The sequence below is a fragment of the Streptomyces sp. NPDC048291 genome (genome assembly GCF_043201715.1).
Classification (GTDB): Bacteria; Actinomycetota; Actinomycetes; order Streptomycetales; family Streptomycetaceae; genus Streptomyces.
In genome coordinates, this window is sequence record NZ_JBICZC010000005.1 from 404138 (window position 1) to 461808 (window position 57671).

The 57671-nt window shown below is 72.2% G+C and carries 49 protein-coding genes (2 of these 49 running past the window's edge); 24 read left to right on the top strand and 25 right to left on the bottom strand.

Annotated features, from left to right (window positions below):
* Positions 1-427 carry the end of an ATP-binding cassette domain-containing protein gene (locus ACGF5O_RS15720; protein WP_393810427.1) on the top strand. It extends 446 nt beyond the left edge of the window, so 427 of the gene's 873 nt are visible here — the last part of the coding sequence; the start codon falls outside the window, past its left edge; its stop codon occupies positions 425-427.
* A complete protein-coding gene (locus ACGF5O_RS15725; protein ID WP_393810428.1) occupies positions 424-1095 on the top strand; it encodes an ABC transporter in 672 nt (223 codons plus the stop codon). Before ACGF5O_RS15720 ends, ACGF5O_RS15725 begins: the two co-directional genes overlap by 4 nt.
* On the opposite strand, the gene ACGF5O_RS15730 is transcribed toward ACGF5O_RS15725, so the two are convergent.
* From ACGF5O_RS15730 to zapE, 7 genes are all read right to left on the bottom strand, one after another.
* Positions 1073-1312, bottom strand: coding sequence for a hypothetical protein (locus ACGF5O_RS15730; RefSeq protein WP_393810429.1), 240 nt, complete (start codon positions 1310-1312; stop codon positions 1073-1075). The genes ACGF5O_RS15725 and ACGF5O_RS15730 overlap by 23 nt on opposite strands.
* An 18-nt stretch (positions 1313-1330) precedes the next feature.
* Positions 1331-2185 (bottom strand): polysaccharide deacetylase family protein, encoded by an 855-nt coding sequence (locus tag ACGF5O_RS15735; protein ID WP_393810430.1) that lies wholly within the window; start codon positions 2183-2185, stop codon positions 1331-1333.
* Positions 2186-2249: 64 nt separating this feature from the next.
* Positions 2250-3083 carry a slipin family protein gene (locus tag ACGF5O_RS15740; protein WP_393810627.1) on the bottom strand — a complete coding sequence of 278 codons (834 nt, stop codon included), beginning with the start codon at positions 3081-3083 and terminating at the stop codon, positions 2250-2252.
* Positions 3084-3226: 143 nt separating this feature from the next.
* Positions 3227-4681, bottom strand: coding sequence for a SulP family inorganic anion transporter (locus ACGF5O_RS15745; protein ID WP_393810431.1), 1455 nt, complete (start codon positions 4679-4681; stop codon positions 3227-3229).
* Between the two features lie 8 nt (positions 4682-4689).
* A complete protein-coding gene (locus tag ACGF5O_RS15750) occupies positions 4690-5268 on the bottom strand; it encodes a carbonic anhydrase (RefSeq protein WP_393810432.1) in 579 nt (192 codons plus the stop codon).
* A gap of 116 nt (positions 5269-5384) precedes the next feature.
* Positions 5385-5783 carry a hypothetical protein gene (locus ACGF5O_RS15755; RefSeq protein ID WP_393810433.1) on the bottom strand — a complete coding sequence of 133 codons (399 nt, stop codon included), beginning with the start codon at positions 5781-5783 and terminating at the stop codon, positions 5385-5387.
* Positions 5784-5987: 204 nt separating this feature from the next.
* The gene (gene zapE / locus ACGF5O_RS15760) at positions 5988-7097 is read right to left on the bottom strand and encodes a cell division protein ZapE (RefSeq protein WP_393810434.1); all 1110 of its coding nucleotides are present in this window, start codon (positions 7095-7097) and stop codon (positions 5988-5990) included.
* A 37-nt stretch (positions 7098-7134) separates the two neighbouring features.
* Between zapE and ACGF5O_RS15765 the strand changes: the two genes are divergently transcribed.
* The 4 genes from ACGF5O_RS15765 to msrB all read left to right on the top strand — a co-directional run bounded on the left by ACGF5O_RS15765 (position 7135) and on the right by msrB (position 10550).
* The gene (locus ACGF5O_RS15765; RefSeq protein ID WP_393810435.1) at positions 7135-7941 is read left to right on the top strand and encodes a pyrimidine reductase family protein; all 807 of its coding nucleotides are present in this window, start codon (positions 7135-7137) and stop codon (positions 7939-7941) included.
* A gap of 170 nt (positions 7942-8111) precedes the next feature.
* Positions 8112-8567 carry an indole-3-glycerol phosphate synthase gene (locus ACGF5O_RS15770; protein ID WP_393810628.1) on the top strand — a complete coding sequence of 152 codons (456 nt, stop codon included), beginning with the start codon at positions 8112-8114 and terminating at the stop codon, positions 8565-8567.
* 173 nt (positions 8568-8740) lie between these two features.
* On the top strand, positions 8741-10129 hold the full coding sequence (gene murC, locus ACGF5O_RS15775; protein WP_393810436.1) for a UDP-N-acetylmuramate--L-alanine ligase: 1389 nt from the start codon (positions 8741-8743) through the stop codon (positions 10127-10129).
* 13 nt (positions 10130-10142) lie between these two features.
* Positions 10143-10550: a peptide-methionine (R)-S-oxide reductase MsrB gene (gene msrB / locus ACGF5O_RS15780; protein WP_393810437.1), complete on the top strand. Its 408-nt coding sequence runs from the start codon at positions 10143-10145 to the stop codon at positions 10548-10550.
* Between the two features lie 15 nt (positions 10551-10565).
* Here the strand turns inward: msrB and ACGF5O_RS15785 are convergent, their stop codons facing one another.
* A complete protein-coding gene (locus tag ACGF5O_RS15785) occupies positions 10566-11834 on the bottom strand; it encodes an MFS transporter (RefSeq protein WP_393810438.1) in 1269 nt (422 codons plus the stop codon).
* Between the two features lie 107 nt (positions 11835-11941).
* On the opposite strand from ACGF5O_RS15785, the gene ACGF5O_RS15790 reads away from it, so the two are divergent.
* Together ACGF5O_RS15790 and ACGF5O_RS15795 are read left to right on the top strand one after the other, a co-directional pair.
* Positions 11942-12313, top strand: coding sequence for an ArsR/SmtB family transcription factor (locus tag ACGF5O_RS15790; protein ID WP_393810439.1), 372 nt, complete (start codon positions 11942-11944; stop codon positions 12311-12313).
* A gap of 58 nt (positions 12314-12371) precedes the next feature.
* On the top strand, positions 12372-13643 hold the full coding sequence (locus ACGF5O_RS15795) for a PP2C family protein-serine/threonine phosphatase (RefSeq protein WP_393810440.1): 1272 nt from the start codon (positions 12372-12374) through the stop codon (positions 13641-13643).
* A 117-nt stretch (positions 13644-13760) separates the two neighbouring features.
* On the opposite strand, the gene ACGF5O_RS15800 is transcribed toward ACGF5O_RS15795, so the two are convergent.
* Positions 13761-15197 (bottom strand): sensor histidine kinase, encoded by a 1437-nt coding sequence (locus ACGF5O_RS15800; protein ID WP_393810441.1) that lies wholly within the window; start codon positions 15195-15197, stop codon positions 13761-13763.
* Positions 15194-15889, bottom strand: coding sequence for a response regulator transcription factor (locus tag ACGF5O_RS15805; RefSeq protein ID WP_393810442.1), 696 nt, complete (start codon positions 15887-15889; stop codon positions 15194-15196). Before ACGF5O_RS15805 ends, ACGF5O_RS15800 begins: the two co-directional genes overlap by 4 nt.
* Before the next feature lie 151 nt (positions 15890-16040).
* On the opposite strand from ACGF5O_RS15805, the gene ACGF5O_RS15810 reads away from it, so the two are divergent.
* From ACGF5O_RS15810 to ACGF5O_RS15820, 3 genes are read left to right on the top strand one after another with little or no spacing between them, the layout of a single operon-like run.
* The gene (locus ACGF5O_RS15810; protein ID WP_393810443.1) at positions 16041-17378 is read left to right on the top strand and encodes a ferric reductase-like transmembrane domain-containing protein; all 1338 of its coding nucleotides are present in this window, start codon (positions 16041-16043) and stop codon (positions 17376-17378) included.
* Positions 17379-17388: 10 nt separating this feature from the next.
* On the top strand, positions 17389-18078 hold the full coding sequence (locus ACGF5O_RS15815) for an FMN-binding protein (protein ID WP_393810444.1): 690 nt from the start codon (positions 17389-17391) through the stop codon (positions 18076-18078).
* Between the two features lie 2 nt (positions 18079-18080).
* A complete protein-coding gene (locus ACGF5O_RS15820; RefSeq protein WP_393810445.1) occupies positions 18081-18821 on the top strand; it encodes an FAD:protein FMN transferase in 741 nt (246 codons plus the stop codon).
* Positions 18822-18845: 24 nt separating this feature from the next.
* On the opposite strand, the gene ACGF5O_RS15825 is transcribed toward ACGF5O_RS15820, so the two are convergent.
* From ACGF5O_RS15825 to ACGF5O_RS15840, 4 genes are all read right to left on the bottom strand, one after another.
* Positions 18846-19274: a hypothetical protein gene (locus ACGF5O_RS15825; RefSeq protein ID WP_393810446.1), complete on the bottom strand. Its 429-nt coding sequence runs from the start codon at positions 19272-19274 to the stop codon at positions 18846-18848.
* Complete coding sequence (locus tag ACGF5O_RS15830) at positions 19274-20023, bottom strand: tetratricopeptide repeat protein (protein WP_393810447.1); 750 nt, start codon at positions 20021-20023, stop codon at positions 19274-19276. The genes ACGF5O_RS15825 and ACGF5O_RS15830 overlap by 1 nt, the downstream gene beginning before the upstream one ends.
* Positions 20024-20150: 127 nt before the next feature.
* Positions 20151-22292, bottom strand: a complete 2142-nt coding sequence (locus ACGF5O_RS15835; RefSeq protein WP_393810448.1) for an ArnT family glycosyltransferase — start codon at positions 22290-22292, stop codon at positions 20151-20153.
* Positions 22289-23134 (bottom strand): dolichyl-phosphate beta-glucosyltransferase, encoded by an 846-nt coding sequence (locus ACGF5O_RS15840; protein WP_393810449.1) that lies wholly within the window; start codon positions 23132-23134, stop codon positions 22289-22291. Before ACGF5O_RS15840 ends, ACGF5O_RS15835 begins: the two co-directional genes overlap by 4 nt.
* Positions 23135-23377: 243 nt before the next feature.
* Here ACGF5O_RS15840 and ACGF5O_RS15845 point away from each other — a divergent pair, with 243 nt between their 5' ends.
* The 3 genes from ACGF5O_RS15845 to ACGF5O_RS15855 are packed head-to-tail and all read left to right on the top strand — an operon-like array spanning position 23378 to position 25817.
* Entirely contained in the window at positions 23378-24508 is a 1131-nt protein-coding gene (locus ACGF5O_RS15845; RefSeq protein ID WP_393810450.1) for an ABC transporter ATP-binding protein, read from the top strand.
* Complete coding sequence (locus tag ACGF5O_RS15850; protein WP_365700039.1) at positions 24505-25155, top strand: ABC transporter permease subunit; 651 nt, start codon at positions 24505-24507, stop codon at positions 25153-25155. Before ACGF5O_RS15845 ends, ACGF5O_RS15850 begins: the two co-directional genes overlap by 4 nt.
* On the top strand, positions 25152-25817 hold the full coding sequence (locus ACGF5O_RS15855) for an ABC transporter permease (RefSeq protein WP_393810451.1): 666 nt from the start codon (positions 25152-25154) through the stop codon (positions 25815-25817). Before ACGF5O_RS15850 ends, ACGF5O_RS15855 begins: the two co-directional genes overlap by 4 nt.
* Before the next feature lie 105 nt (positions 25818-25922).
* Here the strand turns inward: ACGF5O_RS15855 and ACGF5O_RS15860 are convergent, their stop codons facing one another.
* From ACGF5O_RS15860 to ACGF5O_RS15875, 4 genes are read right to left on the bottom strand one after another with little or no spacing between them, the layout of a single operon-like run.
* Positions 25923-26519 carry an ATP/GTP-binding protein gene (locus ACGF5O_RS15860; RefSeq protein ID WP_393810452.1) on the bottom strand — a complete coding sequence of 199 codons (597 nt, stop codon included), beginning with the start codon at positions 26517-26519 and terminating at the stop codon, positions 25923-25925.
* Entirely contained in the window at positions 26506-26916 is a 411-nt protein-coding gene (locus tag ACGF5O_RS15865) for a DUF742 domain-containing protein (protein WP_393810453.1), read from the bottom strand. The genes ACGF5O_RS15860 and ACGF5O_RS15865 overlap by 14 nt, the downstream gene beginning before the upstream one ends.
* A 52-nt stretch (positions 26917-26968) precedes the next feature.
* Positions 26969-27445: a roadblock/LC7 domain-containing protein gene (locus ACGF5O_RS15870; RefSeq protein ID WP_046732636.1), complete on the bottom strand. Its 477-nt coding sequence runs from the start codon at positions 27443-27445 to the stop codon at positions 26969-26971.
* On the bottom strand, positions 27442-29961 hold the full coding sequence (locus ACGF5O_RS15875; protein ID WP_393810454.1) for an ATP-binding protein: 2520 nt from the start codon (positions 29959-29961) through the stop codon (positions 27442-27444). Before ACGF5O_RS15875 ends, ACGF5O_RS15870 begins: the two co-directional genes overlap by 4 nt.
* Positions 29962-30319: 358 nt before the next feature.
* On the opposite strand from ACGF5O_RS15875, the gene ACGF5O_RS15880 reads away from it, so the two are divergent.
* Positions 30320-31282, top strand: a complete 963-nt coding sequence (locus ACGF5O_RS15880; protein ID WP_393810455.1) for an ABC transporter substrate-binding protein — start codon at positions 30320-30322, stop codon at positions 31280-31282.
* Positions 31283-31312: 30 nt separating this feature from the next.
* On the top strand, positions 31313-32794 hold the full coding sequence (locus ACGF5O_RS15885) for an aromatic amino acid lyase (RefSeq protein ID WP_393810456.1): 1482 nt from the start codon (positions 31313-31315) through the stop codon (positions 32792-32794).
* Positions 32795-32832: 38 nt separating this feature from the next.
* On the opposite strand, the gene ACGF5O_RS15890 is transcribed toward ACGF5O_RS15885, so the two are convergent.
* Positions 32833-33918, bottom strand: coding sequence for a DUF5937 family protein (locus ACGF5O_RS15890; RefSeq protein WP_393810457.1), 1086 nt, complete (start codon positions 33916-33918; stop codon positions 32833-32835).
* 99 nt (positions 33919-34017) lie between these two features.
* On the opposite strand from ACGF5O_RS15890, the gene ACGF5O_RS15895 reads away from it, so the two are divergent.
* The gene (locus tag ACGF5O_RS15895) at positions 34018-35283 is read left to right on the top strand and encodes an MFS transporter (RefSeq protein WP_393810458.1); all 1266 of its coding nucleotides are present in this window, start codon (positions 34018-34020) and stop codon (positions 35281-35283) included.
* A gap of 91 nt (positions 35284-35374) precedes the next feature.
* A complete protein-coding gene (locus ACGF5O_RS15900) occupies positions 35375-36739 on the top strand; it encodes an MFS transporter (protein WP_393810459.1) in 1365 nt (454 codons plus the stop codon).
* A 93-nt stretch (positions 36740-36832) separates the two neighbouring features.
* Here ACGF5O_RS15900 and ACGF5O_RS15905 read toward each other — a convergent pair whose 3' ends face one another.
* The gene (locus ACGF5O_RS15905; RefSeq protein WP_365351944.1) at positions 36833-37288 is read right to left on the bottom strand and encodes a TerB family tellurite resistance protein; all 456 of its coding nucleotides are present in this window, start codon (positions 37286-37288) and stop codon (positions 36833-36835) included.
* 153 nt (positions 37289-37441) lie between these two features.
* Between ACGF5O_RS15905 and ACGF5O_RS15910 the strand changes: the two genes are divergently transcribed.
* The 3 genes from ACGF5O_RS15910 (at position 37442) to tatA (ending at position 40722) form a co-directional block, all read left to right on the top strand.
* Positions 37442-37804 carry an ArsR/SmtB family transcription factor gene (locus ACGF5O_RS15910; RefSeq protein WP_393810460.1) on the top strand — a complete coding sequence of 121 codons (363 nt, stop codon included), beginning with the start codon at positions 37442-37444 and terminating at the stop codon, positions 37802-37804.
* A complete protein-coding gene (mgtA, locus tag ACGF5O_RS15915; RefSeq protein WP_393810461.1) occupies positions 37794-40310 on the top strand; it encodes a magnesium-translocating P-type ATPase in 2517 nt (838 codons plus the stop codon). Before ACGF5O_RS15910 ends, mgtA begins: the two co-directional genes overlap by 11 nt.
* A gap of 139 nt (positions 40311-40449) precedes the next feature.
* On the top strand, positions 40450-40722 hold the full coding sequence (tatA, locus tag ACGF5O_RS15920; RefSeq protein ID WP_393810462.1) for a Sec-independent protein translocase subunit TatA: 273 nt from the start codon (positions 40450-40452) through the stop codon (positions 40720-40722).
* 379 nt (positions 40723-41101) lie between these two features.
* Here tatA and ACGF5O_RS15925 read toward each other — a convergent pair whose 3' ends face one another.
* Both ACGF5O_RS15925 and mycP read right to left on the bottom strand, forming a co-directional pair.
* Complete coding sequence (locus tag ACGF5O_RS15925; protein WP_393810463.1) at positions 41102-41665, bottom strand: hypothetical protein; 564 nt, start codon at positions 41663-41665, stop codon at positions 41102-41104.
* A gap of 23 nt (positions 41666-41688) precedes the next feature.
* Entirely contained in the window at positions 41689-42834 is a 1146-nt protein-coding gene (gene mycP, locus ACGF5O_RS15930) for a type VII secretion-associated serine protease mycosin (protein ID WP_393810464.1), read from the bottom strand.
* 250 nt (positions 42835-43084) lie between these two features.
* On the opposite strand from mycP, the gene ACGF5O_RS15935 reads away from it, so the two are divergent.
* Both ACGF5O_RS15935 and ACGF5O_RS15940 read left to right on the top strand, forming a co-directional pair.
* A complete protein-coding gene (locus tag ACGF5O_RS15935) occupies positions 43085-54049 on the top strand; it encodes a LamG-like jellyroll fold domain-containing protein (protein ID WP_393810465.1) in 10965 nt (3654 codons plus the stop codon).
* Complete coding sequence (locus ACGF5O_RS15940; RefSeq protein ID WP_393810466.1) at positions 54043-54579, top strand: SMI1/KNR4 family protein; 537 nt, start codon at positions 54043-54045, stop codon at positions 54577-54579. Before ACGF5O_RS15935 ends, ACGF5O_RS15940 begins: the two co-directional genes overlap by 7 nt.
* A 106-nt stretch (positions 54580-54685) precedes the next feature.
* Here ACGF5O_RS15940 and ACGF5O_RS15945 read toward each other — a convergent pair whose 3' ends face one another.
* Entirely contained in the window at positions 54686-55120 is a 435-nt protein-coding gene (locus ACGF5O_RS15945; RefSeq protein WP_393810467.1) for a DUF6114 domain-containing protein, read from the bottom strand.
* Positions 55120-55818, bottom strand: coding sequence for a DUF6230 family protein (locus ACGF5O_RS15950; RefSeq protein WP_393810468.1), 699 nt, complete (start codon positions 55816-55818; stop codon positions 55120-55122). Before ACGF5O_RS15950 ends, ACGF5O_RS15945 begins: the two co-directional genes overlap by 1 nt.
* A gap of 609 nt (positions 55819-56427) precedes the next feature.
* Between ACGF5O_RS15950 and ACGF5O_RS15955 the strand changes: the two genes are divergently transcribed.
* A complete protein-coding gene (locus ACGF5O_RS15955; RefSeq protein ID WP_393810469.1) occupies positions 56428-57072 on the top strand; it encodes a Tat pathway signal sequence domain protein in 645 nt (214 codons plus the stop codon).
* Between the two features lie 17 nt (positions 57073-57089).
* On the opposite strand, the gene ACGF5O_RS15960 is transcribed toward ACGF5O_RS15955, so the two are convergent.
* A protein-coding gene (locus ACGF5O_RS15960; RefSeq protein ID WP_393810470.1) for a lytic polysaccharide monooxygenase crosses the window boundary here: on the bottom strand, positions 57090-57671 show its 3' portion. It continues 390 nt past the right edge of the window; 582 of the gene's 972 nt are visible here — the last part of the coding sequence; its start codon lies off the right edge, out of view; it ends in the stop codon at positions 57090-57092.

Here is a 57671-nt window from a genome sequence, read left to right on the forward strand (position 1 = left end):
CGACGAGGCCTGGACCGGCCTGGACGCCGAGGCCCGCGCGGAACTGGAGCGGGCGGTCGCCGAGCGCACCGCAGCGGGGGGTGCCGTGCTGTTCGTCGACCACGATCCCCGGCGGCTCGCGGGCGCGCCCGACGCGATCCACCGGGTCGTCGGCGGCACCCTCGAACCCCGTACCGCCCAGGAGACTCCACCTGGCGCCCCGCTCACCGTCGTCACCGTGCGGGGCCCGGCCGGCGGCCGGCTGCCCGCGGACGCGACCCGCGCGGCGGCCTCGGCGGAGGAACCGAGCCCCGGCACCTACCGTCTTACGGTTCCCGCGTCCCACTCGGACGTGGTCCTGCGTGCCCTGCTCACGTCCCGCCCGCCCTGGCACGTGGTCTCCGTCAGCCCCCCGCACGTCCCGCCGGACGAGAAAGACCGCCCATGACCGCACTCCTGCGCTACCAGACCGCTCTCCTCCTGCGCTCCCAGCGCTGGCTGCCCCCGGTGATCCTGTACGCGGTGTTCCTGGGCGTGGGCGTGCAGAGCGGTCAGCCGGTGCTGGACTCGCTCGGCTACACGGCCGCCGCGCTGCTGCCGGTGGCCGCCTGGCTGGTGCGGATCTGCGTCACGGGCGAACCGCCGGCCGCCCGGGCCTGTGTCACGGCGGCCCGCGGCCCGGCCAGGGCCCATCTGGCCGCCCTGCTCACCGCCCTCTTCGCCGCCGCGCTGCTCGGCACGGCCGCCACCCTGGTCGTGACGGCGATCAGCCGGCACGCCACCAACGACCACCAGCTGCCCGTGTCACCCCTGCGGGCCGGGGCCGCCGGTCTGCTCGCGACCCTCGCCTGCGCGCTGCTCGGCACGGCCGTCGGCGCGCTCACCAACCGGCCGCTGCTGCGCTCGCCGGGCCGGGCGGTGCCCGCGATGCTGCTGGCCGCGCTGCTCTCCACGGTGCTCGCCGGTTCCCCGGCCCACGCGGCGGTCAGCGGCCTGGTCACCGGCTCGGAGTCCGGCCGGATCCCGGTCTCCCCGCTGCCGACGGCCGCGGCGGCCCTGCTTGCCACCGCGGCCTTCGCGACGGCCTGCGCCCTCAACGGCCGCCGCTCACCCTGAACAGGCGCTCCGCTGGCCTCCTGCCTCCCCCACTCTCGGCTTCGCTCGAGCGGGGGGACCCCCAGCACCGCGGACACATCGTGATGCCCTTGTACGACTGCGGGTACTCCGTCGGCTCCCGGCACAGCACACACTCCGCGTACGGCGGCCCGTCCGCCTTCGGCGGCTTCGCGCCCTCGGTGATCGTGCAGTAGCCCTCGTGCCGTTCGTCGCTCATGTCTCCAGCGTAGGACGGTCACCGGTGACCCGGCGTCTCCCCGATCAGCTCGGAGACCTTCACGAACCGGAAGCCCCGTTCGCGTAGTTCCGGTACGACGGTCCGCACCACCTGTTCGGTGGTCGGGGCGGCGCTGCGGGTGCAGTGCATGACGACCACGGAACCGGGCTTCACGCCGTCCAGGACCTGCTTGGTCACCGCGTCGGCGTCCGTCGCGAACGCGTCGCCGCTCACCACGTCCCACTGCACCGCGGTGACCCCGAGCGCGCCGACCGCGCGCAGCGCCTGCCGGTCGTAGCAGCCGCCGGGGAAGCGGAAGTACGGCATCGGGTGCGGCACCCCGGCGCGGAGCAGGGCGGCGTAGGCGCGCTCCACGTCCGACTTCATGTTCGCGGCGGCGACGGTCGGCAGGCCGTAGCAGTCGCCGGTGAACGCGTAGTGGCTGTAGGAGTGGTTGGCGACCTCGAACTGCGGGTCGCGGCCCAGGGAGCGGGCCTGGGCCGGGTACTCGTCGGCCCAGCGGCCGGTCATGAAGATCGTGGCCGGCACCTTCAGCCTGCGCAGGGTGGCGATCAGCGCCGGGTTGTCGAAGTGCTCGCCCTTGGCCGCGCGCGGCCCCTGGTCGGCGGTCATGTCGGCGTCGAAGGTCAGGGCGACGGTCTTGCCCAGGGTGCGCGGGCCGTTGGTGAAGACGGGTGCCGTGCCGCCGGGCCCGGGGGCGAGCGTGGGCGGCGGGGTGGCGGAGGAGGAGGCCTTGGGAGGAGCCGGGGGTCCGGCGTGCGGGGCCTCGGTGGTGCCGCAGGCGGCGAGCGCGGCGCCCAGGGCGACGCATACGGTGGTCGTACCGGGAAGACGGCGTGCTAGTCGGATCACCGTACGAACGTAGGTCGGTATGTCCTATTTTCCGGTGTGGCGCGGCGGGCGGTACGGCACCGGGTCACCCGGGCGGCGGTCCCGTCCGGGCGGCGCTCTCGCCGATCCCGGCCGGGGTGTCGCCGTTCGGCCCCGGCTGTCCGCCGGCCCGCTCCAGGAATCGCAGCAGCTCCACCGGGAACGGCAGGACCAGCGTGGAGTTCTTCTCGGCGGCCACCGCCACGATCGTCTGGAGCAGCCGCAGTTGCAGGGCCGACGGGGTGGCCGCCATCTGCTGCGCCGCCTCCGCCAGCTTCTTCGAGGCCTGGAGTTCGGCGTCGGCGTTGATGATCCGGGCCCGGCGCTCCCGGTCGGCCTCGGCCTGGCGGGCCATCGAGCGCTTCATCGTGTCCGGCAGGGACACGTCCTTGATCTCGACCCGGTCCACCTGCACGCCCCAGCCCACGGCCGGGCTGTCGATCATCAGCTCCAGACCCTGGTTGAGCTTCTCGCGGTTGGAGAGCAGGTCGTCCAGGTCGCTCTTGCCGATGATGGAGCGCAGTGAGGTCTGGGCCATCTGCGAGACGGCGAACTTGTAGTCCTCGACCTTGACCAGCGCGCTCACCGCGTCGACCACCCGGAAGTAGACGACCGCGTCCACGCGCACGGTGACGTTGTCCCGGGTGATGCCCTCCTGGGCGGGGACCGGCAGCGTCACGATCTGCAGGTTGACCTTGTGCAACCGGTCCACGAACGGGATCACCAGATTGAAGCCGGGCGTCCGCACGTCACCGGAGACGCGGCCCAGCCGGAACAGCACACCCTGCTCGTACTGCTTGACGACCCGCGCACCGGCGGCCACGTACAGCGCGCCGACGCACAGCGCCGCCACCAACGCGACCAGCAGCTCCTGAACCATCACGACCCCCAGGTAAAGAGGACCGATATGTCTGTTGCTGTAACGATATGCCCGAGGGGACGGTCGGGGCCACGGCCTCTGGTCCCAGGTCCGGGCCGGGGTGCCGAGGGGCGTCGGCACCCCGGCCCGGGGCGGCCGCCGGTTCAGGCGGCCGTGACCTTCACCGGCTCGGTGTCCGCGTCGCTGTGCCGCTGGGCCCAGCTCTCCAGCGCGGTCCGGCAGGCGTGATCGAGGTGGTGCAGCCCGGAGAGGTCCACCCGGATCGGGCGGTCCTGGGGCAGCGCCTCCAGGCTGTCGAGGATCTTCGGCAGCCGCAGGAAGGTCGCGTTGCCCGACAGGTAGGCGTCGATCGGGCCCGCGCCCTTGTCGACGACCTCCAGCTTCAGGTGCGAGGCCTCCCAGGCGGTCTTGACGATCGACAGGGCGAGCCCGATCAGCACGCCCTCGAACATGCTCACCGCGACGATCGACACCGCCGTGACGACGAGGACGACCGCCTCGCCCCGGTGCTCCCGCCACAGCACGGCCAGCGCGCGCACCGGGATCAGCTTGGCGCCCGAGTAGACCAGGATTCCGGCCAGCGCCGGGATCGGTATGTAGCTCAGGACTCCCGGCAGCAGGGCCGCGAACAGCAGCAGCCAGACGCCGTGCAGCACCCGGGACGCCTTGGTGCGGGCGCCCGCCTGGACGTTGGCCGCACTGCGCACGATCACCGCGGTCATCGGCAGCGCGCCGAGCACCCCGCAGAGCGCGTTGCCCGCGCCCTGGGCGATCAGTTCCTGGTTGTACCGGGTGCGCGGACCGTTGTGCAGCCGGTCCACGGCCGCCGCGCTGAACAGCGACTCGGCGGACGCGATCAGGGTGAACGCGACGATCGTGCCGATCACCCCGGCGCTCGCCAGTTCGCCGAAGGCGCTGAGCGGCGGCGGCTGGACGGAGTCCAGCAGTCCGTGCACCTCGACGGTGGCGACCGGGAGGCCCAGGGCGAAGGCGGCCAGGGTGGCGAGGCCGACGGCGGCCAGCGGTCCGGGGACCGTCCGCACCTTCGCCGGGGCGTACTTCCACAGCACCAGGACCGCGATCGTGCCCGCGCCGAGGGCGAGCGAGGCCAGCGCCCCGCCGTCCCCGAGGGCGTCCAGGAACGCCCCGGGCAGCCCCGCTATCTTGCCGGGGCCGGACTCGGGGGCCTTGGCGGCGAGCGCCGGATACAGCTGACCGGCGATCAGCACCAGGCCGATTCCGGCCAGCATGCCCTCGACGACCGAGACCGAGATGGCCCGGAACCAGCGCCCCAGCCGCAGGACGCCCATGGTGATCTGGAGGAGGCCGGTGATCAGCACGATCACGCCGAGCAGCGGCAGCCCGAACTCCCGCACCGCCTCGAAGACGAGCACGGTCAGGCCGGCGGCCGGCCCCGACACCTGAAGGCTGCTGCCCCGCAGCAGCCCGGTGACGAGACCGCCCACGATGCCGGTGACCAGGCCGAGTTCGGCCGGGACACCGGAGGCGACGGCCACGCCCACGCAGAGCGGGAGCGCGACCAGGAAGACGACGAGGGAGGCGGCGAAGTCCTGACGTATGTAAGGGAACTTGGTCATCGCGGTGCTCACAGGGCCTCGAAGGTGTCGGTGGCGGAGCGGTGTTCGCGCACGGCACCGGTGTGGACCTCGTAGTACCAGCCGCGCAGGGTCAGTTCGCCCGTGCTCAGCTTCTTGTCGATGCAGGGGTACGAGCGCAGCCGCAGCAGCTGGGCGAGCACGTGGTTCTGCACGCCCTCGGCGACGGCCGGGTCCTCCGCCGCCCCGCTCGGGCGCGGCTCGGCGCTGGCCAGCCAGTCCCGTACGGCGGGTACGGCGGTCAGGTCGTCGCCGCGCACCAGCGCGCCGACGGCACCGCAGTGCGAGTGCCCGCAGACGACGATGTCGCGGACGCCGAGCACCTCCACGGCGTACTCGACGGTGGCCGCCTCGCTGGTGGGGTGGACCGAGGCGTAGGGCGGGACGATGTTGCCCGCGGTGCGCAGCTCGAAGAGCTCGCCCGGCCGGGCGCCGGTGATCAGGGCCGGGACGACCCGGGAATCGGAGCAGGTGATGAAGAGCACCTGAGGGGACTGGCCTTCGGCGAGTCTGGCGAACTCCTCAGGGCGCTGTCCGAACGTACGGGCGTTGTCGATGAGGGGCTGCATGGTGTGTGGACTCCTCCTGGCGCGCTACAGCGGCGCGTCGGGCTTGCACGACGGTCGTGGGGGATGGTGTGGGGGGAGGGCGCGGCGGCATGGGGAGCCGTGCGGAGCCCGTCCGGTCAGCAGCGGAAGACCTGCAGCGCGGCCGGTGAGTGGGCTCTCGACGCTCTCGACGTGCGGTGGTGCCCGGTGCTGGGAGGCACCGAGGTGCGTATGGCCTCGGTGTGCCGCGCGGTGGGCGGACGGTCGTCCGCCCAGCCTGCGGTGGCGCTGCGATGGCGGTCGGCGTTCCGCGGCGGGCCGGGCGGCTCGCCGCAGAGGCCGTGGAGGTCGCGGAGGATGTGCGACCCGGCGCGCACGGCCTTCCCCGAGGACTGCGGCCCGGCCTGGGCCTTGGCCTCGACATGACTGAGGGTGTGCGCGGCTGCGAAGGTTTCCGCGGGCGCGAAGAACTGGACGGCGAGCAGGGCGGCGGCCAGGAGCGAGAGCAGGGTCCGGGCCGTCGTACCTCGGAACATGAGCCCCCCTAGCGGCAGTTCACGCCTCTCGTGTGCACCAAGCACAGGTCAATGGTTGGTCAAGAAACACGTTAACCCTGCAAAGTTGTTTGCAGGGTTAACTCGGTGTTGCGAGCCGAAGAGAGCGTGAAAAGTGCCGGTGGCGTGGCCTGATCGGGCTCTTGACCTGTGGAGCTTGATCACATAGTGGCCGGTGTGCCGGTTCTACTCGGGGGTGACGAGCCCCTTGGCGTCCCTGGCCAGGGCGGTGAGCCGGGATATTGCGCGGAAGTACTTCTTCCGGTAGCCGCCGTTCAGCATCTCCTCGCTGAACAGCCTGTCGAAGGGCTGCCCGGAGGCCAGGACCGGGACCTCGCGGTCGTAGAGCCGGTCCGCGAGGACCACGAGCCGCAGGGCGGTCGACTGGTCGGGCACCGGCCGCACATCCGTCAGGCAGACGGCGCTCAGGTCGTCGGTGAGCGCGCCGTACCGGCTGGGGTGCACCTTGGCCAGGTGCTCCAGGAGGTGCGGGAAGTCGTCGAGCGAGGCGCCCGGGGTGGCGTACGCCGCCTTCGTCACCTGTTCGTCGGAGTAGGGCGCCGGCGCCTCGGGCAGGCCGCGGTGGCGGTAGTCCTCGCCGTCGATGCGCAGGGCGCGGAAGTGGGCCGACAGGCCCTGGATCTCGCGCAGGAAGTCGACGGCGGCGAACCGCCCCTCGCCGAGCTTGCCCGGCAGGGTGTTGGAGGTGGCGGCGAGCGCGACCCCGGCGTCGACCAGCCGCGCGAGCAGGCTCGACACCAGGACCGTGTCGCCGGGGTCGTCCAGCTCGAACTCGTCGATGCACAGCAGGCGGTGGCCGGAGAGGGTCTGCACGGTCTGCTGGAAGCCGAGGGCGCCGACCAGGTTGGTCAGCTCCACGAAGGTGCCGAACGCCTTCAGCGCGGGCTCGGCGGGGGTGGCGTGCCAGAGGGAGGCGAGCAGGTGGGTCTTGCCGACGCCGTACCCGCCGTCGAGGTAGACCCCGCGCGGCCCGGCCGGCGCCTTGGCCGCCTTCGCCTTCCCGAAGCCGAGGAAGCCGCGTTTCGCGCCGCCGGCCACCGCGTGCGCCCCGCCGAGACCGCCGGCGAACCCTTCCAGGACCCGTACGGCCTCGGTCTGGCTCGGCTGGTTCGGGTCGGGGAGGTAGGTGGCGAAGCGGACCGAGTCGAAGCGGGGCGGCGGCACCATCTCGGCGACCAGCCGGTCCGCGGGGACGTGCGGGGAACGGGTGCACAGCGACAGCGGGCCCGCGTCGGCTATGGGGCTGACCTCGGATGCGGCAGGAGAAGACGACACGGTTACCCATGCTAGTTGCCGTGCCACACTGCACGACATGCGACGCCTGTTCCCTGTGACCGAACGAACAACAGCCCAGGCCTCCGGCGGTACGGCCGGACGGGGGAGCGAGGGGGCGGCGGGGGAGTGGAGCCTCGCCGAGCTGGCGCTCGCCTACGCCTACCCCGGGTCCGCCGGACGGGAGCCGTGGCTGCGGGCCAACATGGTGTCCACGCTCGACGGGGCCGGCCAGCACGACGGGCGGTCGCAGCCCATCTCCGGCGCGGCCGACATGCGGATCTTCGGCACCCTGCGCGGGCTCGCCGATGTCGTCGTCGTGGGTGCGGAAACGGTACGGCAGGAGGAGTACCGGCCGGTACGCGAGCGGGCGGAGTTCGCGGACGCCCGGGCCGCGGCGGGGCAGGCGAGGGTCGCCGCGGTCGCCGTCGTCAGCGCCAGCCTGGATCTCGACTTCTCGCTGCCGCTGTTCACCTCGCCGCTGGTGCCCACGCTGGTGCTGACCGGCGCGACGGCCGCCCCCGGCCGGGTCGCCGCCGCCGAACGGGCCGGGGTCCGGGTGGTGACCGCGGGCGACGGCGCCGGTGTCGACCCGGACCGCGCGGTCCGCGCCCTGGCCGGCCTCGGCCACACCCGCCTGCTCACCGAGGGCGGACCCCGGCTGCTCGGGCAGTTCGTCGCCGCCGGAGTCCTCGACGAGCTGTGCCTGACGGTCTCCCCGATGCTCACGGCGGGGGACGCGCAGCGGATCGCCGGGGGGCCCGGTGTCGCGGTACCCCAGCGCTTCGAACTAGTGTCCCTGCTGGAGGAGGCCGGATTCCTGTTCGGTCGCTATCGCCGGTCCTGAAATCAGCGGAATATTCCGTTCCGCTTAGCTTTCGGCGGGCAAACTGAATCCGGCAGTACCCGTGCGATCACGGGGCAGGATGGTTTCCGCAGGGGTGCCGGCCCCACGGAGGAAAGAGGGTCGAGCGGCCCTCTAGGGAGAAGAGGCGCCAGGTGTTCACAAGCGTTCTGATGATCGAGAAGGCCCTGACGTCCGCCGACGTGGAGTTCGTCACCACCTTGCACGGGGACGAGCAGGTCGCCTTCCACGTGCTGCTGCAGCCGCGCGGCGACCAGGCGGACCGCCTGCTGCGGGCCATCGACGACATCGCGCTCGGCGAACTCGACGAGGCCGCGCGCGAGCGGGAGACGCCGGAGGGCGACGCGGCGAAGGGGCCTGCGGGGCAGGCGCTGGACGTGTCCCTGACGGCGCTGCGGGCGGCGGGCAGCACGGCGGAGGGGCGGATGGTCGAGGACCACCCGCTGGACGCGCTGCGGAAGCTGGTGGAAGAGGTGGGCGCGGACGAGGTGATCGTGCTGACCGATCCCCACTATGTGGAGGAGTTCTTCCACCGGGACTGGGCGTCGCGGGCGCGGCACAAGGTGGGGGTGCCGGTGCTGAAGCTGTTCTCGCACAGCAAGGCGTAGGTGTGGTGGGGGGCGGTGCGGTGCGTTCCGCGGCTGCGGGTGCGTCGTGGCTTGTCGCGCAGTTCCCCGCGCCCCTGACGGGGCGCCGATGCTCGCGCCCCTTGCGAGGCGCCCGGTGCCCGAGCACATAGGCTAGGCACGCTTTCGCACGTCACCGTCTCTGGGAGAAATACATGGCACCCGGGCTTCCTTCCGCCATGGAGCGTCCGCACTTCATCGGGATCGGCGGCGCCGGGATGTCGGGGATCGCCAAGATCCTCGCCCAGCGCGGGGCCGCGGTGGCCGGGAGCGACGCCAGGGAGTCGGAGACCGCCGAGGCGCTGCGGGCGCTGGGCGTGACCGTGCACATCGGGCACGCGGCCGGGCACCTCGCCGACGACGCCAGCTGTGTCGTCGTGTCCTCGGCGATCCGGAAGGACAACCCCGAGCTGGCCCGTGCGGCCGAGCTGGGCATCCCGGTGGTGCACCGCTCCGACGCCCTCGCCGCCCTCATGGACGGCCTGCGGCCGATCGCGGTGGCCGGCACGCACGGCAAGACCACCACCACGTCGATGCTCGCGGTGTCCCTGACCGCGCTGGGCCGCGAGCCCTCGTACGCCATCGGCGGCGATCTCGACGCCCCCGGCTCCAACGCCCTGCACGGCGCGGGCGAGATCTTCGTCGCCGAGGCGGACGAATCGGACCGCAGCTTCCACAAGTACGCGCCCGAGGTCGCCATCGTCCTCAACGTGGAGCTCGACCACCACGCCAACTACGCCTCGATGGACGAGATCTACGAGTCCTTCGAGACCTTCGCCGGCCGGATCGTGCCCGGCGGCACGCTGGTGGTCAACGCCGACCACGAGGGGGCGCGCGAGCTGACCCGGCGGGTGGCCTGCAGGGTGAACACGGTGACGTACGGCGAGGCCGCGGACGCCGACGTCCGGGTGCTCTCCGTCGTACCGCAGGGCCTGAAGAGCGAGGTCACCGTCGCGCTGGACGGGACCGAGCTGACCTTCACGGTCTCCGTGCCCGGCCGGCACTACGCGCACAACGCGGTCGCCGCGCTGGCCGCGGGCGTGGCCCTCGGGATCCCGGCCGCCGAACTCGCCCCGGCCCTGGCCGCCTACACCGGCGTCAAGCGGCGCCTCCAGCTCAAGGGCGAGGCGGCAGGCGTCCAGGTGATCGACTCCTACGCCCACCACCCGACCGAGATGACCGCCGACCTGGAGGCCATGCGCGGCGCCGCCGGCGACGCGCGGATCCTGGTCGTCTTCCAGCCGCACCTCTTCTCCCGCACCCAGGAGCTGGGCAAGGAGATGGGCGACGCGCTGGCCCTCGCGGACGCCTCGGTCGTCCTCGACATCTACCCGGCCCGTGAGGACCCGATCCCCGGGGTCACCAGCGAGCTGATCATCGAGGCGGCGCGGGCCGCGGGCGCCGACGTGACCGCCGTGCACGACAAGGACGAGGTCCCCGGCGTGGTCGCGGGAATGACGAAGCCCGGTGATCTGGTTCTCACCATGGGCGCGGGCGATGTGACCGACCTGGGCCCGAGGATCCTGGAACGCCTGGCGAAGTGAGGGGCTGAGAGTCATGTCGTACGACGTCGAGAAGCCGGACGAGCAGTGGCGGGCGGAGCTGTCGCAGGCCGAGTACGCCGTGCTGCGTCAGGCGGCGACCGAGCCGGCCTTCAGGGGTGAGTACACCGACACCAAGACCAAGGGCGTGTACTCCTGTCGCGCCTGTGGTGCCGAGCTGTTCACCTCCGGCACGAAGTTCGAGTCCCACTGCGGCTGGCCGAGCTTCTACGACCCGAAGGACACGGACGCGGTCGAGCTGATCGAGGACCGCACGCACGGGATGGTGCGTACCGAGGTGCGCTGCGCGCGCTGCGGCTCGCACCTCGGGCACGTGTTCGAGGGTGAGGGGTATGCGACCCCGACCGACCAGCGGTACTGCATCAACTCGATCTCGCTGCGGCTGACCGCGGACGAGAGCTGAGTCCGGCCGGGCCCGTCAGCGGACGGGCCCGGATGCCGGTGCGGGGTTGCCGGCCGCCGGGGCCCGGCGGCGGGTGGTGAGGACCACCACCAGGCCGCCCGCGACGGCCAGGGCCGCCAGGACCGCCGCGAAGACGGTGGTGCCGGTGGTCAGTCCGACGGCGTCGCCGAGATAGCCGGCCGACACCGGCAGCAGGCCCGCCGGGACGTAACCGCCCACGTTGAGCGCCGCGTTGGCCTCGGCGAGCCGCTCTGCCGGGACGCTGTGGTTGAGCAGCGAGAGCCCGCCGAGCTGCCCCAGGCCCTGCCCGGCCCCGGCCAGCAGCGCGGCGGCGATCAGCGGGGGGACCGACGGGATGCGCACGGCGGCGGCCAGCGCGGCCATGCCGAGCGTGGTACCGGCGGCGCCGGCGGCCAGGACGGTGTGCCGGGGCAGCCTCCGCACCGCGAACTGCACCCCGGTGGCGGTCAGGAACATCGCGAACGCCATGGACCCGGAGACGATCCGGCTGGTGGTGCCGAGCAGACCGGACAGCAGCGAAGGGCCGAGCGAGAGCACGAACGAGGTCGCGGTGATGCCTGGCGCGAACACCGCGATGCCGAGGGCGAGGTGCCGGCCGCCCCCGGCCGGGACGCCGGGCACGCGGAGCCAGGGGCCCCGGGCGGGGGTGGCGGGGCGGCGCACCGGCATGCGCAGCACGGCGAGGACGGCGGTGGCGAGCAGTGCCGCCTCCACCACGAAGACGGTGACGGTGGGGCCGGGCAGGGTCTCGGACAGGACGCCCGCGAGGAGCGGGCCGAGACCGGCCCCGAAGACCATGGCGCAGGACGCGAGCAGGGCCGCGAGCCGCTTGCGGTGTTGCCCGGCCACGTCCGTCACGGCGGCCATGCCCGCGGAGACCACCGCGCCGACGGCGATGCCGGTCAACAGCCGGGCCGCCATCAGCGCGGCCACGCTCGACGCCGCCGCGAAGATCACGCAGGCGGCCAGCGCCAGCGCCAGGGCGGGCAGCAGGACCGTCTTGCGGCCGAGCCGGTCGGAGACGACGCCGGAGACGAGCAGCGACCCGAGCAGGCCGGCGATGTAGCAGGCGAAGATCACGGTCAGGGTGCCCTTGGAGAACCCGATCTCGCGCTGCCACAGGACGTACAGCGGTGTCGCCGCGTTGGACAGGACGAAGACCGCCGTCACCGGCCAGGCGGCCAGCCACACCCAGCGTAAGGGCGCGGGTGTCGGCGGTCCGGCCGCCGCCGCTTCCCGAGGCTCGGTTCGACTCTCCGGCATGGCAGGTTCCTTCCCCGAATCCAGTACGAGTTTTCTCGAACATAGCATGCGATGTGCAGGCGGTACGATCGGAGTCGTACAAGGGGATCGGTCGCGAGGAGTCGCTCATGTCGGTACGGGTGCCGGAGTTCAAGGTGCTGCCGGAACCGGCGGGTCTGCCGGAGCCGCTGCCCGAGCCCGCGGTGGCGGACCTGCGCCTGGAGACGGTGCTGGGGGCGCTGAGCGATCCGCTGCGCCTGCGCATCGTGCGGAAACTCCTGCTGGAGTCCGAGCGGTTCGACCACACCTGCGGTTGGTTCGGCCTCGACCGCCCCAAGTCCTCGCTGACCCACCACTTCAAGGCCCTGCGCGAGGCCGGTGTCACCCGGCAGCGCCAGTACGGGCTGGAGCGCCGCAGCCAGGTCCGTGTCGACGACCTCGACGCGCGCTTCCCCGGCCTGCTGGACCTGGTCGCGGCATGGACGCCGGACGGGGACTGACACCGCGCGCCCACCGGCGGCTGGTGCCCGGATCGGGACAGTTTGAGATTCTGTGAGGGTGTCGGGTGTCGCACGATGGTTCCAGGGCCGCAGGGGACCCGCGTCCGCCGAAGGCCCGGGCGGACCGGACGGGCTCGCCGCGCCGTTCAGGGCGTTGCGCTCGGCCGCGGCCGGCATCGGCACCAGCCTGGACGAGTCCACCACCTGTACGGAACTGACCCGGGCGGCGGTACAGGTGGCCGGCGGCTGCTCGGCCGTGATGCTTCGGGTCGGCGAGACCGTCTCCGGCTACGAGGCGATCGCGGGCGACGCCGACCTGCTGCCCGACGCCCGCTGGGCCACCGCGGTCGCCCGGGACGCGGGTACCCCGGCCGCCGACGGCTGGGCGGACCCGTGGCTGACCCGCCCGGTCGACAGCTACCCCCGCCCGGCCCTGTGCGCGCCTCTGACCAGCGGCTCCGACCAGTACGGCGTCCTGGTCTGCGCCCGCGAGGGGACGGCGTTCACCCGCGCCGAGGCCGAACTGCTCGCCCTTCTAGCCGAACGCGCCGCCTCCCACATCCGGCACGCCCGCGAGTACGACCAGGTCAACCGCACCGCCGCCGACCTGCAACGCGCCCTGCTCTCCGAGCCGGGCCGGCCGCACCCGAACCTGGACGTGTCGATCCGCTACCTCCCGGCCGGCGGGCGGGTGCTGGTCGGCGGCGACTGGTGCGAGACCGTACGGCTGCACTTCGGGCGCACGCTGCTCGTCGTCGGCGACGTGATGGGCCACGGCCTGGAGGCCGCCGTCGACATGAACGCCTACCGGTCCTCCCTGCGCTACATCGCCTCCTCCGAGCTGCCGCCGCACCGGGTGCTGCGCCAGCTGGACGACATCGCCGCCAGCGAGGCGGACCGAAGACCCGCCACCTGCCTGCTGGTACGCGTCGACCCCAGCCGTGGTCAGGTCACGCTGGCCAGCGCCGGGCACCTGCCGCCCGCGCTGATCACCGCGGACGGCAGAACCGCGCTCCTGCAGGTCCCCGTCGGCCCGCCGCTGGGCACCGGCTTCGGCGGCTACGAGTCGGCCACCCACCGGATCGAACCCGACGAGGCCCTGGTCCTCTTCACGGACGGCCTGGTGGAGCACCGGGGCGAGGACATCGACCGCTCCCTGCACCGCCTCGCCGAACTGCACTTCACCCCGTGCGCCGACGTCGAGGGCCTGCTGGAGTCCATCCTCACCCGTCTCGACGCCCGGCACGCCGAGGACGACGTCGCGGTACTGGCGGCGCGTCCGCACCCCCGGCAGGGCGGGTTCAGCTCCGTGGAGGAGGCGGAAGGCTGAGCGCCCCGCGGGGAGGGCCGTCGTCGGGTGCGGCGCCGTCGTGGCTGGTCGCGCAGTTCCTCCCCCAGCCTTCGGCCGGGGGTACCCCCAGCGCCCCTTCGGGGGCCCTGCCAAAGCTCAGCTTGGCAGCGACAAGGTGAACACCGTGGTGCCGGCGGGGCCGTCGCCCAGTGCGATGGTTCCGCCGTGTGCCTCCACCAGCGCCCGGGCCACCGACAGGCCGAGCCCGCTGCCGCCGCGGTCCCGGCTGCGGGCCTTGTCGACGCGGTAGAAGCGGTCGAAGACCCGGGCACGGTCACCGGCCGGGATGCCGGGGCCGTGGTCGGCGACGCTCACCGACGCCGAGTCGGCGGTGACGGCGACCGCGACCGAGACCGGGGTGCCGGTGGGTGTGTGGACGGCCGCGTTGGTGAGGAGGTTGTCCAGCACCTGGCGGATCCGGACCGGATCGAGGCGGACCGGCACCGGGTCCGGGCCCGCGGTCACCGTCAGGGGATGGTCGGCGTGGGCGGCGCGGAAGGCGTCGGCGGCCTCCCGTACCAGTTCCGTGAGGTCGGCCCGCTCCAGCCGCAGCGGTGCCTCCACCTCGGCCGCGTCGAGCCGGGCGAGGAGCAGCAGGTCGTCGAGGAGGATGCCCATCCGGGCGGCCTCCGCGCGCAGCCGGGCCAGGTGCCGGTCGCGTTCCTCGGGCTCGTTGGCGGCGGCGTACTGGAAGAGGTCGGCGTAGCCGCGTACCGACATCAGCGGGGTGCGCAGCTCGTGCGAGGCGTCCGCGACGAAGCGGCGCAGCCGCTGCTCGGCCTCGGCACGGACGGCGAGGGAGCGGTCGATGTGCTCCAGCATGGTGTTGAACGCGGTGCGCAGCTCCTCCACCTCGGGGCCGCCGCCCTGCTTGGCCGCGCGCAGCGGCAGCCGGGCCGCCGACTCCGTCAGGTTGTGCGAGGCGATGCCGTGCGCGGTGTGCGCCATGTCGCTCAGCGGTTCGAGGCCGTTGCGCAGCAGCCGGCGGCCGAACACCACCAGCGCCAGCAGGGCCAGCCCGAAGGCCACCACCTGGACCGTGACCAGCTGCCGTACCGTGTCGTCGATGGTGCCCGTCGGCGCGCCGCTGACCAGCACCACCCCCGGCTCCACCTCGCAGCCGCGCAGCCGGTACTCGCCCTGGCCGGTCAGGTCCTTGGTGCGCAGCACCTCGGTGCCCGCGGTGATCTGCGCCTTCGCCACCGAGGTGAGCGGGGCGATGTCCGCGGGCAGGTCGCTGCTCTCCTCGGGCTTGCGCAGCACCGGGGTGCCGTTCGAGACGTCGTACACGGCGTAGTACCAGTGGTAGTACTTCTTGCCCTGGAGGGTGCCGTTCTGCGCGATGCTCTTGGACTGGGCGGTCTGGGCGAGCCCGAGCTGGTCGTCGAGCTGGGCCGAGAGATAGTCCCGCATGTAGGTGGTCAGGGCCGTGCCGACGACCGCGAACACCACCAGAGCCAGCGCCCCCAGCCCCAGCGCGAGGCGGGTGCCCAGGCGCATGCTCCGGTACGAGCGCAGCAGCCGGCCCGTCACTCCGCCGCCTGCTGCCGGATGACGTACCCGAAGCCGCGCACGGTGTGGATCAGCGGCTCCCCGCCGGCCTCGTCCATCTTGCGGCGCAGCCGGCTGACCACCAGCTCCACCACGTTCGAACGGCCGCCGAAGCCGTACTCCCACACGTGGTCGAGGATCTGCGCCTTGGTGAGCACGGTCGGCGACTTGCGCATCAGGTAGCGCAGCACCTCGAACTCGGTCGGGGTGAGGGAGATCAGCCGGTCGCCGCGGCGGACCTCGCGGGTGTCCTCGTCCATCGTCAGGTCGGCGATCCGGAGCACCGAGCGCTGGAAGCCGGGGCCCGCGCTGCGCCGCAGCACCGTCCGCAGCCGGGCCATCAGCTCCTCCACCGCGAACGGCTTGACCAGGTAGTCGTCCCCGCCCCGGGTCAGCCCCGCGACCCGGTCGGCGACCCCGTCGCGGGCCGTCAGGAACACCACCGGCACCATGGTCCCCGAGCGCCGCAGCCGGTCCAGCACGCCGAAGCCGTCCAGGTCCGGCAGCATCAGGTCGAGCACGACGATGTCCGGCCGGAACTCGGCCGCCCGCGCCAGCGCGTCCTCACCCGAATACGCGGTCACGGCGTCCCAGCCCTCGTACCGCGCGACCGTCGCGACCAGGTCGGCGATCGGCGGGTCGTCGTCCACGACGAGGAGTCGTACTTTTTCCACCCGCTCATACTGCGCCACCGGGCCGGATGCGCCAGACCCCGTCTCACACAGAAAAGACATCGATAAGCAGTTGAAAGTCGACCGACAGGAAAACGACAGCGGCCACGGGTGAAGCTCGACTCCCAGGACCCGATCAAGGAGCTGCCGACCCGTGACGACCGTCCAATCACCCCCTGCGCCCCCCACGGCGATACGCCCCAGGGTGGTGGCCCGCACGGGCCTGTACGCCGTGCTCGCCGTGAACGCGGCCGTGGTCGCCTACTTCTTCGCCCAGGCGGGCTTCGCCTCCAACGCCCTGATCGTCATCGGCCGCTTCTTCGGCCTCTACGGCGCCCTCGTGATGGCCTTCCAGCTGGTGCTGGTGGCCCGGCTGCCCTGGCTCGACCGCCGGATCGGCATGGACCGGCTGACCTCCTGGCACCGCTGGACCGGCTTCGCCCTGCTCTGGACGCTGCTCGCGCACGCCGTCTTCATCGGCTTCGGCTACGCCGACGGCGCGGGCGTCGGCCCGGTCGGCGAGATCGTCGACCTCGCGGAGACCACGGAAGGCGTGCTCCGGGCCGTGGTCGCGCTCGGCATCATCCTCGTGGTCGGCGCCGTCTCGGCCCGCTACGCCCGCCGCCGGCTCGCCTACGAGACCTGGCACTTCATCCACCTGTACACGTACGTGGCCGTGGTGCTCGCCTTCAGCCACCAGGTCGCGGTCGGTACGACCTTCACGGCGTCGTCCGCCGCCACGGCGTACTGGTACGCCGTGTGGGGCGTGGCCCTCGGCTCGGTGGCCCTGGGCCGCCTGGTGCTGCCGCTGTGGCGCAACCACCGCCACCGGTTCCGGGTCTCCGCCGTCGTCCCCGAGTCGGACAACGTCGTGTCCGTGTACGTCACCGGCCGCGACCTGGACCGGCTGGGCGCGCAGGCCGGCCAGTTCTTCCTGTGGCGGTTCCTGACCAAGGACCGCTGGTGGCAGGCGAACCCCTTCTCCCTCTCCGCCGCCCCCGACGGCCGCACCCTGCGGCTGACCGCCAAGGCGGCGGGCCCCGGCAGCGCGGGCCTGCGCCACCTCAAGGTCGGCACCCGCGTCTTCGCCGAGGGTCCCTACGGCGCCTTCACCGCCCTGCACCGGCAGAAGCCCGAGTCCCTGCTCATCGCGGGCGGCGTCGGCGTCACCCCCGTCCGCGCACTCCTCGAAGACATCGAAGGCCACGCGATCGTCATCTACCGTGTCGGCAGCGACCGGGACGCCGTCCTCTACGACGAACTCCGCGACCTCGCCGTCGCCAAGGGCGCCGAACTGCACCTGGTCACCGGCCCGCCGGTCCCGGACAAGCTGGCCCCGCGCGAGCTGGTCCGCCTGGTGCCGGACATCGCCGACCGGGACGTCTTCCTCTGCGGGCCGCCCCCGATGATGAACGCGGTGCTGCGCACCCTGGGAGACCTGGGCGTGCCCAGGCCGCAGATCCACTTCGAGCGTTTCAGCCTGGCGGGATGAGAGAGACACCGTGAAGCGAGCCATACCTGTCGTCGCCCTGAGCATCGCTGGCCTGATCCCCGTCTGGCGCTACGAACCGTCCATCGGCGGTACGACCACCTCCACCGCCGCACCCGCGCCGAGCTCCTCGGCCGGCTCCTCCTCGGGCACGGTCGTCAAGGGCACCACCATCGACACCGACAAGGGGCCGGTCCAGGTCCAGGTCACCTTCGACGGCGACAAGATCACCGCCGTGAAGATGCTCCAGCAGCCGAACCATCCGCAGACGACGGCTGCCGTGCCGGTGCTGATCTCGGAGACGTTGAAGGCGCAGAGCGCGGACATCGACACGGTCTCCGGCGCGACGATCACCAGCGACGCGTACAAGAAGTCGCTCCAGGCGGCGATCGACGACAACACCGAGTCCTCCTCCGCTTCGCCGTCCGCCTCCGCCTCGTCCGCCTCGAAGGTGGTCGCCGGTTCGACGGTCGACACCGAGAAGGGTCCGGTGCAGGTCCAGGTGACCTTCGCCGGGGAGAAGATCTCCGCGGTGAAGATGTTGCAGCAGCCGAACCATCCGCAGACGACGGCTGCCGTGCCGGTGCTGATCTCGGAGACGTTGAAGGCGCAGAGCGCGGACATCGACAGCGTCTCCGGCGCGACGATCACCAGCGACGGCTACAAGGAGTCCCTCCAGGCCGCGATCGACGCGAAGGGCTGACCATGCACCGGGTCGAACACGTCATGGGCTTCCCCGTCTCGCTGAGGGTGGACGACGAGGGCGACTTCGCGGACGCCGCGGACGCCGTCTTCGCCTGGCTGCGGGAGGTCGACACGCGGTTCAGCCCCTTCCGGGCGGACAGTGAGGTCTCCCGGCTCGACCGGGGCGAACTCCCCGGGTCCGAGGTGAGCCCGGACCTCGCCGAGGTGCTCGCGCTGTGCGAGGAGTACCGGCTGGCGACCGGCGGAGCGTTCGACGTACGGCTGCCGGGGCGGGGCCTCGACCCGTGCGCGGTGGTCAAGGGCTGGTCCGTGCAGCGGGCGGCGGAACTGCTGTCCGCCGCCGGGGCGAAGCGGTTCTGCCTGAACGCCGGGGGAGACGTGGTCGCGGCCGGCGGGCCCTGGCGGGTGGGGGTACGCCACCCCGAACACGCCGATCAGCTCTGCCTGGTCCTTGAGATCACGGACGGGGCGGTGGCGACCTCCGGGCGCTACGAGCGCGGCGACCACATCGTCGACGGCCGCACGGGCCGTCCGGCCACCGGCCTGCTCAGCGTCACCGTGGTCGCCCCCACGCTGACGGAGGCCGACTCCGCGGCCACGGCCGCCTTCGCCATGGGCACGGACGGCGCCGCGTGGGCGGCGAGCCGCCCGGGCTGCGAGGTGTTCGTGGTGGACACGGACCGGGCCGTGCTGCGGACCGCGGGGCTGCCGGTCGCCGGGGAGCCCTCGGCGGCCGCCTGACCCCTGCGGCGGCGGGATGCGTGCTCAGGCGGAGCCGTCCGGTGGGGGAGAGATCGGATCCGGTGGCTGCTGCGGGTTGCCGGCGGTCACCGCCGAGACCCGGCGGACGGGCCTGCTCAGCGCGCCCTCCAACGTGCGCCCCGGCATCCGGGACAGGCCGAAGATCACGGCGAGGGAGACCGACGGCGCGCCGACCGCGAACGCGGCGACGAACGGTTCGCCCGCGTCGAGGCTGTACTTCGCGAAGAACAGCATTGCCACGACGGACAACAGCGCGAACACCTGCCCCACGGTGCGCTGGGCGACCGCCGCCCAGGCCATATGGCGCCGGTGCCGCTCATCGACCCGGAACTCCGCCCAGATCTCAGCCGCGAGCCCGGGTTTGACCGACTCCCACTCCCGCGCGACGCTCGCGTCCCAGCGTGGGCCGGGGCCCTGGTCCTGCCGTGCCATCACTGCTCCCAGCCGAGTACATGGGACCGCAGGAAACGGAGCCGTCCGACCCAGGCGAGCGCGTCCGTGGCCGAGGGGTGTCCCGCCCGGGCGGCCCGGCGCAGCCAGTCGTCCGCGGCCGAGAAGTCGCCCTCTTCCGCCAGCACCAGCGCCAAGTTGTAGGCCGCGTCCGGGCTGGCCCGAAGGGCGCCCCTGCGCCACCACCGGCGGGCCTCGTCGAGATCGCCGCGGTCGCTCCAGAGCAGGCCCAGCAGCGCGTCCGCGTCCGCCACTCCCCGCTCGGAGGCGACGGTCCAGACCAACTCGGCCTCCTCGGTCCGGCCTTCACGGAGCAGCACGAGTCCGAGGTCCTTGCCCGCCAGGGCCACCCCGCCTTCGAAGGCCCGACGCAGACGGGGCTCGGCCTGGTGGTAGCGGCCGCTCCGTGCGTCCGCCACTCCCAGATGGTGCTCGGCCCGCGCGCTTCCCCCGTCGGCCGCGCGCCGCCATGCGGACATCGCGGACGGCAGGTCGCCCTTGCGGAAGAACCGCAGACCCTGATCGGTGAGCACCTCCGGCGCCACTGCGTCCGCAGACCCCTCGACGGGCTCCGGCGTCTGTGTCGGAGGCGGACCCAGCCTGGCGTACGAATCGGCCCAGTGCCTGCTGAGCCGTTCGTGGAAATCCGGCTCCTCCTGCTCCGTCCCGACCGGGGCGTGCCCGGGTGCAAGGACGTCGAGCACGCCGTCGAGGATGGTCCGCCACGCCATGCGCACCGTCCCCCTCGACCGGCTCCAAAGACATCCCAACTGTAGAAGAAGCACGGGTGGTTGGGCAGCACGAACGGGCGGGTCGCCGGGGTGTCTCCCGGTGGCCCGCCCGTTGAGGGGATCGCGGTCAGCTGACGTCGGACGGGTCCAGGCGGTACAGGCCGCTGCTGGTCGAGGTCGATGACGTCGAACTACTGCTGTATGCCGATGACTTGACCGCCGTGCCGTGCTTCTTCACCCAGGTCGAGATCTCGGTGTTGGTGCCCTGCCCGCCGTCGCTGCTGACCACGATGTAGTGCAGCTTGCCGGACTTCACCAGGCTCTTGAGCTTGGCGAGGGTCATCGCGTTGTCGCTGCCGGACCAGCCGCCCATGGAGATGACGGGCTGACCGGACTCCAGGATGATCGAGGATGCGGTCTGGTCGGTGGCCACCGCCACCAGCCAGGTGGCGCCGTCCTGGTGCTTCTTCAGGTACGTGATCATCGCGGAGCTGACCTGGCCGCCGCCCATGCCTCCGGCGGTACGGCCGGACTGCGACTCGCTGCTGGAGCTGGAGCTGGAGCTGGAGCTGGAGCTGGAGTCGGTGCCGGTGCCGGTGCTGCTCGTCCCGGTCGGCGGCTGTCCCATGGACTGCCCGCCGGAGCTTCCGGTGCCGCTCGGCGCGGTGCCGCTCCTGGTCCCGCTCGGGGCGCTCCCGCTCGGGCGCTGACCGCCGCCGCCCATACCGCCCATGCCGCCACCGGTGCTGGGCCCGGCCGTCGGGTTGGTGCCGTTGGTGCTCGCGGCCGTGGCCGCCGAGACGGAGTAGGCGGCCGGTCCGGCCAGCAGGGCGACGATCGCCGCCAGCGCCGCGAAGCCGATCAGCTTCTGCCGCTTCATGAACCGCCCGACCAGCAGCCCGGTCACCGCGAGCGCACCGCCCAGTCCGGCCACCACCTCGGCGACCGTGTACACCGTGCCGGAGCCGGAGACCCGCTGGAGCAGCACGACCGCCCACACCGCACTGGCCGCGACGGCGGCCGGGAGCACCCAGCCCCACCTCGCGGCGGAGCCTTCCCGGAAGGCCTTGTGGAGCATGACCCCGCCCGCGCCGGCCAGGGCGGCGATCCCCGGCGCCATGGCGGTGACGTAGTACGGGTGGAAGGTGCCCTCGGCGAGGGAGAAGGTCAGGAAGTGCAGGACGAACCAGCCGCCCCAGAGCAGCAGGGCCGCGCGCCTGGCGTCGGTGCGCGGTGCCCGGCCGCGCAGTACCAGGCCGCCGACGAGGGCGATGGCGGCGAACGGGATCAGCCAGGAGATCTGGCCCCCCATGATGTCGTTGAACATCCGGTACAGACCCGAACTGCCGCCGAAGCTCGCGCCGTTGCCGGCCGAGCCCACCGAGGAGCTCGCGCCGAGGATCCGGCCGAAGCCGTTGTAGCCGATGACCAGGTCCCAGACCGTGTTGTCGGTGGAGCCGCCGATGTAGGGCCGCGAGGAGGCCGGGATCAGGTCGACGACCACCATCCACCAGGCGCTGCTCACGGCCAACGCGGCCGTGGCGACGACGAGGTTGCGGACGCGCCTGCCCAGCGACAGGTTCGTGGCCCACAGATAGACCAGGAAGAAGGCGGGCAGCACGACGTACGCCTGCATCATCTTGGTGTTGAACGCGAACCCGATGGCGACGGCGGACCAGACCAGCGGCATCAACCGGCCCGTGCGCACGGCCTTCAGCAGGGCGGCCGCGCCGAGCAGCATCAGGAAGACCAGGACCGGGTCCGGGTTGGTGTCGCGGTTGATGGCGACCGTGATCGGCGTGAGGGTCAGGACGAGGGCGGCGATCGTGCCCGCCACGACTCCGAAGTCCCGCTTGACCAGGCGGTACAGCAGGCCGACCGAGCCGACCCCGACGGCCACCATCGGCAGCATCAACTGCCAGGTGCCGTATCCGAAGGCGCGGGCGGACAGGCCCATCACCCAGAGGGCGAAGGGGGGTTTGTCGACGGTGATGAAGCTGCCGGAGTCCAGGGCGCCGAAGAAGAACGCCTTCCAGCTCTTGGTGCCGGAGTAGACCGCCGCGTCGTAGAAGGTGTTGCCGGTGATCGAGGAGAGGTTCCAGGCGTACAGGGCGGTGGCCAGGAGCAGGATCGCCCACAGGGCCGGGCGGGCCCAGCGCGGGTCCTCGGGGGCGCCGAGGAACAGCCTTCGGGCACGGGAGACCGGCGGGGCGGCGGCCCGGTGCCGGCCGTCCTGGACCGGGTTGGGCGGCGGGGCGAGGGTCGTCATGACGCGTACTCCATGGGCTCGACGGCGGTGGCTGCCCCGGCGGGCAGGGCCGTGACGTTCTGGGGGACGGTGGTGCGGCGGGGTACGGCGTGGACGCGGGTGCGGCCGGTGACGGTGGCCCGGAGCATGCGGGCCATGCCCTTGAGGTCGTCGACGGCGGTGCGGACGATGTCGACCCGGCTGTCGGGGTCGTCGACCCAGTCGACCGGGACCTCGTGGACCCGGAGGCCGTTGCGCTGGGCGAGCACGAGGAGTTCGGTGTCGAAGAACCAGGCGGTGTCCTCGATGTGCGGGGCGAGGGCGCGGAACACGTCGGTGCGGACGGCCTTGAAGCCGCACTGCGCGTCCGAGAAGCGGGCACCGAGGCCCGCCTTGAGGAGCAGGTTGTAGGAGCGCGAGACGAACTCCCGCTTCGGGCCGCGCACCACCGCCGACTGCCGGTGCAGCCGGCTGCCGATGGCGAGGTCGCTGTGCCCGGACAGGAGCGGGGCGACCAGGGGCAGGAAGCCGTCGAGTCCGGTGGAGAGGTCGACGTCCATGTAGGCGACGACGTCGGCCGTGGACCGGCTCCACACGTGGTTCAGGGCGCGGCCCCGGCCCTTCTCCTCCAGCCGGCGTGCGTGGACGTGCGGCAGGCGCAGGGTCAGGTCGGTCGCCACCGTCCAGGTGGCGTCCGTGCTCGCGTTGTCCGCGATCGTGATGCGGAACGGGAACGGGAAGGAGTCTTCGAGGTATGCGTGGAGACGGCCGATGCTGCCGGCGAGGACGTGTGCCTCGTTGTAGACCGGCACCACGATCTCGACCGACCGGCGCCGGACGCCTCCCGCGTTCGTTTCGTTCATGACCATGACGATCGGGGCGCTGTCTGGGGCGGTCCTGAGGCTTCACTGAGCGGGGAATGAGAATCAGGGAACTCACAGGTGTCGCACAGCGGGCGACGGTCAGGTCACAAACTGAAGAGGATCAGTCACTCGCCAAAGTGCTGAAACACTTCCGGTTTAAACTCAGTCCGCAACAGCCTGCGCCACGGCGACCGTGGTCGATAACTGGGCACTTTCTGGCAAACCCGAAGGGTATTCGGCGTTTTGATACGGATAGATTCAGTCACCAAGCGGTACCCGGACGGTACGGTCGCCGTCGACCGGCTCTCCCTGGAGATACCGGACCGCTCGATCACCGTCTTCGTCGGCCCCTCGGGCTGCGGCAAGACGACGACCCTGCGGATGATCAACCGGATGGTGGAGCCCAGCGAGGGCCGCATCCTCCTGGACGGCGCCGACATCCACGCACAGCCGGTCAACACCCTGCGCCGGTCGATGGGTTACGTCATCCAGAACGCCGGTCTCTTCCAGCACCGCACCATCATCGACAACATCGCCACCGTGCCCCGGCTGCTCGGCTGGACCAAGCAGAAGGCACGGGCCCGGGCGGCCGAGCTGATGGAGCGGGTGGGCCTCGACTCGGCCCTCGCCAAGCGGTACCCGTACCAGCTCTCCGGCGGCCAGCAGCAGCGCGTCGGCGTGGCCCGGGCGCTCGCCGCCGACCCGCCGGTGCTGCTGATGGACGAGCCGTTCTCCGCCGTCGACCCCGTGGTCCGCAAGGGGCTTCAGGACGAACTCCTGCGCATCCAAGACGAGTTGGGCAAGACGATCGTCTTCGTCACCCATGACATCGACGAGGCGATCAAGCTCGGCACGATGGTCGCCGTGATGCGTACCGGCGGCCACCTCGCCCAGTACGCCCCGCCCGCCGAACTGCTCACCGACCCCGCGGACGCGTTCGTCGAGGACTTCCTCGGCGCCGACCGGGGCATCCGGCGGCTCTCCTTCTTCCCGTCCGCGGCCCTGGAGCTGCAGACCGCGCCGATCGTCGCGATCGACGCCGACGCCACCCGGCTCGGCGCCCGCGGCACGGCCGACGCGCCCTATCTCCTCGTGACGGACCTGGACGGCAGGCCGCTCGGCTGGAGCGAGCCGCGGGCTCTCACCGCCGGGTCGATCCGGCCGGAGCAACTGGTTTCGTACGGGCGGCCCTTCGTCCCCGGCCGGGACTCGCTGCGCGCCGCCCTCGACGGTTCCGTGCTCTCGCCGACCGGCTGGGCCGTGGCCGTGGACGGCGAGGGACGCGCGGTCGGCGTCGTCTCCCAGCAGGTCATCGGCGCCGCGATCCGCACCGCGCACGCCGAGGGCCGCGACGACGCGAAGGTCGGGGGATGAGCGGCTTCTTCGACATCCCCAGCGACCTCCAGAACACCTACTTCGGGCTGATCGGCCTCCACCTGCGCGAGGCCCTCATCCCGGTCCTGGCCGGTCTGCTGGTGTCCCTGCCCGTCGCCCAGCTCTGCGTGCGCTTCCGCTGGCTGTACCCGCCGGTGCTGGGCGTCACCACGATCCTGTACGCCATCCCCTCGCTGGCCTTCTTCGTGGTCCTCATCGACTACACGGGCCAGACCGAGACGACGGTGATGATCCCGCTCGCGGTGTACAGCCTGGTGGTCCTGGTCCCGGCCATCGTGGACGGCGTCCGCTCGGTCCCGGCCGAGACCCTGGCCGCCGCGACCGCGATGGGCCTCGGCCCCGTACGCCGTTACTTCCAGGTGCAGTTGCCGATCGCCGTCCCCGCGATCATCGCGGGCCTGCGGGTGGCCACCGTCTCCAGCATCTCCCTGGTCAGCGTCGGCATGCTGATCGGCAACCAGGGCGCGCTCGGCAACCTGCTCAACGACGCGAACATCTACCACCGCCCCGAACTGGCGGTGAACTCGGTCGTGACCACCGCCGTGCTGGCCATCCTGGCCGACGCCGCCCTCGTCCTCGTGCGCCGTGTGCTGACGCCCTGGATGCCGAAGGAGAGCACCCGGTGAACGTCCTCAACTTCATCCACGCCTTCTTCAGCGACAGTTCCCACTGGCACGGCTACGACGGCATCCCCACCCGCCTCTGGGAGCACATCCAGTACTCCCTGGAGGCCCTCGCCTACGCGGCGGTCATCGGCCTCCCCATCGGCCTGGTCACCGGCCACTACGGGCGCGGCGGCAACACCCTCGCCCTGATCGCCACGGCCGGCCGGGCGCTGCCCAGCTTCGGCCTGCTGGTCCTGATGTTCATCTGGCTCGGCTTCGGCATGCTGCCGGTGATGATCCCGCTGGTGATCCTCGCCGTACCGCCGATCCTGGTCACGACGTACGAGGCGATGCGCTCGGTCGACCCGTCCCCGGTGGACGCGGCACGGGGCATGGGCATGCCGGAGGCACGCGTCCTCTTCCAGGTGGAACTCCCGGTCGCCCTCCCGCTGATCCTCAGCGGCCTGCGCTCGGCGGCCATCCAGATCGTCTCGACGGCGACGATCGCGGCGTACGTCAGCCTGGGCGGCCTCGGCCGCTACATCATCGACGGCCTCTACCAGAAGAACTACGAGAAGGTCGTCGGCGGCGCGACCCTGGTGGCGGCGATGGCCCTGGCCACGCTGGGCATCTTCTGGGCGATACAGAGACTGACGGTCTCTCCCGGAGTACGCCGGGGATAGCGCCCCTTCTTCCAGCTTTCAGGGCTGCGGGGCGGTAGCCGCTATCGGCTACCGCCCCGCGGGCGCGGCCGGCCACAACCGGTCCGCGGTTCCCGACAACCGCACCTACCCACCATTCCGTGCCAGCGCCAGCTCCAGCACGACGAGCAGCGCGTCCCGCACCGAACCCCGCTCCCGCGCGTCGAAGACGACCAGCGGCGTACCGTCGGCGACATCCAGCGCCCACCGCACCTCGTCCAGCGTGTGCTCGACGCGGCCGTCGAACGCGTTGATCGCGACGGCGAACGGGATCCCCTTGTGCTCGAAGTAGTCGACCGCGGCGTAGCAGTCGTCGAGGCGACGCGTGTCAACGATGACCAGCCCGCCGAGCGCCCCTTCGACGATGTCGTCCCACATGAAGCCGAACCGTTCCTGCCCGGGCGTGCCGAACAGGTACAGCTTCAGCGTCGGGTCGATGGTGATGCAGCCGAAGTCCATCGCCACGGTCGTGGTCGTCTTGCGCGGGGTGAGCGAGAGGTCGTCCACGCCCGCCGCGACCTCGGTGATCGACGCCTCGGTGGTCAGTGGCTCGATCTCCGAGATCGAGCCGACGGCGGTGGTCTTGCCCACGCCGAAACCGCCCGCGATGACCATCTTCACCGGCAGCGGCGGCCGGACGGCCGTACGCCCGGTGCCCCGGGTCAGCGAGTCAGTCGGTGTCACGGAGTACCCCTCGGGAGTCGGGGATGGCCCGCAGGCCATCGATAACCCTGCGCAGGACGGACGAGTCGTGGGTGGCCTCGAAGTCGGGCACGTGCACGGTCAACTGCCCCGCCTCGCGCAGGTCTTCGGCCAGTACCCGGACCACGTTCAGGTGCAGCCGCAGTCGGGCCGCCAGTTCCGCGAGCGACTGCGGAATCCGGCACGCGGCGACGATGTCGTGCTGCTCGAAGGAGAGCCGCTCCAGCACGGCGAGCCCGGCGGTGGTGGCCACCACCTGGGTCTCGACGGGCATCGCCGGTCCGGAGGCGCTGTCCGCCACCCGGCCGGCGGTGACCAGGAACGGCCGTACGGCGGGGGCGGGTCCGACCGGGTCCGGGCCCGGGGGCGGGTCCGCCATGGCTGTGTCTTCCTCTCTCGGCCTTCTCGGCTGTGCCGACCGGCGGTACCGGTCAGCGCGTCTGTGGGACGCCGACGCTGTTCTTCAGCTCCAGGACGAGCTGCGGACTGAGCGCCGCCCCCGCCCGGTTGGCGAACAGCGTCATCTCGTAGGCGATGTTGCCGAGCTTGGCCTCGTTGTCGGCGACCACGCCGAGGACGGCGCCGTTGCCGATCGCGGAGACGATGACATGGCCGCCCTCCAGGTCGATGATGACCTTGTTGAGGCCGCCCAGGCCGTAGTTGCCGGACGCGCCGGCGGCCAGGCTGGTGATGCCTGAGACGATCGCGGCCAGCCGTTCGGAGTGGGCGCGCTCACGCAGCTCCGAGACGGCGATCAGCAGACCGTCGGAGGACACTGCGATCGCATCGACCACGCCTGCGGTCTCGGTGGCGAAGCGGTTCAGCAGCCAGGTGAAGTCGGCTGCGGCCGCCTGCAGGTCGGTCGGCGTGATGCCGCCCGTAGGGGTGTCACCTGTCGACGTGCTCACTGCTCGGCTCCTTCCGGAAGGTGGTTCTGGTCCTGCGGGGGGTGCGTGGGGTCGATGTGCGGCCGGGGCCGCTCGTGGCTTCCGGTGTCGCTCTCGCGCCGGGCGCGCTCCACCGCCGCCTCGAACTCGTCCAGCGCGTCCCGCTCGGCCTCGGCGTCGCGGGTGCGCGGTGCCTGGGCGAGGCTCTGGGCGGCGCCGACGGTGGTACGGAGGGTCGCGCCGCGTACCCGGCGGCGCAGTGGACGGGTCCCGTCGCCGGAGTCCGCGTCGGCGCCTGTGTCGGCCGGGGGTTCGCCGGAGCGCGCGGCCGGGATCAGCGGGGGCTGCGGCGCGGCGGGCTCTGCGGTCGCTTCGCGACGCGGCAGCCGGCGGGGGAGCTGGCTCTCCGGCTCGGCGGCGGCCGGCACCGCGACGGCGGCGGTCGGGCCGGTCGGCTCGGCGTCCGGCGCCGAGGCCGACGGTGCTGTCGGTGTCGCCGTCGCGGTCGACGTCGCCGCCGGAGTCGCCGGAGCGGACGGCTCCACGGCGAGCGGGGTGCCGGAGGTGTCCGCCACCGCGCTCATCGTCAGCAACAGGCGCGTGGGCAGCGTCACTTCGGCGGTGACACCGCCGCCCGGGGTCCGGGTCAGCTCGACGCCGATCTCCCAGCGCCGGGCCAGCGCACCCACCACGAAGAGGCCGAGCACCTTGGTCGGCACCAGGTCGAGGCGCTCACGGCGGATCAGCCGCTGGTTCTCCTCGGCCAGCCGCTCTGCGCTCATGCCGAGGCCGTGGTCGGTGACGACGATGTGCGCGCCCTGGTCGCTGGAGCGGACGGTCACCTCGACGGGGCTGCCCGCCGGCGAGAACGACACGGCGTTCTCCAGGATCTCGGCCACCATCAGCGTGAGGTCGCCGATGATGTCCGGCTCGATCATGGCGTCGGTGCCGGCGTACAGCCGTACCCGCTGGTAGCCCTCGATCTGGCCGAGCGCGGCCCGGACCACGTTGGAGACCGGCGTCGGGCCCGCCGCCAGCACGGTCTCGCGGATGCCGGCCAGCAGCATCAGGCTGTCGGCGTTGCGGCGCAGGCGGACGGCGATGTGGTCGATGGAGTAGAGGCGTTCGAGGAGGGCCGGGTCGGTCTCCGCCCGCTCCACCGCGTCGATGAAGGCGAGCTGGCGGGTGGTCAGGTTGCTGACGCGGCGGCCGACGTTGCCGAACATCTCGGCGGTGTTGCGGCGGCTGAGCACCTGGCGTTCGAGCAGCGCCGCGGCCGTGGTCTGCACCTGGTTGAACGCCTCGGCCAGGTCGCCGATCTCGTCGCGGGCGGTGACCGGCATGTCCCGCAGCCGGGGCGGCCCGGAGTCCTCGGCGTCGTCGTCGGCGACCCGGGCGAGTTCCCGGCCCGCCACCTCGGCGACCTCGTGCGCGACCCCGGTCAGGGCCTGCACCGGGCGGATCACCGAGCGGCGGACCAGCGCAGCGAGGGTGATCCAGAGGACGAAACCGAGCAGCGAGGCGTTCAGCAGGTAGATCGCGCGCCACTTGGCGGAGTCGGCGGCGGTGTCGGCCCGGTCGGCGATCTGGCCGATGAGCGAGGTGGTGATGGTCAGGCGGGCGGCGGCCTGCTGGAGATAGGCCGGGTAGTCGCTGAGCGCGTCCTTGACGGCCGTCCGGATCTGTTCCTGGTTGCCGGACTGCAGCTTGGTCGGGTCGATCTGCAGCTCGGCGAAGGACTCGGCGATGGTGCTCTGCGCCTTGGTGTGCTCGACGTCGGCCAGCTGCCGGGCCTGCCCCTCGGTGGCGAACCGGGTGAACCGGTCGGCCTGGTGCTGGTAGAGGTCGTAGGCGCCGACCGCGTTGGTGAACTCGATCAGGGCGTTGGTGTCGCCGGTGGTCGCCGCGAGCACGTTGGTCTCGAACGCGCCGTGGGCGGCGTCCGCGCGCAGCAGCGAGTCCAGCAGGTTGCCGGTGAAGGTGGCGGCGAGGTCCGTGTCGCGGTCCAGACCGAGGCCGTCGATCAGGTCGTTGGACGCGTTGGTGTAGGCCGGGTCGATGTTGTCGGCCGGCAGGTAGGCCTCCTCGACGGAGTCCCGCAGGCTGGACAGGCCCTCGATCTGCCGCAGGGCGGCGACCTCGGTGTCCGGCAGCCGGTCGCCGAAGGCGTCACGGACTTTCGCGACCTGGGAGTCCACCGCGTCCTGGGCCTTGCGGTAGTCGGCGGCCGAGGGCTTGGCGTCGCCTGACTCGTACCGCGCGGAGAGCAGGATCGCCTGCTGGTGCTCCGCCTCGACGTTGTCCACGAGACGTGCCACCTGCGCACTGTCCCGGACCGTCTGCGCCGCGTCCGCCGCGCTGTTGGACTGCTGCACCAGGTCGGTGAAGACGTACGCCAGCAGTACGGCGATCACGGCGAGCGGTACACCGACCAGCAGGTTGAGCTTGCGCCGGAAGGGCCAACGGTCGGCGAAACCCCGTATCCCGCCCCGCGTCCGGGCGGGCCGGACGGGCGCGTCCACCTGGTTCGTGGACACCGGGCCTCCTTCATGAGGGTGTCTGGTCTGGGGGGCGTCTTCACCCCGAGCTGCTGCGGAACGACACCGAGTAGCGGGCCCCGTGCACCGCTGTGACCGATATCAACTGCCGTGAGACTACAGCGTTCTTGAAGCCCCATTCCGCTTGTGCTTTATCAAGAATCCGTTACAAAGAGACCGCTCTCCGTCCACAACTGGCCACGGATTGAAGCCAATCGGTGACCCGGAGACACTTGACTGACAGAGAACCGGCTGGATTGGATCGTCCGGAGTGGTTCGCAACAGCCCCGTGGCGCGCAACACCTCCCGCGTGGTTCGCAACACCCCCACCCTTCCCACAGCTCCCGGAACGGCAACCGTGACTTCCAACACCCTTCCCAGCAGGTCAATCCGGACATACCGAGGCGTGGCGGCCGTCGCGCTCGCCGCGACGACGGCCCTGCTGGCGGGCTGTTCCTCGTCCGACGACAGCAAGTCCGACCCGCTGTCGGACAGCAAGGCGAGCGGGGACACCGTTGTCGTCGGCTCCAACAACTTCGCCGAGAGCATCCTGATCGCGGACATCTACGGCGAAGCACTCAAGGCCAAGGGCGTCAAGGTCACTTACAAGTCGAACATCGGCAGCCGTGAGACCACCTACGGTCTGCTCAAGAACGGTTCGATCTCGGTCCTGCCCGAGTACAACGGCGCCCTGCTCGCCTACCTCGACCCGAAGGCGGCCCCGAAGACCGTCGAGGAGACCACCTCGGCCATCGAGGCGAAGCTCGACTCGAAACTGACGCTGCTCGACCCGGCGGACGCCCAGGACAAGGACACGGTGACGCTCAACGCGACCACCGCCGCCAAGTACAACCTCACCGAGAAGTCCTCCATAGCCGACCTCAAGAACATCGCCAAGGACCTGGTCATCGGCGCCTCGCCGGAGTTCCAGACCCGCCAGCAGGGCCTGGTCGGCCTGAAGGACGTCTACGGCCTGGAGTTCAAGTCCTTCAAGGCGCTCGACGCGGGCGGCCCGCTCACCGAGGCCGCCCTGAAGAAGAACGCGGTGCAGGCCGGCGACATCTTCAGCACGGACCCGACCATCACCAAGGAGAAGTTCGTCGTCCTCCAGGACCCGGAGAACCTCTTCGGCTTCGAGAACGTCCAGCCCCTCGTATACAAGAGCGCCCTGAACCAGACGGCCACCGACGCTCTCAACGCCGTCTCCGCCAAGCTGGACACGGCGACCCTGCTGGACCTGGACACCCAGGTGCAGTCGGACAACAAGGACCCGCTGGACGTCGCCCAGGCCTGGCTGAAGAAGGTCGGTCTCAGCAGCTGAGCCCCAGCAGCTGAGCCCAACAGCCGCGCCGTGTCCGACCTGTCGCGGATCCTCCCTGGACCTTCCTCGGACCGTGTCGTGCTCGACGGCAACGGCCTCGGCCTGACCGGACTCGTCCGGCTCGCCGACGCCGTTGCCGGCCCCGTCGTACCGCCCGGGGCGCTCGACCGGGTCCGCCGGGCCCACCAGACCGCCGACCGCCTCGCCGCACCGGGGCGCTGGTACGGCCGCGGCACCGGCGTGGGCGCCCACCGCTCCGTCACCGTCGACCCGGCCGACGCGGCCGGCCACACCCTGCGCCTGCTGCGCAGCCACGCCGGCGGCGCCGGTCCGCTGCTGCCGGCCCGGCAGGCCCGCGCGCTGCTCGCCGTCCGGGCCAACCAGCTGCTGGCCGCCGGCTCCGGCATCCACCCCTCGTTCGTCACGGCACTGACCGAGGCCCTCCGGCTCGGCGTGCACCCCGCGATCAACGAGTACGGCGGTGTGGGCACCGGCGACCTCACCGCCCTGGCCCAGACCGGCCTCACCCTGATCGGCGAACGCCCCTGGCTCACAGCGTCCCCGGACGCCGAACTGCCCGCCCCGGTCACCCTCCGCACCGGCGACTCGCTGGCCCTCCTGAGCAGCAACGCCCTTGCCCTGGGCCGGGCCGCCCTGGCCTGCCACGACCTGGACGTGCTGCTCCGGGCCACCCACGCGGTGGCCGCCCTCTCCCTGGCCGCCGTCTCCGGCTCCCCGGAGCCCTACGCCCCCGAGGTGCACGCCCTGCGCCCGTACCCCGGCCCGGCCAGGGCGGCGGCGGAGGTACGACGCCTCCTGGCGATCCCCGACCACCCGGTCACCACCGGCCGCCGCATCCAGGACCCCTACGGCTTCCGCGCCTTCCCGCAGGTCCACGGCGCGGCCCTGGAAGGCGCCGACCGGCTCCGCCACGTCATCGAGACGGAGATCAACTGCCCCACGGAGAACCCGGTCCTGGCCCCCGACGGCAACGTCTACCACCACGGCGGCTTCTTCGCGGCCCCGCTCGGCCTGGCCCTGGACGGCCTGTGCCTCGCCCTGCTGGGGACCGCGCAGCTCTCCGCGGCCCGCCTCCAGGCCCTCACCCGTGCCGACCTCACCGGCCTGCCCGCCTTCCTGACCGCCGGCCCGGCGAGCAGCTCCGGCACGATGATCCTGGAGTACACCGCCAACTCGGCACTGGCCGAACTCCGTTCCAGCGCGGCCCCGGCATCGGCCGGGCACACCGTCCTCGCCCACGGCCTGGAGGAGGCGGCGAGCTTCGCGGGGCAGGCGGCGAAGCAGGCGGAACGGGCCGCGGCGGCCTACCCGGTGGTCCTGGCCTGCGAACTGGTGGCGGCGGTACGCGCGTTGCGGCTGGCGCCGGTGACGCCCACGGTGCCCGCCTTCCGGATGGCCGCGGAGGCGCTGCCCGGTGACACGGAGGACCGCGCGCTCACCGGGGACGTGACGGCGGCGATGGAGCTGCTGCCCCTCCTGGCCGACATCTGAGCGGCCGGCCCGGCGGGGGCGCGTGCCGGGCCGGCCGCTCAGCGCAGTACGGCCGCCAGCAGGTCGGCGCCCAGCGCGGTCAGATCGGGCACGCTGAGGGTGTACCGGACGTAACGACCGTGCCGCCGGGTCGTGAGCAGGCCCGCGCGGCGCAGGACGGCGAGGTGGCGGGAGACCTCGGGGGGCGTGAGCTCCCAGGCGTGGGCCAGTTCACCGGTGGTGTGCGGGCCGCGGGCCAGGGTGCGCAGCAGCCGCAGACGTACCGGGTGCGCGAGTGCCTCCAGCCGTAGCGTGACCGTCTCCAGCGACACCGGCTCCGGTGGACCCGCCTCGGCCACGGGGTACTGCAGTACCGGCTGCCAACCTGGTGCGTAGACGGCCACCAGGTGCGGACGGCCGAAGACGCTCGGGAGGAGGGTGACCCCGGCGCCGTGCGCGGCGATCGCGCTGTCCTGGAGCTTGTCCACGATGATGCGGTCGCCGTCCGGGGCCAGGGTCACGGCGCCGGAGACCGACGCGAGCGCCGCCCCGACGCCCTGGCGCTTGAGCAGGTCGTTCTTCAGGCGCAGGTCGGTGGCGAGTTGCACGGCGACGCCCGTCCAGGCGGCGTCGAAGAACGCCTCGGCGCACTGTTCGAGCGTGTCGCGCACCCGCGCCCGTACGGCGGCCGGGTCCGCGAGCAGCCGTTCCGCGAAGGCCTCCTGGAGCGCGCCGCGGGCCTGGGCCAGGTCCAGGGCCCGCTCGCGCGCCGCCCGGTCGGCGAGCGGCGACGGCGCCCCGAAGTGCACCCGGTTGCTGCCGCACGTGGTGATGAGCGCGGCGGTCACGTAGCGCTCGTCGTCGATCCGGTCCACCTCGTCCAACTCCTCGGCGAGGGTGGGCCGGGGACGGGCGGGGACCAGGAAGTCGGCCCGTGAGGAACGCCAGAGGAACTCCGCCTCCCTGAGCCGCTCGGCCAGCTCCGGCCGCAGCCCGGCCCAGACGTCCCCGGCCCAGCCGGCGAGCTGCGGGTGGTGCCCGGGTTCGGCCAGCACGTGCAGCATCGCGGTCAGTTCGGCCAACGGCGAGGCGGCGAACCGCAGTCGCCCGGCCGGCGGGCCGCCGATGTCGATCCTCAGCGTCATCCCCACATCATCGCGGCCCCGGCGGCCGACGACCGCGCCGGTTGACGGTGTTCGTCAACCGGCGTGGCCGGCCCGGCGGCCACACGCACCGTGGACGCCATGGCAACCACCACCAGGATCCAGCCGCGCGCCCTCGTCCGTGCCTCCGGAGGCCCCCGCTATGCCGTCGCCCTGACCGTGGACGCGCTCGGCACCGGCCTGCTGCGGCCCTTTCTGCTGCTCTACGGGGTGACGGTGCTGGGGCTGTCCGCGCCGGCCACCGGCATCGCCATGACGGCAGGCGTCGTCGTGGGTCTCGCGTGCATGCCCGCGGTCGGCCGCTGGCTGGACCGGGGCGCACGCAGCACGGTCGTGGCGGCGTCGATGCTGGTACGGGTGGTGGGCGTGGCACTGCTGCTGGCCACCCCGGCAGGGCACGCCGGGCTGTTCGCGGCGGCGGCCCTCTTCCTCGGCATCGGCAACCAGGCCTGGCCGGCCGCCCACGCGGCCCTCGTCGCCACGGTCGCCCACGGCCGCGAACGCGACGCCGCCCTCGCGGCGGGCCGCGCCCTGCGCAACGCGGGCCTGGGCGCGGGCGCCCTCCTCGCCACCGCCTGCCTGACGGGCGGCACCACCGCACTGCGGGCGCTGGCGGCCGGCACCGGGCTCGCCTATCTCGCCGCGGCGGCCCTGGCCTGGTCGGTCCACCTGCACACGCGTCCGGCCGCCGCCCCGGCCGAGAACGGGGCCGACGGCCCCGCACCCCGGATGCGCGCGCTGCTGGCCGCCAACGTGATCTACGTCTTCTGCCTCAACGTCCCCGAAGTCGCGCTCCCCCTGGTCCTGGTGACCCAGCTGCACGCGTCCCCGGTGTGGTCGGCGGCCGTCTTCGTGGCCAACACCGTGCTGGTGGTCACCCTCCAGGTCCCGGTCACCGTCCTGCTGTCCCGCTTCTCCCGGCGGACCGTGCTGGCTCTCTCCGGCGTCCTCCTCGCCGCGTCCTACCTCGGCTTCCTCGCGGTCGTCTCACCGGGACACGGCTGGAGCGTCCCGGCGGTCGCCGCGGTGTCCGTGGTCTGCACCCTCGGCGAGATCGTCTACGCCGGCAGCGCCACCGCGCTGGTCACCGCCCTCGCCCCGGCCCGTCTCCTGGGACGCGCGCTCGCCCGCTTCCAGCTCTCCACGGGCTTCGGCCTCGCCGTCTCCCCGGCGGTCGTCACCGCTCTCGCCGCCCGCGGCCCGGCCGCCCTCTGGGGCGGCCTCGCCGCGGCGACGCTCCTCTCCGCCACCGCCGTCGCCACCGAGAAGGAGCCCGTCGCCAACGGGACGGAGCATCCCGGTACACGGGCTCCGGCGTCTCCCGCGGTCAGGGCCGAACGCGTGTGATTCCGTCACGGACACCGGGTTCGACGGAAGAAAGCCGCGACCTTGCGGCCGAAACCGTCGGCCCCGGCGCGGCGCCCCGCACGCTGCGCCCATGAAAACCGCAGCCACGAACGCCCCCGCCACCCCGTCCCCCTACCCCTGGCGATGGCCCGCCCTCGTCGCCCTGCTCCTCGCCGAGGCGATGAACCTCCTGGACGCGACGATCGTGCAGGTCGCCGCCCCCGCCGTGCACGCCGGCCTCGGCGGCTCCGTCTCCGACGTCCAGTGGTTCAGCACCGCGTACACCCTGCCGTTCGCCGTGCTGCTGATCACCGGCGGACGGCTCGGCGACCTCGCGGGCCGCCGCCGGCTCTTCGTCCTCGGCGTCACCTTCTTCACCCTGGCCTCCGTCGCCTGCGCGCTCGCGCCGACGGCGGGCCTGCTGATCGCCTTCCGCGCGGTGCAGGGCGCGGCGGCGGCCGTGGTGATTCCGCAGACCATCGGGCTGATCAAGGCGATGTTCGAGGGTGACGAGCTGTCCCGGGCGATGGGCAGCATCGGGCCGGTGATGGGCCTCGCGGCCGTCTGCGGTCCGGTCCTCGGTGGTGTCCTCACCCACGCCGACCTGTTCGGCCTCTCGTGGCGGGCCGCGTTCCTGGTGAACGTGCCCGTGGCCTTGGCCGTCCTCGCCCTGTCCCCGAGGCTCCCGGAGAACCGCGCCCCGCACCGCCCCGCCCTCGACTGGCCGGGCACCGCACTCGCGGCGACCGGCACGGGCCTGCTGGTCTACCCCCTGATCGGCACCGACCTCACCGAACTCCCGCCACTCGACTGGGCGTTGCTCGCGCTCGGCCTGCTGGCCCTGGCCGCCTTCGCACGGCACCAGCGGCGCACGACCGCGCCCCTCCTGGAACCGACCCTCTTCACCCACCGCGGCTTCCTGCCGGCCCTCGCCACCTCCACGGCGTTCTTCGCGGTGACCAACGGGCTGCTGACCGTGGTCGTCCTCCAGCTCCAGCTGGAGGCGGGCCAGGGCGTACTGGCGGCCGGCCTGAGCCTCACGCCGTGGTCGGCCGGGCTCGCGGTGTCGTCCTGGCTGTCCGGCCGCCGCGGTGCCCGGCGCCGCATGATGCCCTACGGCCTGGCCCTCGTGGCCACGGGCCTGGCGGTCGCCGCGGCGGGGTACGTCAGCACGGCCGCCGGCCCCCACTACCCCCGGCTGCTCCTGCCCGCACTGGCCCTGGTCGGCCTGGGCGCGGGCCTGTTCACCCCCGCCTTCTTCACGCTGGCCCTGCGGCCCCTGCGCCCCCAGGAGGTCGGCTCGGCGGCGGGTGCGCTGAACGCCGTACAGCAACTGGGGGCGACTCTGGGCGTGGCCGTCCTGGGCAGCACCTACCTGGAGGGCTCGGCCGCGGCGGCCTGCGCCGCGGCCATGGCCCTCACCGCACTCAGCTGGACCGCGAGCCGGCGGATGTGAGACCGCACCCGACCCGCCGCAGACCCGCCGTCCCCGTCACCGTCCCCGTTCTCGTCCTCGTTCTTGTCCTCGTTCTCGTCCCGACGGTGCCGGTCAGAGGTCGAACTCGTGCGGCGGCAGGTCCAGGGTGTAGCACGCCTCGCGGACCACGGCCTGCTCGGTCTTGTCGAAGTCGCCGTCCGCACCGCCGATCACGATGCCGATCTGGATGACGGCACGCGCCTCGGCCGGCTTCTTCTTCGCCTTGGCGATCTCCTGGAGCACGCTCACCTTGCCGAAGGCGAAGTCGGTGGTCAGCTTGTTCAGGTTCTCCTCGAAGCGGCGGCGCAGGTCGTCCGCTGGGAAGTTCTGCAACACCTCGTTGGTGGCGATGAGCTGGGCGACCCGCTGGCGCTCGGCCGGGTCGATGGTGCCGTCGGCGGCGGCGACGAGCGCGCACATCGCCATGCTCGCGTCGCGGAACGCACCGCTCTTCAGGTCGTTCTTCTTCGCCACCAGCTGGGTCTGCATCTGCGTCGCGGAATCCTTGATGCGGTCCCACAGGGCCATGCGCACTCACTCCTCGGTCGGTAAGAAGCCTGCTTGCCGAAAAATTACTTCTACAACACCGTAGAAACTTGCGTGGCGGCCGATAAGTTCCCGCGTCCTAAACTGTCGCTTCGACCCGGTGAACAGGACGCGGTGGACAGGAGGACCACGACGGTGGCGACGGTGCCCGGCAACGGCTACGAGGACCCCACCGCGGACGTGCTCACGGAGGCGGCCGCGGCCTTCGGGCTGCTCGCCTCGCCCGCCCGGCTGCACATCGTCTGGGCGCTGGCCCAGGGCGAGAGCGACGTCACCGGCCTCGCCGAGCGGGTCGGCGGCGCGCTGCCCGCCGTCAGCCAGCACCTCACCAAGCTGAAGCTCGCGGGCCTCGTCCGCTCCCGCCGGGAGGGCCGCCGCCAGGTGTACCTGGTCGACGACCCCGACGTCGTGGACGTGGTCCGCCTGCTCGTCGGCCGCCTCACCGCCCGCACCACCGGCGCCGAGCTCCCGGCCCCCCGACGGCTCCATGGCCTCTGACGGCGAGGCCGCCACCTCGCTGCAGGTGCTGCGCCGACTGGACACCGGGCCGCGCGGGCTGACCGAGGCCGGGGCTGCGGCCCGGCTCGCCGACCTCGGCGAGAACGCCCCGCCCCTGCCGCACACCGCCTCCTGGCCGCTGCGCTGCGCCCGGGCCCTGCGCGACCCCTTCACCGCCGTCCTCCTCACCCTCGGCCTGGTCTCCGCCCTCGTCGCCTCCTGGGGCACCGCCGTCGTGATCCTCGCGCTGGTCGCGGTCAGCTGCGGGCTGCGCGCCGCGGGCGAGCACCGCGCCGACCGCTCACTGGCCGCCCTGCGCGAACTGGTCGCCGGCACCGCCACCGTGCTGCGCCGCGCCGGGGCCGACGCGGAGCCCCGGGCGCGGGAGGTCCCGGTCACCGAGCTGGTGCCGGGCGACGTCGTCCGGCTCGGCCCGGGCGACCTGGTTCCCGCCGACGTACGACTGCTGCGCGCCCGCGGGCTCACCGTCCACCAGGCCGTGCTCACCGGGGAGTCGGCGCCCGTCGCCAAGGCGGCCGTCGACGCGCCCGCCGTCGCCGTCGCGGACGGGGCGGCCGGTGCCGCCGACGCGGGACCGTTCCAGGAGCCGTACCTCTGTTTCCAGGGCAGCGGGGTCGCCTCGGGCAGCGCCACGGCGGTCGTGGTGGAGACGGGGGAGCGGACCCGGTTCGCCGCCGCACAGGGCGTCGCGGGCGGGCGGCGGGAGGCGAGCGCCTTCGACCGGTCCGTGCACGGGATCTCCTGGGTGCTCATCCGGTTCATGCTGCTGACCCCGCCGCTGGTCCTCATGGCCAACGCCGCCCTGCGCGGCCGTGGACTGGAGACACTGCCCTTCGCGGTCGCGGTCGCCGTCGGGCTCACCCCCGAGATGCTCCCGGTGATCGTCACCACCTGCCTGGCCCGCGGCGCCGCACTCCTCGCCCGCGCCCACCGGGTCGTCGTACGGCGGCTGCCCGCGCTGCACGACCTGGGCGCGGTCGACGTGCTCTGCCTCGACAAGACCGGCACCCTCACCCAGGACCGGCCCGTCGTGGCACGCGCCCTCGGGCCCGACGGCGACGACGACCCGGAGGTGCTGCGCTGGGCTGCCGTCGGCGCCTGGTGGACCCTGCAACTCGCCGAACTGCCCGCCCCCGACGCCCTCGACGAGGCCCTGCTCAGCGCCGCAGGACCGGTGGGGGAGGAGTACGACGGCGTCGGGGCCGTCCCCTTCGACCCCGAGCGGCGCACCGCCACCGCCGTCGTCGCCGACACCCTGGGCACCCGTCTCCTCGTCACGAGGGGCGCCGCCGAGGACGTACTGGACCGCTGCGACCTCGAACCCGCCGCACGCGAGCGCCTCCTCGCCCTCGCCGCCCGCGAGGCCGGAGCCGGGCTGCGCGTCCTCGGCGTCGCCACCGCGCCACGCCCGTCCCGCACCCGCCCCTACACGGCCGCCGACGAGCACGGGCTCACCTTCCGCGGTCTTGTCACCTTCCGCGACGCCCTCGCCCCCGGCGCCGCCGAGGCCCTGCGCACCCTCACCGGCCTCGGTGTCACCGTCCGCGTCCTCACCGGCGACCACCCGTCGACCGCGGCCCGCGCCTGCCGGGACCTCGGCCTGGCCGCGGACCGGGTCACCGTGGCCGGCGACCCCCTCGACCTCGACGCCGACGTCGTCGCCCGCTGCACCCCCGAGGACAAGGCCCGGATCGTCGCCGGGCTGCGCGCCGCCGGGCACACCGTCGGGTTTCTCGGCGACGGCGTCAACGACGTCCCCGCCCTGCGCGCCGCCGACGTCGGGATCGCGCCCCGCACCGCCGTGGACCTCGCCCGCGAGACGGCCGCCGTGGTGCTCGCCGAGAAGGACCTCGGCGCGATCGGGTACGCCGTCACCGCGGGCCGCCACAGCAGCGCCAACATCGCCTCCTATCTGCGGGTCACGCTCTCCTCCAACCTCGGCAACGTCATCGCGATGCTCGCCGCCGGTCTGCTCCTCCCCTTCCTGCCCATGCTCCCGGTCCAGGTGCTCGCCCAGAACCTCTGCTTCGACGCCGCCCAGCTCGCCTTCGCCCACGACCGCCCCGGGCCCGCGGCACTGCGCCGCCCGACCGTGCTGCGGCCACGTGCCTTCCTGCGGTTCATCACCGGCTTCGGCGTGCTCAACGCGGTCGCCGACCTCGCCACCTTCGGCGTCCTCGCGCTCGCCCTGCGCGGCCCCGACGCCCTCGACGACCAGGCCGTCTTCCACTCCGCCTGGTTCACCGAGAACCTGCTCACCCAGGCCCTGGTGATGTTCGTGCTGCGCGGCGGCACCCGCCCGGGGCCCGTCGGCCGGGCCGCCGCGGCGCTCGCCGCCGTCGGCCTGCTGCTGCCGCCCGGCCCGCTCGGCGCGGCCCTGGGCATGACCGGGCTGCCGCCCGCCTACCACCTGCTGCTCGCCGCCGTCCTCGGGCTGTACGCCCTGGCGCTGCGGGCGGTGCGGGCCCGCCACGACCGGCGGTAGCGACTGGGGGCCGGGTGTCGGGTGCGTTTCCCACTCCGGGTTGTACAGTTGCGCAATGTAGCAATCGTCGCTGCCCGGCCGGGGCGCATGCAGCACCCTCCGTCGGTACGGAAATACGTGAGAAAGGGAGGGGGCGGTCATGCTCCGCAACGGACTCGAACCCTGGCACCTGCTGGTCGTCGCGATCGTCTTCATCGTGCTCTTCGGTTCCCGGAAGCTGCCCGACACCGCCCGGGCCCTGGGCAAGTCGATGCGCATCCTCAAGAGCGAGGCGAAGGCCATGAAGACCGACGAGACGGCCGCGGCGGCGCCGGTGGAGCCGACGTCGGTACAGATGGCGGCGGAACCGGCCGCGGCCCCCGCGCAGCCGGAGCCCCGGCCGGCCGGCGAGCCGACCGCCACCGCGAGCTGACGCCCTCCGATCCCCGAGGCCACGGGCCGAGCGCCGGCTCGCCCCGGCCCGGGGCATGGGCGAGCCCCACCGGACCCGCCGCCGGGTCGCCGCCGACCCGGCTCCGGACGGTCGCCGCCGGCCCGGTTCCGGTCGGTCGTCGTCGCACCGGCTCTGGTCGGTCGCCGTCGGCCCGGCTCTGGTCGGTCGTCGTCGGCCCGGCTCTGGTCGGTCGTCGTCGGACCGGTTCCGGTCGGTCGTCGTCGGACCGGTTCCGGTCGGTCGCCGTTGAACCGGTTCCGGTCGGTCGCCGTTGAACCGGTTCCGGTCGGTCGCCGTCGGATCCGCTCCGGATGGTCGGCGACGGTCGGTGGTGGTGGCGGTCGGGTGACGAAGGCGGTCAGCGGCGGTCGGTGATGAAGGCGCTGACCTTGTCGGCCAGTTCCCTTCCGGCCTCCTCCTCCCCCGGCTCGGCAGGCGCGGCGATGGCCGAGACGCGCGGATGCGCCGAGGTGGCCCCGATGATCACGAACTGCTGGTGCGGGTTGGCGCGCGCGGCTGCCTCGGTCGCCGTTTTCATGCCGGTGCCGACGGTGACGATCAGCTCGCAGTGATGCTGCACGGCGCCGTTGAAGTACGGCAGCGCGGCCTTCGCGTCGATGGTGGGGGCCGGGAAGCGCTCGGCGTTGACCCCGCCGGAGCGCGCCGCGTCCTGCATGCCCTGCCAGGACGCCTGGCTGAGCCGGGCGTCGGTGGCGCCCGCGGGTGAGACGAGCAGACAGGCCCGGAAGTTGCGGGAGACATTGGCGGCCCGGGGCTGACTGCTCCGGTCCTGGGCGAGCAGCACGGTGAGCGACAGGACCGCCAGCAGGGCGACGGCCGTGGCGGCCGCGACGATCGGGTGGCCGCGTACGAGACCGGTGACGCGGTGGACGGGGCGCGCGGTGAGAGCGGGGAGCCGCATGCTGATCGGGTTCCTCCTGTGGATCACGTACGACGGCGGGAGCGACGGCGGGCGAGGAGGCCGCCCGCCGCGGCGGCGGTCACCCCGGCCGCGACGCCGATGACCGCCACGGTTCCGCCCGGAACGCCGCCCGTCGTGTCGGCCGCCTTCGGGGCGCCGTCCCCGGAGGCGCTGAGCAGCGGATCGGCGCCGGCGGCCGGAGCCGGCGCGCGCAGGGCCTTCAGGGGGTCGACGACGCCGTAGCCGAAGCGGTCGTCACGGCCTGCCCCTCCGCCGGGGCGGTCGGCGGTGCCGATGAGCCGGGCGATGATCTGCCCGGCGTTCTCCGCGGGGTACGCGGCACGCAGCAGCGCGGCGGCTGCGGAGACATAGGGAGCGGAATAGCTGGTTCCGTCCTCGGTGAGGTAGCCGCCGCTGTTCCTCGTCGAGTAGATGTCCACCGCCGGGGCCGCCAGCGCGATGTAGGAACCGGACTCGCCGGCGGCCCAGGAGCCGCCGTCGCGCGTGGTGCCGGAGACGGCGACCACGCCGGGGAACGCGGCCGGATAGGTCACCGGGTTGCCCTCCCGGCCGCTGTTGCCCGCTGCCGCGACCACGACGATGTCGTGGCGGCGCGCATAGGCGACCGCGTCCCGGACCTGCGGGTCGGGGGTGGTGGTCACCATCGAGACGTTGATGACCGAGGCCCCGTGGTCGGCGGCGTAGACGATGCCCCGGGCCAGGGCGAGCGGATCCGCGGCGTTGTCGGCGCTGACCCGGACCGGCAGCACGGTCGCCCGGGGGGCCAGTCCGGCCATGCCTCCGCCCGCCCCGCCGGAGCCCGCGATGACTCCGGCGACCGACGTGCCGTGCGAGTCGGTCGAGAGGTCGATCCGGCCGTCGGCGGCCTGCCGGGTGGCATCGGTGCCGGGCAGGACCCGGCCCGCCAGATCCGGATGACGGGCGTTCACCCCCGTGTCGACCACGGCGACCGTGACGCCGGCCCCCTGGCTGAGCCGCCAGATCCGGGAGGCGTCGAAGTGCGCCGCGTCAAGCGGCCATTCGGAGCTGAGGGGGGTGGGTGCGGCGGGCTGCCCCGCGGTGGCCGGAGGCGCGGCGGCCAGGAGGAGCAGCAGCGGCAGACCGGCGTACGCGCAGGCTCGTAGAGCGCCCGAATATCCCAGTCCCATCTGCCCCCGCAGCCACTCCGATGTCCTGTGACAGCAGCCTTACCCGCCAACTGGAAAGCGTGGGGCGGGAGTTGGCCAGGAAATCCACAAGGACTTGCAATGTACCGGTCAACCTTGGCGGGCGATGCCGGTCTTTGTCGGCAAAGGCCCGGGATATATGCCTGTCCGCGGCCGTCGCCGCGCTGATAGAAGAACCGGCTGTCCGGAGTTGGATGTTGGGCATCGCTGGGGGGCAACGATGATGGGCCGCTTGTGGAGATCCGCCGGGCATGTCCGGGTGGCGCTGAGAGCGACGGCGTTCGTGGCGGTCGCCGCGCTGGTCGCGGTGCAGGGCGGCCAGGCCGCCCAGGCGTTACCGGGAACGGCGGCCACCCCCGCCACCCCGAAACAGCAGAGCGGCACCGCGGCGGGCAAGAAGCACGCCGTGCCGTCCTCGGCGACCGGGAGCAGAGCCAGCTCCTCGCTGGCCGCCGCCGAGCCCGGCCGGGCCAAGGGCGCGGTGGGGGCGTACCAGGCCCACGGCACGAAGAGCGACCCGGTCAATTCCGGCAGCCGGATCCACAGAGCCCCGAAGCCCGTCGCCGCACCCGCGGCGAAGAAGCCTCGGGGCTTTGTCGCGTCCACCGGCGTGGAGCAGCCCGGGCTCGACACCGCCACCACGACCGTCTTCAAGAACGCCGACGGAACCTACACCGCCCAGATCCACACCCACGCGGTCAACTACCGGAAATCCGACGGCACCTGGGCGCGCATCACCGCCGCCACCGGTACCGCTGCCGCCCCGGGAACGGCCTCCGCGGCCTCCTACCGGACGACGGCCGCCGCGGGCAACCCGACCGGCCAGGGCAACGCCTCCTCCTCGACCTACGTCGAGTCCGGCGTCACCCAGAACTTCCACGGCAACGGGCAGCTGTACGTCGGCAAGTACCAGAGCCACGACTACAACTCCTTCCTCCAGTTCAGCGGCTTCGGCACCCAGTTCGCCAACGACTACATCGTCAACTCGACGCTCTGGCTGGACACCGAGTTCTCCGGCCTGGACACCACCGGCGCGTGCTCGGCCGAGGCGGTGAACGTCGCCCCCGTCTCCGCCTCCTGGGACCCGGCGAAGATCGACACCTACCCCGGGCCCGCGGCCGGCGCGCAGATCGGCACCGCCTCCTTCGCGGCCGGCACCGACTGCTCCAACGGCCGTCAGTGGGAAGGCGTCAGTCTCGACACCAGGACGGTGATGAACTGGGCGCACGGCTGGGTGGCCAACTACGGTCTGCGGCTCAGCGCGGCGTCCACCGCGGCGGCGGCCAAGGAGTTCTACGCCGACGACCCCTACCTGGCCATCGAGTACACGCCCAACGGCGCCGGCGCCTCCTATTCCGAGGTCAGCTACGCCTCGCCGTGGAACAACCAGCCCGGCTGGGGCAAGGTCACGGTGCAGAACCGCGGTACGGCCACCTGGACCCCGACCAACGGCTACAAGCTCTCGTACCAGCTCTACACCGTCTCCGGCACCACCCGCACCCTGCTCACCAGCCCCGCCGCGACCCCGGCGGTGATGCCCTCGACGGTCGCACCGAACAAACCGGTCACCGTCACCGCGTCGATCCCCGCGCTGACCGCCGGGCAGACCTATCTGATCTGCTGGGACATGTCCTACAACGGGACGCTGTTCTCCACCTACGGGGTCCCGCAGACCTGTTACTCCCTGCCGGTGGTCAACAACCCGCCGATCGTCGACACGTTCACGCCCGGCAACAACGGCTCGGTGTTCAGCCTCACCCCGACACTGGCCGTGACCGCGCACGACCCGGACAACTACCCCGGAACCGCGCTCAGTTACTCGTTCAACGTCTACGCCAACGGCTCGACGACCGCGCTGGCCTCCTCGGGCTCGCTGACCACACCGGTGTGGACCGTCCCGTCGGGCAAGCTCGCCTACGGCAAGACGTTCTACTGGACCGCGCAGGTCAGTGACGGCAACGCCGCCTCGCTGTGGTCCGCGCCCGACTACTTCACCATCCCGGCCGCGCCCCAGCCGCTGGTCACCGCGCACCTCGGCGCGGCCCCGTACGACGCGACCGTCAAGGGCGTCGACCCGCAACTCGGCGACTACTCGACGCAGACCACCGACGCGACCATTCCTGGCCCGTCCGACGGCCCGACGCTCAGCGTGCAACGCACCTACAACAGCCTCGACCCCGGGGTCTTCAAGGCGTTCGGCGCGGGCTGGTCGTCGTTGCTGGACATGCGTGCCACCGAGGACGCGGACGGTTCGGGCAACGTCGTGATCACCCTGGCGGACGGGCGTCAGGAGCGGTTCGGCGCCAACGGCGACGGCACCTACAGCCCGCCGGCGGGCGACTACGCCGTCCTGTCCGCACCGGCGGACGGATACGGCACCTCCGGCTTCATGCTGACGGAGAAGTCGGGCACCCGTTACTTCTTCCAGAACCAGGTCACCGATCCGGTCACCGGCCAGACCTACTGGGGGCTGACCCAGTACGGCAACCGCGACGGGCACGGCCTGGACGTCCAGTGGCTGCCCGTCACCCTCACCCTTCCGGACGGCAGCACCATCAAGCCCGAGGAGCCGACGGGGTTCGGCTACAACCTGAGCCAGGACAACGGGTTCGACGACGGCGACCACAACACGGCCGACATGCCCGTCACGCTCCAGCTCACCTGGGAAGTCCAGCAGGTCACCGCCTCCGACGGCACCGTGAAGAACGTCCCGCACGTCGACAAGGTCACCTCCAAGCCGGGCCTGTTCGCGACCACCCGCAACCCGTGGTCGTACGGCTACGACTCCGCCGGCGACCTCACCTCGGTCTGCCCGCCGGCCTCCAGCAGCACCACCGCGACGGCCTGCACCCAGTACAGCTACACCTCCGGCTCCGGCTCCGGGTCGCACTTCGCCTCGATGGTCCTGGACTCCAACCCCACCGACTACTGGCGGCTCGGTGACGCGACCGGCTCGGCCACCGCCAAGGACGGCGTCGTCGCCAACGAGGGCACCACCGACGCCACCGCCGCCAACGTCACGTTCGGCCAGGCGGGCCCGCTGGCCGGCACCCCCGCCACCGCGGCCTCCTTCAACGGCACCAGCTCCTACCTGGCGCTGCCCGACAGCCTGGCGGCCAATGCGAGCAACCTCGCGGTCGGCATGTGGTTCAGGACCACGCAGGCGGGCGGGACGCTCTTCTCGTACCAGAGCGGGAAACCCGGTACCGCCGTCTCCGCGAACTACACCCCGTCGGTCTACATCGGCACCGACGGCAAGGTCCACGCCGAGTTCTGGGACGGCAAGGCCACGCCGATGGCCTCGCCCGCGGCCGTCAACGACGGCAAGTGGCACTACGTGGTGCTGTCCGGGGCCCGCACCAGCCAGACCCTGTTCCTCGACGGCGCCCAGGTCGCCACCCGCACCGGCAGCACCATCACGGTGAGCGGCCAGCCCTACACCACCGTCGGCGCGGGCGAACTCGCCGGATCCTGGCCCTCGATCCCCTCGGCGAACGCCCTGGGCTGGTTCAACGGCCAGATCGAGGACGTCTCCTTCCTCCAGCACCCGCTCGGCCTGCCCGCCGTCCAGCAGGAGTACGCCTCCGCCACCCTCGCCTCCCGCGAACTGACCGGCGCCACCCTGCCCTCCGGCAAGACCGCGCTCGCCGTCGGCTACGACGCGCTGACCGACCGCGCCTCCTCCGTCACCGACGCCGACGGCGGCGCCTACCAGCTGGCCACCCCGGTCACCACCGGCAGCAACGACTACTACTACGGCGCCGTCCGCGGCACCCGGCCCGCCCACGACTACCCCATGACCGAGCCGGCCGGCCTCACCGCCGCCGACCAGTACGGCGTCGACCGCCCGTCCGACGGCACGTCCGACGGCATCTACAACGACGTCATGCTCGGCGAACCCGGCGTCTTCGGCCCCGGCGGGGACACCGCGGCCGGCTTCAACGGCACCGACTCCGCCCTGTCACTGCCCGCCGGGGCCCTCGACGACAGCAGCGGAACCGCCTCCGTCGCCCTGTGGTTCAACACCAAGCAGGCGGGCGGCGTCCTCCTCTCGTACCAGAACGCCCCGATCGGCTCGGTGCCCACCAGCTACACCCCGGCCCTCTACATCGGCACGGACGGCCTGCTGCACGGTCAGTTCTGGGACGGCAGCCTCTCCCCGATGGCCTCCAAGGCGGCGGTCAACGACGGCAACTGGCACCTCGTGGTGATGACCGCGAGCGGCACCGGCCAGACCCTGTGGCTCGACGGGCAGAGCCAGGCCACGCGCACCGGCAAGACCATCGCCGGCCAGGTGAAGACCTGGGGCGAGACCACGGTGACCGTCGGCGCCGGATACGTCGCCGGCTCCTGGCCGAAGCCGCCCGCCAACGCGCAGGGGTACTTCAACGGCGAGATCGGCCAGGTCGGCATCTACCGGACCGACCTCGGCCAGAGCAGCGTGGAGGCCCCGCTCGGGCTGTACACGGCCAAGGGCTCGGCCACCATGCTCATGCCGTCGACCACGCTGACGGTCACCGACCCGGCGCAGCACACCGAGACGTACGCCTTCGACCCGTCGAACGGGAACCGCACCACCTCCGTCACCGACGCGGGCGGCGGCCGGACCACGTACGCCTACGACTCCCTCGGCTTCCAGGACGCCGTCACCGACCCCGACGGGCACGCGACCACCCGTCAGCACGACGTGTACGGCAACGTCCTGGCGACCACGACCTGCCGTCAGACGAACTCCTGCCAGACCTCGTACTTCAGCTACCACACCAACGCGGCCGACCCGATGGACCCGCTCAACGGCAAGGTCCTCTACGCGGCCGACGCCCGCTCCGGCGCGACCGGCACCGCCAACCCGGCCTACCGGACGGCCTACACCTACACCCCGTTCGGCGCCCTGGCCTCCGTCACCACGCCTCCGACGCCGGACTACCCGAGCGGCCGCAAGACCAGATACACGTACTACAACGACAACGAGACCTTCACGGACTACACCGGCATCCCGTACACCGAGGTCTACGGGATGCTCGCCACGGTCACCGACCCCAGCGGCAAGGTCACCCGCTACCACTACTGCGGCACCGAGTGGAACGGGAAGGTCTGCAGCGAGACGGACCCGTCCGGCCAGGTCACCTACTACCTGAACGACACCCTCGGCCACCTCATCACCAAGGTGGTCAGCTCCGACACCTACCCTGCGACACTCTCTTCCGCCGGTGCGCTGGTAGGCGGCGCGCAGACGAAGTACACCTACGACCCGCTGGGCCGCACCGCCACCGAGACCGGTCCGGCGACCACCGACGCGGTCAGGGGCGTCACCCACACCCCGAAGACGACGTACACGTACGACGCGGACGGCGACCTGACCGGCACGTCGACCGCCGACACCACCGGGCCCGACACCACCCGCGCCACCGGCTACGTCTACGACGACAACGACCGCGTCAAGACCGTCACCGACCCGGCCGGCCAGGTCACCGGGTACACGTACGACAGCTTCGGCCGCAGGACGACCCAGACGAACCCGGCCGGCACCACCTACCGCTACGCCTACTCGCCGACCGGGCAACTGCTCACCACCACCCTGCTCGGCTGGACCGGCGACCCGACCGCACCCTCCGACCCGGCCGACCTGGTCGTGGAGTCCCGGGCCTACGACCCGGCGGGGCGGCTCGCGTCCGTCACCGACTCCATGGGCCGGACCACGGCCTACAGCTACTTCGACGACAACCTGCTCCAGTCGCAGACCGACGCCTCCGGCACCGCCGTCGCGACCACCACCAAGGCCTACGACTACGACGCCGCCGGCAACATGACGTGGGAGTGCGACGTCTGGTCCGGCACGGCCTGCCTCAAGCAGACCCAGTACACCGTGGACGCCGCCGACCGGACGACGAAGACGGTGGCCGACCCGACCGGCGTCAACCGGATCACCGTCAACACCTTCGACCCGGACGACAACGTCCTGTCCCGCATCCTCACCGGCGGCGGCCAGACCCGGCAGATCGGCTACTCCTACGACGCCGCCGGGAACCGCACCGCCCAGTCCGTACGGACCGACACCACGGGCCCGACCGGCTACTGGCCGCTGAACGAGGGCGCGGTCGCCGCCGCCGACTCCTCGGGCAACGGCTTCACCGGCACCCCGTCCACCGGCACCTCCTGGGGGCCGCCCGGCAGCAACTACACGTCGTTCAACGGTACTTCGGGCGCCGTCCTCACCAGCGGCACACCCGTCGTGGACACCAGCCAGGCCTTCTCCGTCTCGGCGTGGGCGTACCTGAGCGCCACCAGCACCACGAAGGACTTCACGGTCGTCAGCCAGCAGGGCGCCCAGAACAGCGCCTTCCAGCTGGAGTACAACCACACCACCAAGTCCTGGGCCTTCGTCCGCGCGAGCAACGACACCAGCACGGCCACCAACTACGTCGCCAGCGACCCCACCGCGGCCACCGCCGGTACCTGGACCCACCTGGTCGGCGTCATGGACGCGCTCGGGAACATGAGCCTGTACGTCAACGACGTCGAGGTCAGCGGCATCTGCCTCAACTGCACTTCGGTGACCGACCCCACGCCGATGGCCAGCACCGTGGGCGTCGCGATCGGCCGGGGCAAGGCCGCCGGCGCCTCGGTCAACTGGTTCGCGGGCCGGGTCCGCGACGTCCAGCTCTACGGGCGCGAACTCAAGCCCGTCGAGATCGGCCAGCTCTACACCTCGGCCACCACCACCGGTGAGTCCCCGGTCACCGTGGGCGCGGCGGGCTGGTGGAAGCTGGACGACGGTGAGAACCCGTCCGCCGGCGACCACTCCGGCGCCGGGAACGCCGGCACGCTGAACGCCTCGACGAGCTGGTCGACGGAGAACGGCGGCTCCGCCGTCTTCGCCGGGGCCGGCCAGATCGCCACCGGCGGCTCGGTGGTCGACACCACCAAGAGCTTCTCGGTCTCCGCCTGGGCGAAGATCACCACCACGCCGACCGGCACCTGGCAGACGGTCATGGCCCAGCAGGGCACCCAGGCCGCCGGGTTCTCGCTCGACTACAACCCGACCGCGGGCCGGTGGGCGTTCGACCGGGCCACCACCGACGTCGCGTCCCCGACCCTCGCCGGTGCCACCTCCACCGCCGCCCCCACCCTCAACACCTGGACCCACCTGGCCGGCACCTACGACGCGAGCAGCGGCAAGATGACGCTCTACGTCAACGGCACCGCCCAGAACACGGCGACGGACACCACGCCCATCGCGAGCTCCGGGCCGTTCGTCATCGGCCGGGGATACACGGCCGGGGCCGCCGCCCAGTACTTCAACGGCTCGGTCGGCAACGTCCAGACGTACAACCGCGTCCTGACCGCCACCGAGGTCGCCGCGCTGCACACCTCGGCGGCCGGCACCGCGGGCTCCGCGCCGCTGACCACCTCCTGGACCTACGACCAGCGCGGCCTGCCGGTCACGATGACCGACGCACGCGGCAACGCCGCCGGTGCCACCGCGTCCGCGTACACCACCACCTACGCCTACGACGAGGACGGCCGGCTCACCACGACCACCTCGCCGCCCGTCAGCACCGAGACCGGCGGAGGCACCGCCCAGCAGACCGTGGCCGTCGCGCAGTCGGGCTACGACACCTTCGGCGAACCGGTCGAGACCGACGACGCCGACGGCGACATCGTCACCACCACCTACGACCTCGACGGCCGCGTCCAGGCCGTCTCCCAGCCGGCGTACACCCCGCCGGACGGCTCCGGCACGGTCACCCCGACCACCTCCTACACGTACGACGCGCTCGGCGACGTCCACACCGAGACCGACCCGCTGCAGCACACCGTGTCGTACGACTACGACCAGCTCGGCGACCGCGTCCAGCAGACCCTGCCCGGCGGTCTGGTCACCCACCTCGGCTACGACACCGACGGCGAGGTCCTCAACACCACCGACCCGACCGGCGCCAGGACCGAGGCGACCTACGACGCGCTCGGCCGCGAGGCCACCAGCACCCAGGTGGAGCGCAGGCCCACCCCGGCGGCCTACACGACGAAGTACGGCTACGACGGCCTCGGCGACCTCAACTCGATCGAGGACCCGCTGGAGAACACGGCCACCGCGGCCTACGACGCGCTCGGCGAGACCGTCAGCGTCACGGACCCGCTGCACAACACCACGTCCTACGCGTACGACGTCGCCGGGCAGCTCATCAGGACCACCGCCCCCGACTCCACGGCGACCACACAGGGCTACGACCAGGCCGAGCGGCTCGTCTCGGCCGCCCGGCTCGACGCGAACGGCGCCACCCTCAGCTCCACCTCGTACGGCTACGACGCGGCGGGCAACCAGACCTCGGCCACCGACGCCCGCCAGCACACCACCACCGCGACCTTCGACGCGCTGAACCGGACCGTCAGCCAGACCCAGCCGATCGACGCGAGCACCTCGATCACGACCTCCTTCGGCTACGACGCCGCGGGCAACGAGACCCGCTACACCGACGCCGACAAGAACGCGAGCTACTACACGTACAACCCACTGGGCGGGCAGGAGACCAGCGTCGCCCCCAGCGTCACCGGTCTCACCTCGGCAGCGGACCGCACCACGACCTTCTCCTACGACGCCGACGGCAACCAGCACACGCTCACCCGCCCGGGCGGGGTCACGATCACCGAGACCCACGACGAGAACGGCCTGCTGACCGCCGAGTCGGGCACCGGCGCCGAGGCCGCCACCGCGGCCCGCTCCTTCGGCCACGACGCCGACGGCCGCCTCACCTCCGTCTCCGCGCCGACCGGCACCGACACCTTTGCCTACGACGACCGCGGTCTCCTCCTCACCATGGCGGGACCCGGCGGCACCGCGAGCTACGGCTACGACCCGAACGGCGACATCGCCACCCGTACGGACGCCACCGGCACCGCCACCTTCGGCTACGACGCCGACGACCGGGTCGACAGCGAGACCGACCCACTGACCGGCACCACGGCCACGCTCGCCTACAACCTGCTCGGCCAGACCAAGTCCGTCTCCTACGGCACGGGCGGCGCGACCAGGTCCTACGACTACAACACCTCCCACCAGCTCTCCTCCGACGTCCTGAAGACCCCCTCGGGGACCACGGAGGCGTCGGTCGCGTACACGTACAACGCCGACGGCCAGATCGCCACCCAGACCACCACCGGCACGGCGGGCTCCGGCACGAGCACCTACGACTACGACTACGCGGGCCGTCTGAAGTCCGCGGCCAACGGCTCGACCACCACCAGCTACGGCTACGACGCCAACGGCAACCGCACCAGTGCCGGTGCCGCCACCGCCACGTACAACGCCCGCAACGAGCTGACCTCCGTCACCAACGGGTCGGCCACCACCTCGTACGCCTACACCGCGCGCGGAACGACGTCGAGCGTCACCTCCGGTGGCTCCACCGCCACCTACACCTCCGACGCCTTCGACGAGCTGACCGCCACCGGTACCGGCGGCAACTACAGCTACGACGGTCTGGGCCGGCTGGCCACCGCGAGCTCGGGCGGCCGCAGTGCCGCCTTCAGTTACGCCGACGGCACCAACAACCCCGTCTCCGACGGCACCCAGAAGTTCGCCCGGGACGCGAGCGACGGTGTGCTCGCCGTAAGCGCGGCCGACGGTACGGGCGCCGGCCTCGCTCTGACCAACAGCCACGGCGACGTCACCGGCACCTTCACGGCCACCGGCACAGCGCTCACCGGCTCCACCGCCTACGACGCCTACGGCACGCCGACCGCCACCAGCGGCAGCCGGAGCGACCTCGGCTACCAGTCCGGCTGGACCGACCCGGGGACGGGCTACGTCAACGCCGCCGCCCGCTGGTACAACCCGGCCAACGGCGACTTCACCAGTGCCGACACGGTGAGCAACCCGCCCACCCCGGCCGTCGACGCCAACCCGTACGCGTACGGCAACGACGACCCGCTGGACGCCACGGACACCTCCGGCCACGACGCCTGCACCAGCGACGACATCAAGGCCCAGGAGGAGGCGTACGAGGCGCAGCAGGCCTATCTCAAGCAGTGGCAGGCGGGTGCCTGGGACCGGATGGAGAAGTACTCCCAGGACCAGTACAACGCCTGGAAGCGCGAGAACGCCCGGAAGATGGCCCAGAACGAGGCCGACGAGCGGGCACTGCAGCAGCAGATCGCCGACCAGGAGCGGCAGTTCGAGAACGAGTTCGACGACGCCATGAACTGGGAGCCGTCGGGTCACTCGGGCGGCCACGGCTCGGGCTCGGACAGCGTCTCCTACGGCAACTCGTACGGCTCCTACGGCTCGCACGGCTCGTCCGGGGGCAGCTATTCGTCCCTCTACTACGGAGTCGCGCTCGGCGGGGCGCTGACCTACGGCTACGGCGCCGCGAGCTCCGCGGGCGGCGGGGCTGCCGCGGCCGAGGGCCTGGAGGCGGCCGGCGACGTCATATGGGAGGAACTCGCCTCGGCCGGCGCCGAGGAACTCCTCTTCGGTCTCGTCCTCGCCGCGTCGGCGGACGACGACTGCGGCGCCCACGGCGTCCCCACCCGCCCCAAGAACCAGAACCTCGGCGGCGTCAACACCACTCCGGTCGTCGGCACCACCCCGGACGAGGACGCGGCCGCGGCCGCCGCCCACCAGGCCACCAGCTCGTCGGCGGCCACCGATCCGAACGTGGCCACCGCCACCAACGGCGCCGGCGGAAATGGGACGGCGACCGACGAGGACAACCAGTGCGGCACCGTGCCGCGTGACGTCCGCTACCAGTACGAGGACCTGGACGCGGAGAAACGGGCCCAGGGAGCGACCGCGTTGATCTGCCCATCGGACCTGAAACCCAGCGGCAGCAAACGGGACAGCATCGCCTCGGTCCCCGTGGCCGGGTTCCCGGACGGCCCCACGAACAGCCTCGGCCCGGGAAGGGCGACCTACAACAAGACCCACATCATCGGGGACCAGTTCAACGGGGCACCGAAGGCCGAGAACCTCTTCACCGGATTCGACCGTATGAACAAGAGCGGCATGCGGCGGTGCGAGAAGAGGATGGAGACACAACTCAAGCAGGGGAACTGGGTGCAGTATTCCGCGACCCTGGAGTACTCCGACGACACGGACCCGATTCCCACCGGAATACACATGACGGCCACCACCAAGGCCGGACCGCTGTTCGACGTGACAGTGGAGAACAACTCGAGCTGGCAGGACACATGCTGAACCTTTCGGATCTCGAACGCACGATCCATGGGCTGAGGGCGGTGCGTCCGGCCTCGGCCCGCCGGGTCGACTGGTCCGCCCTGGAACGCTCACTGGGGGTCGGTCTGCCGGCGGACTTCAAGGAGTTCGCCGAGGCCTACCCCCCGGTCGAGATCGACGAGTTCCTCCGGATCTGGAGCCCGGCGCCCGGCCAGGAGGAGGAGTACGCCGAAGGGGTGCGGTACGGCCTCGAAATCCTCCAGGACCTCAGGGAGTCCGGCGACACCGAGGACTACACGGTCTACCCGGAGCCGGGAGGGCTGCTGCCGTGGGGCGAGTCGCTCGAAGGCGACGTCTTCTACTGGCGCACGGCCGGCCGGGATCCGCAGCAGTGGCCGGTGGTCGCCGGCGGGCGCAACGGCACCTGGTGGGAGTGCGCGGGCGGCATGCTCGCGTTCCTGGTCGGAGTGGTCGAGGGGACGGCGGAGAGGGCCGAACTGCCCGACGGTGTCCTGGGACCGGCCGCGTCTGTGGTCCCGCTCGGTCCGTGAGGCGGGTCGACCTCGGTCGACGCCGCACTGTCCTCGCACAACAGGCCTCCGCGCCCCCGCCGCCGGTCGGCGGAGAGGGCGCGGAGGCCGTCGTTCACACTGTTCACTACGCCTGTACGGTGTCCGCCGCCCGCGCCTGCTTCCTGCGCTTGCGCCGGCTCACCCGCGGCTCCTGGTCCGGCAGCCAGCCGAAGATCATGCAGCTGCCGACGGCCCCGAGGAGGAGGCCGACCATGAATCCGCCCAGGTTGGAGGTGATCCAGCTGCCCAGGGAGCAGAGCATGCCGAGGATGGAGTAGAAGAGGCGCTGCGAGGGGCTGAAGAGCGTCAGCAGGCCGCACAGCACCATGATCGCCGGCAACAGGTAGCCGACCACACCCTGCATGCCGACATGGATGATGACGTCCAGCGAGGCCTTCTCGGTGAGCAGGATCCATCCGCCGCCCAGGGTCAGCAGCAAGCCGCCCAGGAACGGCCGACGGGCCCGCCAACCGCGGAAGGCGGGCCGCCACCCCTGATGTGGAGTGCCTGTGCCGGACATCAGCAACCCGTGTCGCTGAAGCTGAGTTTCAGGCCGGGAAGCGTGAACGTCCCAGCGGTCGTCTTGTAGTTGGTCTGCCGCAGGTTGTCGATGTGCACCGTGTCGGCCTGCTGGCTGAAGACGCCCGGAGGTCCCTGCACCCCGGCCTTGTCGAGCGTGCTCGCGTCGTTGCCGATCTCGATGTTGTTGAAGGACGCGTCGCCCGACAGCAGGGTCGAGTCGGTGGTCAGATCGGTCGCCTGCACCTTCGACGAGCCGCTGCCCGCCTTGATGAGCAGGTTGGTGCCGCCGAGGTCGACGCTCTGGCACAGGCTGTCCAGGGTCGCCTTCTTGATCGCGGAGGTGACGACCAGCACGTCGCCACCGGTGTCACCGGCGTTCGGGCTGTCCTTGATCATGTGGTCGAGCGCGCCGAACTGCTCGAAGCCGGTGCCGTCGAGCGACTTGGCGGTGACCGTGAAGGGCATGCCGGAGATGTACAGCGACACCCCCAGTGCCCCCTGGGCCGTCAGGACCGCGAGACCGGCGACGGCCAGGGTGGCCGGCACGGCCATCACGGCGGCCCGGCGGCCCCGGACGCGTCCCCGTCTCGGTGCCCCTCCGGTGCCCCCGGTGGTGTCTGGTGTTTCGGAAAGAGAACCGCTTCCCGGGTTCTCAGGCGTGTTGTCGGCGGACGGAACGTCCGGGGACTCGGCCATGTCTGCTCCCATGCATTAGTCACGCGGGTTGGGCTCCAGTGGCACGTTGTCCTGGCGCGGACACCGGCTGCGGCGCACGCTCCTTGCAACTCCCGGCGGGTGCAAGGGCTTTCTCGTTACGCAGCAGTAACCAAGCGGCAAGTTACCGGCGGTTACCTTTCAGGGTCAAGGTAGTTGTGAAAAAAGAGTGTTGAATTCGCGTCAATTATGTTCCGACCATGCATTCCCATGATCGAATGCCCAACTCCCTTGATCGGTCTTGACGTTGACGGGCGATCAGGTCTACAACTCTCCCTGGTTTCCTTCGGATCCGTGGCGCCGGATCCGCCGAGCGGCATCGACCGCTTCCCGGCCTCTTCGATCACCGCTCCGCTCAGCGGCGTCGGCACGGTCGCTTCCCCCCAGGGACCGTGCCCGAACGCCTTTGACCGGCCCGGCCGGAGGCCTAACCCCCCCAGGCTTCCGGCCGGTGTCCGGCCTGGCTGCCGTTGCCGGCCCGTCACGTACGGAGAAGGCGTGACGGGCCGGTGACGGCCGGCGCCACATACGCGCCCCCCATACCCCCCACCTCACCTCACGCAAGTCCCCCCTAAGAAAGAGGCAACCCGCATGCGTACGCGATCCCTTCTCGCCCTCGCCGGTACCGTCGTCGCCCTCTCGGTCGCGGCCACCGTTCCGGCCTCCGCCGACGGCGCCGTGCTCACCACGGGCAGCGCCGGCGGCACCGCCGTCGCGGTCGGCGACACCCTCACCGCGTCGCTGGCCAGCGGCACCACCGCCACCCTCTACTCCAGCGCCACCAGCACCAGCGGCATCACCTGTGCGGCCTCGACCTTCACCGCGACGGTCACCGACAACCCCGCCGCCTCCGGCACCGCCACCGAGTCGGCCACCGCGCAGACCTTCAGCAGCTGCACCAGCAACGTGGTCGGCGTGACCGGTGTCTCCAGCATCACGGTCGACAACCTGCCGTACACCACCGCGGTCTCCTCGGACGGCACGGTCGCGGTCACCCCGCCGAGCGGCTCGACCATCCAGACCACGGTGAAGCTGACCACCCTCCTGGGCAGCATCACCTGCGTCTACCAGGCCGCGAGCCTGTCCGGCACGAGCTCCAACACCGACAACAGCCTCGCCTTCAGCAACCAGGCGTTCACGAAGTCCTCCGGCTCCATCCTCTGCCCCTCGGCCGGCTACTTCACCGCCAAGTACGCCCCGGTCAGCGACAACGGCGCCGCCGTCTTCACCAACTGACCCTCTTACAAAAGCCGTCAGCGTCGACGCAGACGCAAGGCCAGGGCGGCGCCGCCGGTGAGCACCAGCACCGCGGCGGCGCCGCCCGCCACCAGTGGCGCCGACGGACCCGAACCGGAGTCCGTTTTGGAGGCCACCGGAGTACTGTCGGCGGCGGTGGTCCCGGTCGCAGGTGAGGCCGGGGTCGCCGCCGCCGTCCGCTGTGCCCCCGCGGCAACGCCCTTCGAGGCGCCGGGAGTCGGCGTCGTACTCGACCGCGGCTTCGCGCCCGCCGTCGCCCCGCCGTCCTTCCGCCCGCCCTCCGCGGTGCCCTTCGCCGTTTCCCCCGCCGTCTCCTTCTTCGACGCCGCCTTCGACGTGAACACCACGTCGGAGCACGAGTAGTAGGTGTCCGGCGTGCTGGTGGTCTGCCAGATCGTGTAGAGCACCTGACGCCCCGTCCGGTCGGCGGGCAGGGTCGCGCTGAAGCGGTACGCGCCGTTCGTCAGCGGCGGGTCCTTGAACTCCGCGAAGGGCTGCGCGGGCAGTTCGGACCACGTCAGCGGCTTCGCCGGGTCGTAGCCGGGCTTCGTCAGATACAGCTTGAACGTGCCGGTGTG

What these genes read in the sequence shown, in the direction of transcription:
- ACGF5O_RS15725 (WP_393810428.1), top strand. Translation starts at nt 424, where the DNA reads ATGACCGCACTCCTGCGCTACCAGACCGCTCTCCTCCTGCGCTCCCAG.
- ACGF5O_RS15730 (WP_393810429.1), bottom strand. Translation starts at nt 1,312, where the DNA reads ATGAGCGACGAACGGCACGAGGGCTACTGCACGATCACCGAGGGCGCG.
- ACGF5O_RS15740 (WP_393810627.1), bottom strand. Translation starts at nt 3,083, where the DNA reads ATGGTTCAGGAGCTGCTGGTCGCGTTGGTGGCGGCGCTGTGCGTCGGC.
- ACGF5O_RS15745 (WP_393810431.1), bottom strand. Translation starts at nt 4,681, where the DNA reads ATGACCAAGTTCCCTTACATACGTCAGGACTTCGCCGCCTCCCTCGTC.
- ACGF5O_RS15750 (WP_393810432.1), bottom strand. Translation starts at nt 5,268, where the DNA reads ATGCAGCCCCTCATCGACAACGCCCGTACGTTCGGACAGCGCCCTGAG.
- ACGF5O_RS15755 (WP_393810433.1), bottom strand. Translation starts at nt 5,783, where the DNA reads ATGTTCCGAGGTACGACGGCCCGGACCCTGCTCTCGCTCCTGGCCGCC.
- ACGF5O_RS15765 (WP_393810435.1), top strand. Translation starts at nt 7,135, where the DNA reads ATGCGACGCCTGTTCCCTGTGACCGAACGAACAACAGCCCAGGCCTCC.
- ACGF5O_RS15770 (WP_393810628.1), top strand. Translation starts at nt 8,112, where the DNA reads ATGATCGAGAAGGCCCTGACGTCCGCCGACGTGGAGTTCGTCACCACC.
- murC (WP_393810436.1), top strand. Translation starts at nt 8,741, where the DNA reads ATGGCACCCGGGCTTCCTTCCGCCATGGAGCGTCCGCACTTCATCGGG.
- msrB (WP_393810437.1), top strand. Translation starts at nt 10,143, where the DNA reads ATGTCGTACGACGTCGAGAAGCCGGACGAGCAGTGGCGGGCGGAGCTG.
- ACGF5O_RS15785 (WP_393810438.1), bottom strand. Translation starts at nt 11,834, where the DNA reads ATGCCGGAGAGTCGAACCGAGCCTCGGGAAGCGGCGGCGGCCGGACCG.
- ACGF5O_RS15790 (WP_393810439.1), top strand. Translation starts at nt 11,942, where the DNA reads ATGTCGGTACGGGTGCCGGAGTTCAAGGTGCTGCCGGAACCGGCGGGT.
- ACGF5O_RS15820 (WP_393810445.1), top strand. Translation starts at nt 18,081, where the DNA reads ATGCACCGGGTCGAACACGTCATGGGCTTCCCCGTCTCGCTGAGGGTG.
- ACGF5O_RS15825 (WP_393810446.1), bottom strand. Translation starts at nt 19,274, where the DNA reads ATGGCACGGCAGGACCAGGGCCCCGGCCCACGCTGGGACGCGAGCGTC.
- ACGF5O_RS15830 (WP_393810447.1), bottom strand. Translation starts at nt 20,023, where the DNA reads ATGGCGTGGCGGACCATCCTCGACGGCGTGCTCGACGTCCTTGCACCC.
- ACGF5O_RS15835 (WP_393810448.1), bottom strand. Translation starts at nt 22,292, where the DNA reads ATGACGACCCTCGCCCCGCCGCCCAACCCGGTCCAGGACGGCCGGCAC.
- ACGF5O_RS15840 (WP_393810449.1), bottom strand. Translation starts at nt 23,134, where the DNA reads ATGAACGAAACGAACGCGGGAGGCGTCCGGCGCCGGTCGGTCGAGATC.
- ACGF5O_RS15850 (WP_365700039.1), top strand. Translation starts at nt 24,505, where the DNA reads ATGAGCGGCTTCTTCGACATCCCCAGCGACCTCCAGAACACCTACTTC.
- ACGF5O_RS15865 (WP_393810453.1), bottom strand. Translation starts at nt 26,916, where the DNA reads ATGGCGGACCCGCCCCCGGGCCCGGACCCGGTCGGACCCGCCCCCGCC.
- ACGF5O_RS15890 (WP_393810457.1), bottom strand. Translation starts at nt 33,918, where the DNA reads ATGACGCTGAGGATCGACATCGGCGGCCCGCCGGCCGGGCGACTGCGG.
- ACGF5O_RS15895 (WP_393810458.1), top strand. Translation starts at nt 34,018, where the DNA reads ATGGCAACCACCACCAGGATCCAGCCGCGCGCCCTCGTCCGTGCCTCC.
- ACGF5O_RS15900 (WP_393810459.1), top strand. Translation starts at nt 35,375, where the DNA reads ATGAAAACCGCAGCCACGAACGCCCCCGCCACCCCGTCCCCCTACCCC.
- ACGF5O_RS15905 (WP_365351944.1), bottom strand. Translation starts at nt 37,288, where the DNA reads ATGGCCCTGTGGGACCGCATCAAGGATTCCGCGACGCAGATGCAGACC.
- mgtA (WP_393810461.1), top strand. Translation starts at nt 37,794, where the DNA reads ATGGCCTCTGACGGCGAGGCCGCCACCTCGCTGCAGGTGCTGCGCCGA.
- tatA (WP_393810462.1), top strand. Translation starts at nt 40,450, where the DNA reads ATGCTCCGCAACGGACTCGAACCCTGGCACCTGCTGGTCGTCGCGATC.
- ACGF5O_RS15925 (WP_393810463.1), bottom strand. Translation starts at nt 41,665, where the DNA reads ATGCGGCTCCCCGCTCTCACCGCGCGCCCCGTCCACCGCGTCACCGGT.
- mycP (WP_393810464.1), bottom strand. Translation starts at nt 42,834, where the DNA reads ATGGGACTGGGATATTCGGGCGCTCTACGAGCCTGCGCGTACGCCGGT.
- ACGF5O_RS15940 (WP_393810466.1), top strand. Translation starts at nt 54,043, where the DNA reads ATGCTGAACCTTTCGGATCTCGAACGCACGATCCATGGGCTGAGGGCG.
- ACGF5O_RS15945 (WP_393810467.1), bottom strand. Translation starts at nt 55,120, where the DNA reads ATGTCCGGCACAGGCACTCCACATCAGGGGTGGCGGCCCGCCTTCCGC.
- ACGF5O_RS15950 (WP_393810468.1), bottom strand. Translation starts at nt 55,818, where the DNA reads ATGGCCGAGTCCCCGGACGTTCCGTCCGCCGACAACACGCCTGAGAAC.
- ACGF5O_RS15955 (WP_393810469.1), top strand. Translation starts at nt 56,428, where the DNA reads ATGCGTACGCGATCCCTTCTCGCCCTCGCCGGTACCGTCGTCGCCCTC.